Raw genomic sequence first — 56,666 nt, forward strand, 5'->3', positions numbered from 1 at the left:
CGATCGATCTTGTTCATCGCTCTTCTCCAGAGGTTATGGCAACGAGCCGCCGCAACAGCGGTCCGCGCATTTCGTGGACTGTGGATCATAATGCGAAACCGAAAAGGGGGTCGGTCTCTTCAGGGTGCGTTCCCGCCGATGGCACTGGGCTGCTCGCTCGCCCCCAAGCGGTGACTTCGGCACGTCCCGCTTCAACGGCAACTTGCATCCTACGCAATTTGACGCGACTGAGAAACAGGTGATTGAGCCCCGCTGCACAGTGTGTCCCCTTGGCAGGCGCACTGCGACATCTGCTTTCCGTGGCCAAGCGGACCTTCGGTGTTCATAAGTACGCCGAGTTGCCGTTTGCCATCTCTCATTGCCGCCCCCCGCTCACTCGGGGCAGGTTGTATGATTGGGTAAAGCGAAGCGACCCTTGCCGTCGCAAGCGGCTGATTTGCCCGGACAGGCAAAATCACCACGTTTTTCCGAGATCAAGCCGCTCGCGCAGCCTCAAAGACGGCGAAAACCGCGTGCGCGCAGAGGACGATTTCGCGAGCGGGTTCAACGTGATTTGGGTCGTCCAGTCCCTAATCGAAAAATATTTGGCTTGTTGCGTCGGGCAAATCAGTGGCTTTCCTCGGCACGTCCCGCCCGATCAGAGGGGCGTTACGCGTCGTCACGATACGTTGGGCGGGATGCGATGGACGCAACGATGATGTCAGACGAACACCATCGATGCGGACGGCGAAGTCGCGTGGTCCTGGCATCCCTGGGCTGGTGCCAAGTTTGCGGACGGTGATCTGCAGGCGACGGTGACTAAAAAGTCATGGACACCGGGGAGAGCGCGAAGGAAGCCGTTAAAACCATTGCGCGGGGAAGGCCGGATGTTGCGGCCAAACCTGTGGTGACTAACTCGTGTGCTTTCCTAGTTGCGCACGAGGCTGCGGGTGCGGTCACGCGCCCGGCCTTCCCTGCGCCCTCTGTTTCGAGGGACATCGTCTTGCAAGGCTCGGACGGATTTTCCGCCGCGGGAATGCGAGGTCACATCCGCTTTTGCTGTTTGACAAATCAATCAGAATCGTAGGGTGGGCAAAGCGAAGCGTGCCCACCATGGCGTAGCATGCTATCAAGAGGTCATGCCGAACTATCGTCGTGCCAATGTGACAGGCGGGCTGTTCTTCTTCACCGTTGCGCTTGCCGATCGTTCGAGCAATTTGCTGATCGAGGAAATCGATCGCCTACGACAGTCCTACCGGACCATTCAAGAACGACGTCCTTTTGAGACGATTGCCGTCTGTATTTTGCCTGATCACATTCACGCCCTGTGGGCATTGCCTCAAGATGACCGGGACTTCGCCACCCGTTGGAACCTCATCAAGAGCGGGTTTTCCCGCGGAGTCGACGCGAAGCCGAGATCACAAAGCAAGGTTTCCAAACGCGAAAAGGGAATCTGGCAGCGTCGCTATTGGGAGCACGCAATTCGCGATGAAGCTGATCTCGAGCGTCACGTCGACTACATCCACTTTAATCCCGTTAAGCACGGACACGTAGCGTGCGTTGCCGATTGGCCTCACAGCAGCTTTCATCGCTTTGTCGAACGCGGCTTGCTGGAAGCCGATTGGGGCGGGGACATGAAGGACATTGCGGGATCGTTTGGAGAATGAATGGTGGGCACGCTTCGCTTTGCCCACCCTACTTCTCATCGAGGGACATCGTCTTGCAAGGCTCGGACGGATTTTCCGCCGCGGGAATGCGGAAGTGCGGCTCAAGGCGAAATGGATGAAGCGGAAGATCCGGCGCGCGCATCGCCACCAGACCCCCTGCTCCCTGCTCCCTACTCCCTATTCGCTTGCTTCACTGCCGCCGCCCGCTCGCGGCCGGCGCCGGCTGCGAGGCCTGCGCACTGCTCGGGCTGTTGCTCGCGCCGAACAGCACGCGCGTCGGGTTGCGGTCGAAATTGTTCACGGCGCGGCTGATGTCGGACAGCGTGCGGCGGCCGTCCGACATGAGCGCACCGGAGCGCTTGTCAAAATCCTCGGCGAGCTCGCGGATCGATTTCACCGCCAGGAACAATTCGCCGCCCTCCTTGCCGCCGGCCAGCGTGTTCAGCCCCAGCATCAGGTTGTCGGCCTTGCCCATCACGCCATCGACCCGCGCCATCACGCTGTCGATGCGCTCGGCATTGCGCGACAGCGACGCGGTGAAGGTTTCCAGGTTCTTGAGCGAATTCTTCACCGCTTCCTGGTTGTCGGCGACCACGCGGTTGATGTTCTGCAAGGTGCCGCGGATCGCCTCGGTGACGTCCTGCAGGCCGTTGGGGTCGGCGGTCAGCACCGGTATGCCATCCTCGTCCAGCGGCACCGGCGGGGCGGCTTCCGCGCCGCCCTTGAGCGAGATCGCGGCGACGCCGGTCAGGCCCTGGAATTCGAGACCGACGAGGGTGTCCTTTCGGATCGGCGCGTTGTTCTCGACCATTGCCAGCGCCACCACGCGGCGCGGATTGTCGAGCTTCACCGAAACCACTTCCCCTATCCGAATACCGTTGAAATTGACGCTACCGCCATTGCGCAGGCCGGACGCGGGACCCTCGAAGATGACGCGCAGCGGGCTGCGCGCCTTGGTGGTGTGCAGCGACTGGAACCAAAGCACGAAGCCGAAGGCGGCCGCGATCACCGCCAGCGTGAAAGTGCCGATCAGGACATAGTTCGCCCGCGTTTCCATCGAGAACTCCGAGTCCCTCTCTTAGAACTAGCCCATCACTGCGCGGGCGCGCTTGCCGTGGAAATACTGCCGCAGCCAGGGGTGCTGCGAAGCCTGCATGTCGGCCATCGAACCTGCGGCAATGATCTTGCCGTTCCCCAAGACGGCGATCCGGTCGCAGGCGGTGTAGAGGCTGTCCAGGTCGTGGGTTACCATGAAAACGGTCAGCCCCAAAGTCCGCTGCAGCGTGCGCACCAATTCGTCGAAATCGCCGGCGCCGATCGGATCGAGCCCCGAGGTCGGCTCGTCCAGGAACACGAGTTCCGGATCGAGCGCGAGCGCGCGCGCCAGCGCCACGCGCTTGATCATGCCGCCCGACAGTTCGGACGGATAGCGGTCGGCGACCTCCGGCTTGAGCCCGACCATGCCGAGCTTCGCCACCATGATCTCGTCGAGCAGGCGCTGCGAGACCTTGAGATATTCGCGCACCGGAAACTGGATGTTCTGCCGCACCGTAAGCGAGGAGAACAGCGCGCCCTGCTGGAACAGGATGCCCCAGCGCCGTTCCACCGCGCGCCGCGCGGAGGTGTCGGCAACGTCGAGGTCGACGCCGAACACCTCGATGCGGCCGGCGATCTTTGGCACCAGGCCGATGATGGTGCGGGTCAGCACCGACTTGCCGGCGCCCGACGGACCGACGAAACCCAGGATCTCGCCGCGCTTGACGTCGAGGTTGAGCCCGTCGAGCACGCGCGTCGCGCCGAACTGCACGGTGATGTCGCGGACCCGGATGATGGCGTCCTGTTGAACCGTCGCCATGCTCACATTCCGATCGAGGCGAAGAAGATCGCGAACACGCCGTCCATCACGATGACGAAGAAGATGCCCTTCACCACCGAGGACGTCGTGTGCTGGCCGAGCGACTCGGCGCTGCCCTGCACCGCGAGCCCCTCGACGCAGGCGACGATGCCGATCACCGCCGCCATCACCGGCGCCTTGACAAGGCCGACGGTGAAATGATCGATCGAGATGGCATCGCGCAGGCGGAGCAGGAACGCTTCGGGATCGACCCCGCCATAGAGCCAGGCGACGAGGCCGCCGCCATAGAGCGCGGCCATGGCGCCGAGGAAGGCCAGGATCGGCAGCGCGATGATCAGCGCCAGCATGCGCGGCAGGATCAGCACCTCGATCGGATCGAAGCCCATGGTGCGCAGCGCATCGATCTCCTCGCGCATCTTCATCGAGCCGAGCTCGGCGGTATAGGCACTGCCGGAGCGGCCTGCGACCATGATCGCAACCAGGAGCACGCCGATCTCGCGCAGCACCAGCACGCCCAGCATGTCGACGACGAAGATGTCGGCCCCGAACTTGCGGAAATGGAAGATGCCCTGCTGCGAGATGATGCAGCCGATCAGGAAGGTGATCAGCACCACGATCGGCACCGCGCGCCAGCACACCTGCTCGAGGTGATGGACGGTCGAGGTGAGGCGGAAGCTGCGCGGGCGGACGATGACGCGGGCGCTCGCCGCGAGCACTGCGCCCAGCATGTCGACCAGGCTCGCAATCGTGCCGCCGATCCCGGCCACGGTGCGGCCGACCTGCTCCAGCATGCCGGTGATGGTCACCGAATAGGTGTCGACCGCGGGCGAACCCTTCACCCGCCGCACCTCGTCGACCAGGCTGGAATAGTTGGCCGAGAGCCCCGCGATGTTGGGCTCGACATTGCCTTGCGTCAGGCTGCGGCGCAGCCGCTCGATCAGCCAGGCGCCGAAAGTGTCGAGCTTGGAAACCTGCGAGACGTCGATGAAGATGTTGGGGCGGCTGCCGGCAAGCTTTTCCGCCTCCATCACCAAGCGCTCCAGCGCCGGCGCGAAGCGCGCGGTCCAGGAGCCGGCGGCAACCAGCGCAAGGCCGCTGCCCTGCGCAATCCGCTCCAGTGTCGGATCTCCATTCACGTGAGATACTCCCGCCCCCGGCCCCCGGCCGCCCAAAGAAACGCAAAGATCCACTGCCTTGTCGAAGCAACCAAAGCCCGCCATGGTTGGTAGCGCAAGGCCAGTCTACGGTTCAGAAATTTGCCAGATATTAAAATGACTTCCAGCGAACTTCCAATGCTTCGGTTGCGAATCGAGCGCTGGCCGATCAAAGGCGCGTTCACGATCAGCCGCGGCGCCAAGACCGAAGCCGTCACGGTTGTGGCCGAAGTAAGCCAGGGGAACAACAGCGGCCGCGGCGAATGCGTGCCCTATCCGCGCTATGGCGAGACGCCCGAGGCGGCGCTTGCCGCACTTGAGGCGATGCGCGAACGCCTCGCCCAGGGCCTCACCCGGCACGGCTTGCAGGCCGCCATGCCGCCGGGGGCCGCCCGCAACGCGCTCGATTGTGCACTCATCGATCTGGAGGCCAAGCGGACCGGCCGGCATGCCTGGAACCTGCTCGGCCGATCCGAGCCACGCCCTTGCGTGACCGCTTACACGATCTCGCTCGGCTCGCCGGAGACCATGGCGGAAGCGGCCGCCGGGGCGGCGCACCGCGCTCTCCTGAAAGTGAAGCTCGGCGGCGACGGCGATGGCGCCCGCCTCGCCGCGGTGCGCAAGGCCGCGCCTCGCTGCGAATTGATCGTTGACGCCAATGAGGCCTGGACACCGGCCAATCTCGCGGAAAACCTCGCGGCCTGCGCGGAAGCCGGCGTCACGCTGGTGGAGCAGCCGCTGCCGGCCGGCCAGGACGGCCTGCTTGCCGAGATCCGGAGGCCGGTCCCGGTCTGCGCGGATGAGAGCGTGCATGACCGCACCTCGCTTGCGGCCCTGCGCGACCGCTACGATGCGGTCAACATCAAGCTCGACAAGACCGGCGGCCTGACCGAGGCGCTCGCCATGGCGGATGCGGCGAAAGCGCTCGGTTTCGACATCATGGTCGGCTGCATGGTCGCGACCTCGCTCGCCATGGCGCCCGCCATGCTGCTCACGCCGCAGGCGCGCTTCGTCGACCTCGACGGCCCGCTGCTGCTCGCCCGCGATCGCGACGACGGCCTGCGCTATGAGGATAGCCTGGTCTATCCGCCGGCGGCCGCGCTCTGGGGCTGATGCGCGAGGCCCCGCCGCGCCACCGCCATGACGATCGCGCCGGCAAGCGCCATTGCCGCCATCAGGCAATAGACGCCCTGTCCATAGCGCTGATAGACCGCGCCGGAGACGATCGAGGCGCAGCCGGCGACGATGCCGCTGCAGGCGACGAGGTAACCCTGCCCGCGCGCCATCACATGGCCGGGCACGCGCTGCACCATCAACCCCATGGTGCCGACCTGGGTCAGCCCGAAGCTCAGGCCATGCGCGAGCTGCACCACGGCGAGCAACGCGATCGGCGGGTTGAGCGCGGTCAGCACCCAGCGCACGGCCGCCGCGAGCGCCGCGATCACGACCAGCGTCGCCGGCTGCAGCGTGAAGCGCGGCGAGAGCGCAAACAGAACGATCTCGGCGAGCACGCCAAGCGTCCACAAGCCGGCGATGGTGAGCCCGCCATATCCCGCCTGCTGCCAGACAATGGAGGCAAAGACGTAATAGGCCGAGTGGCTGCCCTGGACGAGGGCGGAGGTCGCGATGATCGCGACGAACCCCCTGTCGCGCAACAAGGCCCGCGCGCCATGCTGCGCCCCATCAGGGGCCTTGGCGCCGGCGAGCGGGGCCAGCGCGAGGCTCGCCAGCGCGCAAAGTCCCGCGACCGAAGCGATCACCCAGATCAGGTGCCTTGGGGCGATCGCGTCGACCAGCCCCCCGCAGACCAGCGCGCCGACGACGAAGGCCGCCGAGCCCCACAGCCGCAGCGGCCCGTAATTGAGCCCGTAGCGCCGCACGCCGCGCAGCGCATAGGCGTCGGTGAGCGGCACCAGTGGCGTCCACAGGCAGCACATCACGGCGTAGACCAGCAGTACCGCGAGCGGCTGGTAGAGTGTGCCGATCGCGACGAAACCGAGCGCGGTGGCAAAGGCCGTGATCCTGATCGCGCCGCGCACCGCCTGGCGGGTTTCCGCCAGGCCGGTCACCAAGGGCAGCACCGTGAATCGCGTCACCGGCGGCACCGCGGTGACCAGCCCGATCCAGAACGCGTCGAGCCCGATCGCCTTGAGCCAGACCGTGAAAAACGGCAGGTGGGCGCCGGTCGTGCCGAACAGGGTAGCGTAGAATACCGCGAGCCGCGTCGCGAATCGCCTGGCCTGCGTCTTCGAAGCGATGGGGATTTGTGATTCGCGTCTCATCAATTCAATTGCGATTCGGCCAATAACATGATGATCGTTAGCTCAACGCGCGGTGATTTGCGCGCAAGAGTTTGCCATGGCCGAGGAAGCTTTCGCCCTATCGCCGATATCAGCCCGCGCGGCCCAGCCGAGCGAGGCCGACTACGACGCTATCCGCGAGGCGTTCATGGAGACCTCGCGCGGCCGCTGGTTTCTCGGCGAATACGCCAAGCGCAACCGCAACGCCGACACCACCATGGTGCTCGACGCGGTGGCCCGGATCGAGGAAGCTTTGGCGTCGCAGCGGCAGGCGGAGCCTGCCGACGACAGGCTCGCCGAGGCGCTGGCGGCGATCGGCGGTACAGTTGCGCGGGCGAATGCGGCGGCGGTCGACGCGTTCGACGACCTGCGGCTCGAGGAGCATCTGGCGCCGATCCGAAAAGGCGCCCGCATCCTGAAGGAGATTTCCTGGCGCTGGCGCGAGATCGGCGCCGACGGCCGGATCTGCGACATCCTGGATGCCCAGGTCGCAGCCATCGAGGCCGGCAGCGCCCAGCTTTCCTCGGCCGACCCGCGTGCGGCGCTCGCTGCCGCCTTTGATTTGATCAGGGCGAGGGTCGCAGAGTTCGCCGAAGCGGACGGCATGGCGGAGACGAGCGAGAACGCGGCTGCGCCCGCGGCGCGCGCCCCCTCGCCTGCAATGCTTGAAGCCGCTGAGCAAGCCGTGTTCGAAGCCGAGCAAAACATGGCCGGGCCGGCCGCCTCGCCAGAGATGGAGAGCGCGAACGGCGCGGCAGCGCATGCCGACGACGAGGCGGTGCTCGACCTGGTCGCGATGGAAATGGCGGCGCCCGATTCGGACGACGCGTTCTATGTGCCGATGCCCGAGCCAATGGCGGCCGCCGAGCCCCCGGCCGCAACTCCCGTCATCGACGTGCCGGAGCGCGCGACCACGCCCGCGGCCGAGCGGCTCGCGGAGCCGGCGCCGGCAACGTCGTTCGAGCCGCCGGCCCCTGCAGCCACAATCGAGCCGCCGATCGTCGAACTGTTCGCACCGGCCGCCGAAGCGCCTGCGGAGATGGCCGCGCCGGTTGCCGCGGCAGCCGTCACGCCGCTGCCCGAGGTCTCGCCGTCGCTCGGCTCGACCATCATCGCGAGCGGGATCCTGCGCAGCCCCAGCGTGCCCGCGAACGATCCGCTGGCGCCGATCCGGCGCATGAGCCAGGCCGAGAAGATCGCGTTCTTCTCGTAAAGGCTCCGGCGACGCCGCCAAGCCTCTGACGACAAATCGCATTCCCCGCCGTCTCCGTCACGCGGGGCATTCCTGCAGCCGGCAACGACAAGGGGCAGAGCAGCGATGCTCTGCCCCTCTCTTTGAACGACGATTTCAGGCGACGAGCCTGGCAAACAGATCGGCATCCACGTTGCCGCCGGAGAGCACGACGACGACGGTCTTGCCGCGCGCCTCGATCCGGCCGGCAAGCAGGGCGGCGAGCCCGACCGCCCCGCCGGGCTCGACCACCAGCTTCAACTCGCGAAAGGCAAAGGCGACCGCGGCCGCCACCTCGGCGTCGGATGCGGTCACGCCCTGGGACAACAAGCGGCTGTTGATCGCAAAGGTGATCTCGCCGGGCATCGCAGCCATCAGCGCGTCGCAAATCGTGCGGCCTGCGGCATGATGCGCCTCGCGCGCTCCGGCGCGCAGCGAGCGCGCATGGTCGTCGAAATTCTCGGGCTCCGCGACGATCACGGCGGCGCCGGGAAAACGCGCCTTCACCGCGGTCGCAACGCCCGCGATCAGGCCGCCACCGGAAGCCGGCGCGATCACGATGTCGGGGGCAAGCCCGAGCGCGGCCATGTCCTCGGCGATCTCGCGGCCTGCGGTGCCCTGGCCTGCAATCACGAAGGGATCGTCATAGGGCGGCACCACGGTGGCGCCGCGCTTCTGTGCAAGATCGCGGGCGATGGCCTCGCGGTCCTCGCGATCGCGGTCGTAGAGCACGACCTCGGCGCCATAGGCCTTGGTGCGCTCGCGCTTCAAGGCCGGCGCGTCGGAAGGCATCACGATAGTCGCGGGCATGTCGAGGATCTTGGCGGCGGCGGCGACGCCTTGCGCATGGTTGCCGGAGGAGAAGGCGACCACGCCGCCCTTGCGCTTCTCCTGCGGGATCGACGACAGCTTGTTGAAGGCGCCGCGAAACTTGAACGATCCGGTCCGCTGCAGCACTTCCGGCTTCAGAAACACCTTGGCGCCGACCCGTTCGTTCAGGACGGGAAAGGACAACAATGGCGTTCTGACTGCGACCGGCGCCAGCACGCGCGCCGCCGCATCGATGTCGGATGGGGTGACTGGAAAAGGCGAGGCTGTTTGGGTCATACCCGCTTGTATCGCGCCGGGCGACAGGCCGGCAAGTCACGCCCCCGGCAAGTCAGGCGACGAAGCGCGGTTCCTGGGCGATGAATTCAACGCCGTTCGGGTCGGGCTCGTGGATCTCGGCCATATGCTCGATGAAGGCGCGGGTCGAGACCTCCCAGGTTTGCCGTGCGGCAAAATCGACGCAGGCTTGCGGGCGGATTTCGAGCGCGGCAAGGCACGCCTCGCGCAAATCATCGTCCAGCACCCCGACCGGCTCGGTTCCGATCACGTCGCGGGGGCCGGTGACTGGAAAAGCGGCAACCGGCAGACCACTGGCGAGTGCTTCCAGGAGCACGAGGCCGAACGTGTCGGTCTTGCTCGGGAACACGAAGACGTCGGCCGCCGCATAGACCTGCGCCAGCGCCTCGCCATGCAGCGCGCCGAGGAAGATCGCCTCCGGATAGTTCTGCTCGAGCATGGCGCGCGCCGGGCCGTCGCCCACCACCACCTTGGTGCCGGGCAGGTCGAGATCGAGAAACGCCTCGAGGTTCTTCTCCACGGCGACGCGGCCCACGCTGAGGTAGATCGGGGCCGGCAGGCAGAGATCGACCGCACGCGGATGAAACAGCGTGACGTCGACGCCGCGCGGCCACAGCACCACATTGGCAAAGCCGCGTTGGCGCAATTCGGTAGCCAGGGCCGGCGTCGCCGCCATCACCGCCTGGCTCGGGGCGTGGAAACGGCGCAGCGCCCGCCACACCAGGGATTCCGGAATCGGCGCGCGCGCCCGGACATATTCCGGAAAGCGGGTATGGAAGCTCGTGGTGAAGGGAAAGCCGTGCTTGCGGCAATAGCGCCGCACCAGAAGCCCGATCGGTCCCTCGGTCGCGATATGGATGCTGTCGGGCCGCGCGTCCTCGATCAACCGCGCGATCTTGGCCGGCCGCGGCAGCGCCACACGCAGATCGCGATAGCTCGGCATGCCGAAGGTGCGGAAGGATTGCGGGGTGAGGAAGCTGACCTCGGCGCCGAGTGGCCGCGCCGTGTCCGCCATCATGGTGAGCGTGCGGACCACGCCGTTGACTTGCGGATGCCAGGCATCGGTCGCAACCAGGATGCGCATCAGGGCGCCTTACGCCGCACGGGCCGCGACCTGGGGCAGCGGCTCAACGCGAGGCACGGGGTCGGTCCAGGTGATGATCTCGAAGCTACCGTCCTCGTGCTCGGCAAGCGCGGTGCAGCTCTCGACCCAGTCGCCGCAATTCATGTAGCGGATGCCGTGCTCGTCGCGGATGACCGCGTAGTGGATGTGGCCGCAGATCACGCCGTCGGCGCCATGCCGCCGCGCCTCATTGGCCAGCGTCTTCTCGAACGCGCCGATATAGTTGACCGCGTTCTTCACCTTCAGCTTGGCCCATTGCGACAGCGACCAGTAGGGCACGCCGAACATGCGGCGGAAGAAATTGACGAACCGGTTGACCTGGATCGCGAAGTCGTAGGCCTTGTCGCCGAGATGGGCGAGCCAGCGCGCATTCTGCACCACGAGGTCGAAGATGTCGCCGTGGATCACCAGATAGCGCTTGCCATCGGCGCCGGTGTGGACGGTGTTTTCCACCACGTCGATGCCGCCGAAATGCGTGCCGTAATAGTTGCGCAGGAACTCGTCGTGATTGCCGGGAACGTAGACCAGCTTCGCGCCCTTGCGCGCCTTGCGCAGCATCTTCTGCACGACGTCGTTGTGCGATTGCGGCCAGTACCAGTTCGACTTCAGCGCCCAGCCGTCGACGATGTCGCCGACGAGATAGATGGTGTCGGCATCGTGGATGCGGAGAAAGTCCAGCAATTTTTCGGCTTGCGAGCCGCGGGCGCCGAGATGGACGTCGGAGATAAACAACGTGCGAAAGCGTCGTTCCGGGCTTTCGTCACTCAAGGCTTCGCTACCACCCATGCGCGGCACCTAACAGATTCCCATGACAGGTCGATGACGACGACTGAAGCCACGGATGGAACCGTTAACGTTCATCCAGAAGGCGCGCGAATCAGTCCCCGTTCGCGTCATGCGGCAAATAGCAGCGCTGCGCGACAATCAGGCGACAGGCCGCGCGCGATCCCCGTCATTGCATGACCATCCACAATGCGCCGCCACATCGCATCGAGGGCGCCGCGTTTTTTCGAGAATTGAAAGTGGTTCCTTGATTCCAACATTCGCAAACATGCCTCTCAAAGCGGGATGCGAACGTTGGAGTCGGACCACTAGTAGAACTTGTGGAAGTGATGGACCGGCCCGCGGCCGCGGCCGACGGAGAAGCGGTCGGCGGCTGCGATCGCGCCGCTGATCCAGTCCTTGGCGTTGCGCACCGCGCTCTCCATCGCCTCGCCTTTCGCAAGCCCCGCCGCGATCGCCGACGACAGCGCGCAGCCGGTGCCATGGGTGTTTCTTGTCGCGATGCGCGGCGCGGAAAGCGCGAGCGTGCGCTTGCCATCGAAGAGATAGTCGATGCTCTCGCTGCCTTCGCCATGGCCGCCCTTGATCAGCACCGCCGAACATCCCAATGCAAGAAGCCGCCGGCCCTGCCGTTCGATCGCCGCGGGATCGGAGGCAAGGGACTCGTCGAGCAGCGCGGCCGCTTCGGGAAGATTGGGTGTGATCAGCGAGGCCAGCGGAACGAGTTGGCTGCGCAGCGCGTCGACGGCATCCGTCGCCAGCAGGCGTGCGCCTGAGGAGGCGACCATGACGGTGTCGAGCACGACATGCCTGGGCGACCACCGCTTCAGCCCGTCGGCGACGGCCACGACAGTCGCCTGCCCTGCCAGCATGCCGATCTTGACCGCTCCGATCGCGAGATCGCCGAACACGGCGTCGATCTGCGCGGTGACGAAATCCGGCGGCACCGGATGGATGCTCGCCACACCTTGCGTGCTCTGCGCCGTCAGCGCCGTGATGACCGATGCGCCGTAGACGCCAAAGGCGGCAAAGGTCTTCAGATCGGCCTGGATTCCGGCGCCGCCCGACGAGTCCGACCCGGCGATGGTGAGCGCGGCGGGCACGGTCATGGCAGGGCTTTCGCGTTTGCTGCGAGCGGGACCATGGGGTTTCCTAACGCGCCGGCTGCCGACCAGCAAGGTCGCTTGCCTTGCTGCCGCAAATTTGGCCTATTGGCAGAACCAGAGGCCCGGAGACGATCGCGATGGTTCCTTTCTTCGTTCAGATCAAGTGCAAGCTCGGCCAGTCCTATACGGTGGCCAATGCGCTTGCCGAGGCCGAGATCGCGTCTGAAATCTATTCCACGGCGGGCAACTACGATCTCCTGGTCAAGTTCTACGTCGACAAGGACACCGACATCGGCCATTTCGTCAACGAGAAGGTGCAGGTGCTTCCCGGCATCCAGGACACCTACACCATCATCACCTTCAAGGCCTTTGGCGCCAGCTAGTGATCCTTCGATTCTGACATTCGCAAACGTGCCTTCAGAAGTGGGGAGCGAATGCCAGCATCGGACCGGCCGTCCTGAGCATCGTGCCGCGCGCTCGCCGCTTTCCCGCCATTGTTCGGGCAGCAGCGAAGTGTGATTTACATTTGGTTCAGTGTTTCGGTGCATGATCGCCGGCGTTTGGCTGGGGGGCCAAGCGCCGTGGCCGCGCCATTTTGCGCCGCGACGGGTGCTGCCTAAGAGAGGCCGCCCATTTGTCCGTTGACCGATCAGCGACTGCGCGCGAGGCAACCGCGGGCCCGATGCCCTTTGGCGATCGGGTGCTGCGAACCCGCCGACGAGCGGCCGCTTGCGCCCTGCTCCTGGCGCTTGCGGGCTGCGCCCGCAGCGCGGACCCGCAGCCTGTGCTGTCCGCCCGCGCGGAGCCCGCGCCGCCGCCTTGCCCGACCGAGACGGCCCTGCTGACGCGCCAGCCGGCGCCGGACTGTGAATTCAAGGCAGCCGATTTCCGCACCGTCGATGCGGATGAGTTTGCGCGGCTCAAGCTCGCCTACGAGCGGCAATGCTATCGGCACGCCGAAAAGGTCGCGCGCGAGCGCCTCAACCGGCTGCAGGCGGTGCGGCGATGCGAGGTCAACGCCGCAGCGCGGGCCCGGCTCGAATCCGAGGCGCTGGCCAGCGCCGGGACCCCATCCGATGGCGTGCCGCCCCACCCGGTGGTGGCGGAACGTTAACGCCTATGGCGAGGCTGTCTCACCAAATGTGGCACCCGGCATGCTTTTGCCATATCGGGACCATCCTCAAGCCCAGATAATCCTTACACCCTAATACCATCGTCAATCGGAACTCCGCGGCGGGGGATTTCTGAGGGGGTAATTAGTCGCGAGTACGACCATGACGACCTTGTATGAGTTGCTTGATGCGCTTCCGAGCGATGATGCCGACGAGATAAGGGCCGCGTTCCGCAAGGCCGCCAAGGCCACCCATCCCGACACCAATCCCGATGATCCCGACGCGCCGCTGAAGTTCAGGCAGCTCGTCCGCGCGCACGAGATCCTCGGCGACGCCGAGCAGCGGGCCGCCTACGATCAGCTCCTGACCGCGGCCCTGCTCGAATCCCGCTCCAGGCAGACGCGCACGGCGATCTATGAGAGGATCCAGAAGGTCGCCTCCAGCACCATTGCGGCAACGGTGATCTCCGCCATCCTTATCGGCGGCTACACGCTGTTCGGACGGCTGTCGGAAACGCCAGCAATCGCCGAGCGGGCTGTCGGGGCCGCCGCCACGGTGCTGGCCGAGCTTGTCGCCATGCCGCCGCCGGCGCAGACCGAGGTGCCGGCAGCCGCGGCGCGGACGGATGCCATCGTGCCGGAGGAGGCCGGCACCCGCGCCGAGGCCGTCGCGCCGGCCGAGATCATCACCGTCAGCGCGCCATGGCCCGCCGATGGCGCCGAGCCGATCCGCAATATCGAGCTGCTTGCGGATTTCCGCGCCAACGATGCGCGGTCCTACCGCGCCCGCGGCATGGCCGCCTATCGCAGCGGCGACCTGTTCCGCGCGCTCGCCGATTTCGACCTGGCGATCCAGCACGATCCCCGCTCCGCCGAGGCTTACCTCGACCGCGGCATCGTGCTCTATCGCATGCGCAACTTCGACCGTGCCTATGCCGACATGGCGCACGCCAAGCGCATCGGAAGCACGAGCCACGCCAAAGTGCCGCTGCCGGTGCCGGCCCCTCGCCGGCTCACGCCGCCGATGCAGAGCCGCAATGCCTTCACGGTCGCCGCGAGCGACCGCTTCATCGACGCGCCGGCCCAGGCGCAGCCTTGGCGCCGCTGATCCAGGCGCGGCTGCCTCCCCTATTGCTTCTTCGGCGGCCGCGGCGGGCCCTCCACCGGCGGCAATGACTTCACATAATTCGCTATCGCCGCGCGGTCGTCTGCCGGCAGTTGCGACGTATTCTTGATCACGCGCACCATCGAGCCGCCGGCGCTGTCGCCGTCGGGCATCTGCCCAGTCTCCAGGAACGAGGCGATGTCCTTCTCGCTCCACTCGTCGAGACCCTTTTGCGTGATGTTCGGCACCCAGCCCTCGCCCTCCGGATTGGGGCCGCCGGCGAAACGCTGCGAGGCGATGATGCCGCCAAGGAAGTTGCGCGGACTGTGGCATTCCGCGCAATGGCCGAACCCGTTCACGAGATAGGCGCCGCGATTCCACTGCGCCGAGCGCGCAGGATTCGGCACGAACGGCTTGTCGTCCATGAACAGCAGCTTCCAGATCCCGACATTGCGGCGGATGTTAAATGGAAACGGCAGGTCGTGCGCGCGCGACCGCCCCGCGACCGGTGGCAGCGTCTTCAGGAAGGCGAAGAGGTCGCGGACATCGTCGGTCCTGACGCGCTCATAGGAGGTGTAGGGAAAGGCCGGGAAGTAATGCGCGCCTCCGGGCGAGACGCCCTTGGTCACCGCCCTCACGAACTCCGCCTCGCTCCACTTGCCTATGCCATCGGCCGGATCCGGCGAGATGTTCGGCGCGTAGAAGGTGCCGAACGGCGAAGGTATCGCAAGACCGCCTCCGAGCCGCAGGCGGTCGGGCTGGTTGGGCACGGCATGGCAGGAGGAACAGCCGCCGGCGTTGAAGATGACCTGCCCGTTGGCGGCGTCGGGCGCGCGGGCGGCCGCCGTGACCGCGAGCGCTTGCGGCGGCGCGGTGAGCCACCAATAGACGCCAAGGCCGACGGCGAGGCCCAGTACGGCAGCATAGGAAATTCGTCGCAGCATTGGCGATCCGTCGTGGTGTCGGGGCAGCTACGTTGCTAGCTTAACGGCGTGCGGGGTGACGGCTCCAGCGACCATCCGGTCAAAAAATTTTGCTGAGATTGGGCAATTTTTGGGAATAATTTTGGAGACCCAATGTTGTGAGATCGGGACCTTCGCCCACACCATGATTTAAGGTCAACAGGGAGATCGACATGACCAGGACTGTGCTAGCTGCGCTGGCGCTCGGAGCAGCGGTTGCCTATTCCGGCGCTGCATTCGCCGACAAGATGAAGGTGACGCTCGATGCCAAATCCGAAGTGCCGCCCAATACCAGCGCCGCGACCGGCACTGCCGACGTCGACTTCGACCCCGCCTCCAAGAAGCTGTCGTGGAAGATCACCTATTCCGGGCTGACGGGCCCCGCGACGGCAGCGCATTTCCACGGTCCGGGCGAGCCTGGCAAGAACGCGGGCGTTGCAGTGCCGATCTCCAATCCCGGCACAAGCCCGGTCGAAGGCAGCGCCACCTTGACCGACGCGCAGGCCGCCGATCTCGTCGCGGGCAAGTACTACATCAACTTCCACACCGCGGCCAATCCCGGCGGCGAAATCCGCGGCCAGGTGACCAAGTAAGGTGTGACCAGGTAACGAAGTCAACGCGACGAGACAGCACAATCGCTTCTCAAAACGGAAAGGGCGGACGCAGATGCGTCCGCCCTTTTTCATGCTGCCTGCAAACGGCGATCGGGTCAGCGCGATCGGCCGCTGCGCGCGCGGCGCGTCACTTCAGCTTGACGCGATAGGTCTCGTGGCAATCGGTGCACTTGGCCTGAATCGAGTCGAATGCGAGCTTGAGGCTCGCGACATCCTTGATCTTGCCCTTGACGTCGGCGATCGCCTTGACGACGGGCGGCACCTTGGAATCGAAGTCGGCCTTGTTCTGCCAGATTTTCTGTGACGCTCCATAGGTGGCGTTGACGACGTCTTGCTTGGGATTGACGGTGAAGGTGGTAGGGATCTTGGGCACGTCCGCCTCGAGCGCGACAATCGCGGCGTCGACCGCGGCCTGCTCGTAGGGGATTTCGCCCTTCACCATCTTGGCCATCACGTTGTACATGCTCTTGCCCTGAGAGCGCATCAGATTATCCTGCAAAACTGCGATATCCTGTTGCGCCATCACCGCCCCGCCACCGAGCAATACAGCTCCCGCAACGACAACCATTCGCTTCATCGGCCAATTCTCCGTCTTGAGCAGCGTTTCCAAACGAAACCGCGATCCCGCCTTCGCGGGGTCGCGGCTTGTCGATATCTAAAACCCGATTGTGACGTTTTATTCCCGCAAACAATAGGACTCAGAGGCTATGCCGGCGCTGGTGCTCGCGGATCGCGATCCAGACGCGCTCGGCGGTCGCCGGCATGTCGATGTGCTCGATCTTGTACTCGCGCCACAGGCCGTCGACGATCGCATTGACGACCGCGGGACAGGAGCCGATCGCGCCGGCCTCGCCCGCACCCTTGACGCCGAGCGGGTTGGTCTTGCAGGGCACGTTGTGGGTCTCGAAGTGGAATGACGGACCGTCGGCGGCGCGTGGCAGTGCATAGTCCATGAAGGTGCCGGTGACGAGCTGGCCATCGGCCGGGCTGTAGACCACCTGCTCCATCAGCGCCTGTCCGATGCCCTGCATGGCGCCGCCATGCACCTGCCCCTCGAGCAGCAGCGGATTGAGCGTCACGCCGAAATCATCGACGATCACATAATTGACAATCCTGATGATGCCGGTCGCGGGATCGATCTCGACCTCGGCGAGATGCGTGCCGTTCGGGTAGGTGCCGTCGGCGCTGGTGAAGGTCGCGCTGGCGTTGAGCTTCGAAGGCTCGGCGCCCGGACGCTTGGCAAGGTCGGCAAAGCCGATCGAACGATCGGTGCCGGCGACGCGAATGACGCCGTTGCTGATCTCGAGGTCGCCGACGCCGGCTTCCAGTGCCTCGGCCGCGATCTCCTTCAACTGCTTGCCGAGCTCGCGTGTGGCGCGCTCGACGCTGACGCCGCCGGTGGGAATCGAGGCGGAGCCGCCGGTGCCGAGACCGGTTGCGATCTCGTCGGTATCGCCCTGATGGATATGGACACGCTCGGGCGGCAGCCCGAACTGCTCGGCGACGAGCTGGGCATAGGCGGTCTGGTGTCCCTGCCCGCTCGACTGCGTCCCGATCAGGATGGTGACGTCGCCGTTGGGGTCGAGCCGCACGTTGGCGGTCTCCTCGCCCATGGTGCCGCAGACCTCGACGTAGCAGGCCATGCCGATGCCGCGCACGAGTCCCTGCTTCTTGGCGGCCTTGGCGCGCTTGGGAAAGTCCTTCCATTCGGCGACCTCCATCGCGCGCTTCATATGCGCGACGAAATCGCCGGAGTCGTAGACCTTGCCGGTGGCGGTCTTGTAAGGCAGCGCCTTTGGCGGGATGAAGTTCTTGCGCCGGATCGCGTCCGGCGTCATGCCGAGCTTTCGCGCAGCAGCATCGACCAGCCGTTCCACGACGTAGGCGGCCTCCGGCCGCCCCGCACCGCGATAGGCGTCGACCGGCACCGTGTTGGTGAAGACGGTGCGGACGCGGCAGTGAAAGGCCTGGATGTCGTAAAGGCCGGGCAGCATGCCGGCGCCGCCATGCGGAATGTAGGGCCCGAAGGTCGAGAGATAGGCGCCCATGTCGCCGAGCAGATCGACGTCCATGCCCAGGAACCGGCCGTCCTCGGCCAGCGCCATGCGCGCGGTCGTGACGTTGTCGCGGCCCTGCGCGTCGCCGACGAAATGCTCGGTGCGGTCCGCAGCCCAGCGGATGGTCTTCTTCAGCTTGCGCGAGGCGACAGCAAGCAGCGCATATTCACGGTAGGGAAACAGCTTGGTACCGAAGCCGCCGCCGACATCGGGGCAGATCACCCGCATCTTCTCGACCGGAATCTTCAGGATGTTCTGGCACAGGATGTCGCGCAGCCGGTGGCTGCCCTGGCTGCCGACGGTCAGCGTCAGATGATCGCGCTTGGCGTCATATTCGCAGATCGCGGCGCGCGTCTCCATGAAGCTTGCCACGACGCGCGGATTGACGATCGAGATTTCGGCGACCGCATGCGCGTTCTTGAACGCCTCTTCCGCGGCTTTCTTGTCGCCGATCGAGACGTCGAACAGCACATTGCCGGCATGCTGCGTCCAGACCTGCGGCGCACCGTTCTTCACCGCGTTCGCAACCCCGACCACCGCCGGCAGCGACGTCCAGTTGACCTCGATCGCCTCGATGGCGTCGCGGGCCTTGTCGACGCTTTCCGCGACCACGAAGGCGATGGCATCGCCGACATGGCGCACCTCGCCGGCCGCCAGGATCGGATAGGGCGGGCCCGTGAACGGATCGGTCTCCAGGTTGAACAGGCACGGCAGATCGCCGAGATCCTTGACGTCATCGGCGGTGAGAATCAGCGAAACGCCCGGAAGACTCCGGGCGCGGTTCACGTCGATGGTGTATTTCGCGTGCGCGTGCGGCGAGCGCAGCATCATCGCATGCAGCGAGGCCTGCGTGGCGTGATCGTCGGTGTAGCGGCCGAGCCCGCGGATGAGCGCGTCGTCCTCCTTGCGAAGGACGCTCTGACCGACGCCGAATTTGATGGGAGCAGCCATTGGGTCTCCAATTACCGTTCTTGGTTTTGCGTTATATTGCAGCGGTTTGCGGCGAAGCGCAAACGGCTTCTGGGAGGGACGGCCGGTCGCGGACCGCTAGCCGCGGACCAGGGAGAACAGCCATCCCCGGCCGAACAGGACGAGGACGGAAAGGCCATAGGTGAAGGCGCCTACCGCGATCAGGAAGACGAGCGTCATCTCGTCGCGGAAGCGCGCCAGCGAGGCGAAATAACTGCCGGCCAGGTGTGCCGCGAGCCAAAGCACGGCGGCGAGGATGATGCCGACAAGCGCGAATTTCCCGAGCGAGCGCATCCAGCCCCGATCGAGTTCGAGATAGCCCGAGCGCACCGAGAAGAACAGCACGAGCAGGAGATTGATCCAGGCGCCGACGGCGGTCGCCAGCGCAAGCCCGACCTGGGCGAGCGCGCCCATCAGCAGGACCTTCAATGCGACATTGACGGCGAGGCCCGTGAGCGAGGCCTTGACCGGGGTTGCGGTATCCTTGCGCGCGTAGAAGGCGGCAACCGCGCTGCGGATCGTCACGAACGGAATGAGGCCGATCGCATAGGCCGAAAGCGTGGCCGCGGCGGCCGCCGCGTCCGCGGTGGTATAGGCGCCGCGCACGAACACCGCGCGCACGATGGCATCGGGGACCGCCAGGAACGCCGCGACGAACGGCACGGTCGCAAGCAGGGTGAATTCGAAGGCGCGCCGCTGCGCCACTGCTGCTCCCAGGTGATCGCTGGCGGTGATGCGCCGCGACATTTCCGGCAGCAGCACGGTGCCGATCGCGATCCCGATCACGCCGATCGGCAACTGGTAGAGCCGCTCGGCATAATAGAGCGCCGACAGCGCGCCGGCCGGCAGGAAGGTCGCGATGATGGTGTCGGCGAAAACCGCGACCTGCGTGCCCATCGAGCCCAGCGTCGCCGGTCCAATGGCGCGGAAGAAGGCGCGCACGTCCTCGTCCAGCCGCAACGGCGCAAAGCGCGGCAGCGTGCCATGGCGGGCGAGATCGCCGGCAAGCAGGAAATATTGCAGGAAGCCGGAGATCAGGATGCCCCAGGCGGCGGCATGACCGGCGGTCGGGAAGAATGCGGCGAGCGCCAGCGTCGCCATCATCGAGAGATTGAGGAAGATCGAGGCGGCCGCAGCGGTGGCAAAGCGGTGCATCACGTTGAGCATGCCGCCATAAAGCGTGACCAGCGTGATCAGCAGCAGATAGGGAAAGGTGATGCGCGTCAGCTCGACCGCAAGCTGCCGCTGCGCGGCGTCGTCGGTGAAGCCCGGCGCGAGCACCCGCAAGGCCTGCGGCATGAAGGCCCAGGCCGCGACCAGCAGCACCAGCTGCGAGACGAACAGCAGCGTGAAGATGCGGTCGGCGAACAGTCTTGCCGAGGCCTCGCCGCGCTCGCCCTGGACATGGGCATAGGCCGGGATGAAGGCGGTGTTGAACGCGCCCTCGGCGAAGATCGCGCGAAAATTGTTGGGCAGCCGCCAGGCGACCAGGAACGCGTCCGCGATCGGCCCTGCGCCCAGGATCGCGGCGAGCATGATGTCGCGCGCGAGTCCCGTGATGCGCGAAAGCAGCGTGTAGCCGCCGACGGTAAAGATGCGCCCAAGCATGCGATGCTTCTACAGCATGATCCGGAAAAATCGATGTTCGTGTCCCGAATAGATCATGCCACGGCAAAAAACCAAAGTGCGATGGCGCTTCAAGGCATCCATCGCGCTCCGGCGCACACCATCAACTCAAAGCGGCCGAAATCAGCCCGCAATGGCGCCACGCACCGCCTCGATGATGCGCGCCTGCGTCGCCTCGTCGAGATAGGCGTGCATCGGCAGGCTGATGACGTCCTCCGACAGCCGCTCGCTGACCGGCACGCCGCCCTCGGCCACCGGGAAACCGCGATAGGCCTGCTGCTGGTGCATCGATTTCGGGTAATAGATCGCGGTCGGAACGCCCTGCGCCTTCAGCGCGGCGGCGAATTCGTCGCGGTTGGTGCCCCTGGGCAGGCGGATGGTGTATTGCGCCCAGACCGAGGTGCAGCCCTCGGCAAGCCGCGGCACGGTCACGACGTTGCCGAGCCCGCGCGCATAGCGCTCCGCCACCCTGTTGCGCGCCGCGATCTCGTCCTCGAAGATCTTCAGCTTCTCGATCAGGATCGCCGCCTGCATGGTGTCGAGACGAGCGGTGAGCCCGATGCGGACGTTGTCGTACTTGTCCGAGCCCTGGCCGTGGACGCGGATGCTGCGCAGCGTTTCGGCGAGGTTCGCGTCATCGGTGAAGATCGCGCCGCCGTCGCCAAAGCAGCCGAGCGGTTTCGCGGGGAAGAAGCTCGTCGCTGTCGCAAGCCCGAAGGTGCCGAGGCGCCGCCCCTTGTAGCTCGCGCCAAAGCCTTGGGCAGCGTCATCAAGCACGAACAGCCCCTCCTCGGCCGCGACGCCGGCGACCGCATCATGGTCGGCGCTCTGTCCGAACAGGTCGACCGGGATCACCGCGACGGGCTTGAGCCCGCGCTGCCGCGCGCTCGCAATGCCCCGCCGCAGCGAGTGGACATCGATATTGAAGGTCTGCTCCTCGACGTCGACGAAAACGGGCGTCGCGCCGGTCAGCGCCACGGCCTCGCCGGTCGCGCAGAAGGTGAAGGTCGGGCACAGCACCGCATCGCCCTCGCCCACGCCTTTGGCCATCAGCACCATCAGCAGCGCGTCAGTGCCGCTGGCACAGGTGACGACGTGCCGGGCGCCGGAGAATTTCGCCAGCGCGGCCTCGAGCTCGGCGACCTCGGGGCCGTTGATGAACTGGCAGTGGGCCAGCACCTTGGCGACCGCCTCGTCCAGCGTCTTGCCGAGCCGGCGGCGCTGCGAGGCAATATCGATGAAGGGAACGGGCTCAGGACGCAGGTGCTGGTTCATGGTGCCTTGCAGAGGTTGGGACGACATTGCTCGACCGCTATCTTGCTGAGCATGGCCTGGCCGGAAAGCCGGTCCCGCTTTTCCGGGCCATGCGCTAGCCGACAACCTTGCGGGGCCCCTTGCGGGCGGGCGCAGTCGCAGCCGGCCTGGCGGGCGTTTCGAGGCAGCGAGTGGCGATCTCGAGGCTGGCCACGCCCTCATCGCCGGTTACCGCCGGCACCGCATTGGTGCGCACGGCATGAAGGAACGCAATCAGCTCGGCGCGCAGCGGCTCGTCATGGCCGACGGGAAGATGACGCATCGAATAGCTGCCGTCCGGCTTGAAGCCGAAGCACTCGGTGACCTGCCGAGTCAGGAGATCGCCCATCACATATTTGCCGCGGGTCGCGACCGTGACGTTGCGCGCCTTGAACGGCGTCAGCCAGTTGGTGTTGATGTGGGCGAGCACGCCGGATTCAGTGCGGAACTGCAGCAGCGCGATGTCCTCGCGCTCGGCCACCGCGCTGGAAAGTTGCGGCTGCACCTCGACGATGTCGGATTCGGTGAACCAGCGGATCAGGTCGATGTCGTGGACGGCGAGATCGATCACGACGCCGACATTGGACATGCGCGGCGGGAACGGGCCGACGCGGGTGATGGCGATCGAAAGGATGTCCTCGCCCGAGATCGCCTGCTTGATCGCGGCGACCGCCGGGTTGAAGCGCTCGACATGCCCGACCATCAGCGTGACGCCGGCACGCTGCGCGGCGGCGACGATCTCCCGTCCCTCCTCGACCGTGGAGGCGATCGGCTTTTCGACCAGCACATGGATGTTGCGCGCGATGCAGGCGAGCGCGACCTCGTGATGCAGGTGGGTGGGCGCGGCCACCGTGACGGCATCGACGCCCTCGGCGAACAGGTCGTCGAGGCTCTCGAAGGTGCGGCAGCCGGTCAGCTCGGTCGCGCGGGTACGGTGCGCCGGCAGCGGATCGACGACGCCGACCAGATCGATGTCGGGCAGCCCCGCCAGCACGCGCGCATGATTGCTGCCCATCACACCCGCGCCGATCACGCCGACGCGAAGCGGATGTTTCGCGCCTGCCTCAATCCCCGATGAGGACTTTCCCACACTCATGCGCCGACCCCGAACGTCCCATGCAAACTACCCCGGGCGCTTCCTAGCATGCCGTCACAGATGTGGCGAATGCCGAGAGGCGTTCCCGGACACGATTTGATTCAAAACATTACAACGCCTGGTCGTGGGATTTTCGGGCGAAAATAGCCCGAAATGCAGGCAAGTTCGAACCTGGTGTCCCGGTTCTGACATTCGCATCATTTTGCGGAGCCACGTTTGCGAATGTCAGAACCAAAGGGACACTAGCAAACATAAGATTCTAGTGTGGCTCTGGCTCTGACGTTCCTTTGAGGAATGTGCTGCGAAAGTGAAAGGAACGTCAGAGCCGCCACACTAGGTGATTCGCGGCAACGGGCCTTACGACCGCCGGTAGTCATCCTCGATGCGGATGATGTCGTCCTCGCCGAGATAGCTGCCGGTCTGCACCTCGATCAGCTCCAGCAGGATCTTGCCGGGGTTTTCCAGCCGGTGCACCGCGCCGATCGGGATATAGATCGATTGGTTCTCGTGCACGGTCTTGACGTCCTCGTTGACGGTGACGCGCGCCGCGCCCCGCACCACGATCCAGTGCTCGGAGCGGTGGTAGTGCTTCTGCAGCGACAGCCGCTGCCCCGGCTTGACGATGATCCGCTTGACCTGGTGGCGCTCGCCATTGTCGACCGACTGATAGCTGCCCCAGGGACGGTGCACCTTGAGATGATCCTCGGTGACTTGTGGCGCCACCGTCTTCAGTTTCGCGACCAGCCGCTTCAGCCCGTTGGCGTCCTTCTGGCGCGACACCAGCACGGCATCCTGCGTCGCCACCACCACCAGATCGTCGACGCCTTCCAGCGCCACCAGCGCCTTGTCGGTCACGACGTTGCAGTTGCGGGAATCCTCGAACACGCCGGCGCCGCGCGCCGCATTGCCCTGCGCGTCCTTGTCCGACAATTCCCACACCGCGTGCCAGGAGCCGACGTCCGACCAGCCGCAGGAAACCGGCACCACGGCCGCGCGCGCGGTCTTTTCCATCACCGCATAGTCGATCGAGATCGCCTTGGCCGCGCCGAAGGCCTGCGGCTCCAGCGTGACGAAGCCGAGGTCGCGCCCGGCCCGGGCGACCGCGTCGGTCACCGCCTGCACGCTGTCGGGATCGAGCTTGCCGTATTCGTCGAGCAGCACGGCGGCACGGAACATGAAGTTGCCGCTGTTCCAGAGATAGCCGGCCTTGAGGTATTCGGCGGCCTTGGCCTGGTCCGGCTTCTCGACGAACTTCGCAACCGCGCGCACGGCGCCGGCAACCGTCTCGCCGGGATTGATGTAGCCATATTCGGTCGCCGCGCGCTCCGGCTTGATGCCGAAGGTCACGATCCGCCCCTGCTCCGCTGCCGCCAGCCCTTCGCGGCAGGCCGCGATGAAGGAAGCGGTGTCGCGCACCACGTGGTCGGCGGCAAGCGCCAGCACCACCGCCTCCTCGTCGCGCGATCGGGCAAACACCGCGCCGGCGGCGATCGCAGGACCGGAATCCCGCCGTGCCGGCTCCAGCAGCACGTCGGCCTCGATGCCGATCTCGGCGAGCTGCTCCAGCACCATGAAGCGATAGGCGGCATTGGTGATGACGATCGGCCGTTCGAACAGCGCCGGATCGGACACCCGTGCCAGCGTATCCTGGAACGTCGAGCGCGCGCCGAACAGCGGCAGGAACTGCTTGGGACGCACCTCGCGCGAGGCCGGCCACAACCGCGTCCCGGCGCCGCCGCACATGATCAGGGGAATGATTTTTCGCGTCATGGCGGTCTGTTCACTGGATTGCGTGATAGTCACGATACCACGACACGAAGCGGGCGACGCCCTCCTCGATGGTCGTGGATGGGCGGAAACCGATATCGCGGGCAATGTCCTCGATGTCGGCATAGGTGGCCGGGACATCGCCGGGCTGCATCGGCAGCAGCTCTTTTTTGGCCGGCCGGCCGAGCTCCTTCTCCAGCAGCGAGACGACGTGCATCAGCTCCTCTGGCCGATTGTTGCCGACATTGTAGATTTTCCATGGCGCCGCGCTGCTCGCGGGATCGGGCTTGTCCCCGCTCCAGGCCGGATTGGGTTGCGGCGGACGATCGATCAGCCGCACGACGGCGTGGGCGACATCGTCGACATAGGTGAAGTCGCGCCGCATCTTGCCGTGGTTGAACAGCTTGATCGGGCTGCCCTCGATAATGGCCTTCGTAAACAGGAACATCGCCATGTCGGGCCGGCCCCAGGGACCGTAGACCGTGAAGAAGCGAAGGCCGGTCGCCGGAATCCGATAGAGGTGGCTATAGGCATGGGCCATCAGCTCGTTGGCCTTCTTCGTGGCTGCGTAGAGGCTGATCGGATGATCGACATTATCGTGGACGGAAAACGGCAGCCTGGTGTTGGCGCCGTAGACCGAGGAGGATGACGCGAACACGAGGTGCTCGCAGCCATGATGGCGGCAGCCCTCCAGCACGTTGACAAAACCCTCGAGATTGGCGTCGACATAGGCGTGCGGATGCTCCAGCGAATAGCGCACGCCGGCCTGCGCGGCGAGATGGATCACGCGGGGGAACCGGTGCTGCTGGAACAGCGCCTTGATGGCCGCGCGATCGGTGAGGTCGACACGGGCGAACTGGAAGCGAGGGTTGCGCTTGAGGATTTCAAGCCGCGACTGTTTCAAGGCCGGGTCATAGTAACTGCTGAGATTGTCGAGGCCGAAGACATCATGCCCGGATTCCAGCAACTGGCGAGCGACGTGCAAGCCGATGAAGCCCGCCGCACCGGTCACCAAAATTGTCCCTTTCGAGCCCATTTCTCGCGGTACCAGGTCGATTATTGCCAGCCGAACGGGCCTGTTTAGCCACTATATCGAGCGGCTCGCAATAGGTGATGCCGACTATTGCCAGATTGCGTTTGACGCCATACCAAGTCGCCGACGCGGCGACCGTGCTGCGCCTTTCTGAACAAGAACGGGCAAGATGCGCCGAATTCTGCTCTCCACGCTCAAGATACTGGTTTCGGCGGCCCTGCTTTACCTCGCGCTAAAGAAGGTCGACCTTCGCGAGCTTGCCGCTCGCCTGACCAATATCGCGAGCCTCGGCTGGATCGTGATGGCGATCGCCGCGACGTTTGCCCAGATCGCCTTCGGCGTCCTGCGCTGGCGCGAGATCAGCGCCGAATGCGGCGCGCCGCTGGCGATCGGACAGGCCATGCGGTTCAACCTGATCGGAACGTTCTTCAATCAAACTCTGCCATCCTCGATCGGAGGCGACGCGGTCCGGCTCTGGCTGGTGGCGCGCAACGGCGCGGGATGGCGCGCGGCCACCTATTCGATCTTTATCGACCGCGCCGTCGGACTGATCGCGCTCGCGATCGTGATCGTCGCCAGCCTGCCCTGGAGCTACCGGCTGATCGACGACCCGCAGGGCCGGTCCGCGCTGCTGTTCATCGATTTCGCCGCGCTGGCCGGAGGCCTCGGATTCCTGGTTTTCGGCAAGCTGCAATGGCCGTGGCTGAAGCGCTGGTGGGGCACGCATCACCTTCACGCCTGCGCGGTCATTGCCAACCGCGTGCTGTTCAGCCGCACGCGCGGTCCCAGGGTCGTGGCCTTGTCGCTGACCGTGCACGTCCTTACCGTCGTGATCGCCTGGTGCGTCGTGCAGGCGATCGCGGCGCCGGTGACATTCGGCCAGGTCTTCCTGCTCGTTCCGCCGGTCATCCTCATCACGATGCTGCCGATCTCGATCGCGGGCTGGGGCGTGCGCGAAGCGACGATGGGACTGGCGTTCGGCTATGCGGGCCTGATGGCCAACGAAGGCGTGAATGTTTCCCTGCTGTTCGGAGCGGTTGCCTTTCTCGTCGGCGCGTTCGGCGGGCTGGTGTGGATATTCAGCGCCGAAAAGGCGGAGCGGCCTTCGATTCCGATCCAAGTTCCTGAATAGGACTGCCGGAAGCCAGACCGATGAACGCCACCGGAATCCTGACGGTCCTGTTCGCGATCGCCGTTGCGGCGGCGATTTCGGCATGCCTCATCAGGCTGCTGTTGCCGCTGTTGCAACGCCATGCGCTGACCGCGCCGAACGCGCGCTCGTCGCACACCGTCCCGACGCCGCAGGGCGCAGGCATTGCCGTCGTTGCAGCCACCCTGCTGTCAGCGACAGCCTGCCTTGCATGGATCGGACAGCAAGCTCCGGCCGACCTGTTTGCCGCGACCACGTTCATCGCCGTGGTCGGACTAGCCGACGATTTCAAGTCGATCCCGATCGTGCCGCGCCTTCTCCTGCAGGCGATAGCTGTCGGCGCGATCCTCCTCGCCGCACCGGCCGACCTCAGGATTTTCCCGAGCGCGCCTCTGCTGCTCGAACGCGGACTGCTGCTGCTCGGCGGCCTGTGGTTCGTGAACCTGGTCAACTTCATGGACGGGCTCGACCTCATGACGGTGTCGGAGGTCGTGCCGATCAGCGCCGCATTGGTCGTGCTTGGCGCGTCAGGGCAGCTTCCGCCTGCCGTCGCCGCGACTGCAGCCGCGCTCTGCGGCGCGATGATCGGCTTCGCGCCGTTCAACCGTCCCGTCGCCAGGATCTTCCTCGGCGATGTCGGCAGCCTGCCAGTCGGCCTGTTGCTCGGCTGGTGTCTTCTGCAACTCGCCTGGCACCAGCAACTGGCCGCAGCCATCCTGTTGCCGCTGTACTACCTGACCGATGCCACGCTGACGCTCTCGCGACGGATATCCCAGCGTCAGAAATTCTGGATTGCCCATCGCACGCATTTTTATCAACGCGCCAGCGACAACGGCTTTTCGGTGCAGCGCATTACCGGTGAGATTTTTGCGCTCAATCTCGGCCTCGGCGCGCTCGCCATCGCGTCAACGCAAACGCAGTCTGTCGCAATGCGTGCCGCGCTCGTATTGACCGGATGCGTTGCCGTCGCCTGGGTGCTGCTCCGCTTCTCGCGGCGAAGGCGCTGCTGAGGCCATCGAGGCCCCTTTCGCGCGATCACAAAACCATCAGCTTCGTTGCGGCTGCGCCAGTGCGGCGCGCAGCGCGGCGTCAAGTGTAAGCTCCGGCCGCCAACCGGTTGCGAGCGCCCTAGAGAGATCGAGCTCCATTGAGCCGATCAGGCTGTCGCCGGCCTCGGCACGCCCGGCCAGCTTCAGCGCCATCCGTAACATTGGCAGCGGCAAGGCGACCAGCCGCGCCGACCGGCCCACCGCCGTCGCAATGCGTGTTGCGAATTCCGGTGTCGAGATCTGTTCGGCATCCGCCACCAGGAAGATCTCGTATCCGGTCTGCGCGCTGGCCAGCCGGCCTGTAACAAAGGACGCAAGGTTGTGAACGCTGAGGAACGCGCGACGGTTGCGGATCGAGGCCAGCGGAAGCGGAACCCCGCGCCGTATCGCCCTGACAAGCAGTTCGAAATTGCCGCGCGCGCCGGCACCGTAGATCAAAGGCGGCCGGATCACCGTGACGGCCATGGCCGAATTCGCCGCAATCTCCTTGAGGCCGTTCTCGGCCTCGGCCTTCGAGCGTCCATAGACCCCGCGCGGCGTCATGGCATCCGTTTCCCGAAACGGCGCGCGGCCATCGGTGGTGCTGCCGTTGACGAGGATCGTGCTGACATGGATGAAGCGGCGAACGCCCGCCGCCGCGGCGGATCGCGCAAGCTGCAAGGTGCCGTCGGTGTTGACCGCGCGGTAGAGGTCGGCCTGCCCCTCCTCGCCCGGATGATGGGCGCGGCCGGCGAGGTGCAGCACCGCCTCGACCCCGGTCAGCGCCGCCCGCCAATCTGTCCGCGCATCGATTTCCCCGACGACAACCTCGTCTGCGCAAGCTCGCGGCCGGCGCGCCGCGCAGCGGACCTTCCAGCCGTGGCTGGCGAGGAACGGCACGAGATGACCGCCGACGAAGCCACTTGCGCCGGTCACGAGCACCCTCGGCCGCTCGTCCTTCATCGCCCCGGCTCCGTTTGCTTCCCTTCACCCAGCAGCCGTTCAACCACCGCGGCATAGCCTGCCATCGCATGTTGCAGGCTGAACCTTTGCGCAACGGCGACGGCGCGCTCGGGCAGCGAAGGATCGTCGGCGCGGGACGCGGCGCGTATCGCGCGGGCCAGGTCCTGCGCCACGGCCGGTTGCACGACCCAGCCGAGCCTGTTCTCCGTCAGGATCAGTGCTGCCTCGGCATCGGGCTCGGAAACGAGAATCACGGGGCGTCCCACGGCCAGCAGGTTATAGAACCGGCTCGGCACCGAGACGCCGGCGACATCCCGGCGATAGGGAATGAGCCAGACATCCGCGGCGGAGAGGAATTGCTCGAGCTGCGTCTCCTCGACGCGATCCACCAGGGTGACATTCACAAGTCCGGCCTGCGCCTGCATCTCCTTCAGGCGTTCGAAGCCGACCCCCCAACCCGACAGCAGAAAATGAATCCCGGCATCGCCCGCGAGCATCCGCGCGGCCTCGAAGACAATGTCCGGATCGTGCGTGAAGCCGAGATTGCCGGAGAGACCGACGACAAAGCGCACCGGCGACGGCGGACGATAGGGGTTGTCCGAACCGGACGGCCGAACGGCGGGCGCGAGCGTCGCCCAGTTCGGGATGAAGCTGATCTTGTCGGCGCGCAGTCCCCGGTAGCGCAACAGCAGCCGCTCGGCGTCCCGTCCGATCGTGATGATCGAATCCAGGGCTCGGAACGTGAACCTGTTCACACCGCGCAGCGCCATGGCGAGCAACGATTTCGGCCGCAGCAGACCGGCTGCCACCAGAACCTCCGGATAGAGGTCATGCAGGATGAGCACGGAACGCGCCCGCTTCAGCTTCGCGGCAGCGACGACAGCGTAGGGCAACAGGAAGGGTGCCGTGACCGCGATCGCCACGTCGCCGCGCTGCAGGCGCCGCACGAGCCTGACGAATACGCGCACCGCAAAGGAGGCCTCGATGACGGCGCGCCGGATCAGCGCAGCCTTGGCGGCGAGCTGATTCCTGACCTCCTCGATGACCGCGCGGCGGGCTGGCGCGCCGTCGTTGGTTGCCGAGCCGGGGGTTCCCGAAAGCACGAGCACGGGCCAGCGCATCGCCAGATGCTCGGCGATCTCGGACATGATCGATGCGGTCGTGCTGCGATCCGGCGGGTAATGTTGGCTGACGACGACGACTTTGGCGGGCGCGCGCATCAGCCCTTCACCCCTGCCTCAAGCCGCGCTCGAGCCGAATTCCGGAACGGCGTCCTTGAGGATGGTCTTGATGGTGGCGAAATCGTCGCGGTCGACCGCCTGCTCCAGCGCGGCGAGCCACTTCCTGATTGCCTGCATCGGCGGCTCGTTGGGCTTTGCCGCCATGATGCCGGAAACACCGATCTCGACGGCCGGCTCTTCGCTGGCGAACAGGATCTCGTTGAGCCGCTCGCCGGGACGCATGCCGGTGAAGGTGATCTCGATGTCGATGCCGGGCTCGAGCCCGGAGAGACGGATGATGCGCTCGGCAAGTTCGACGATCTTCACCGGCTGGCCCATGTTCAGCACATAGACCGAGACGTCGGAGCGCGCCGGCGTCACCGCATGGGTCGCCGCCGTCAGCACCAGGTCGCAGGCCTCGCGGATGGTCATGAAATAGCGGACCATGTCGGGATGCGTCACCGTCACCGGGCCGCCGGCCTCGATCTGGGCCTTGAACTTCGGCACCACCGAGCCGTTCGAGGCCAGCACATTGCCGAAGCGCACGGAGATCAGCCGCATCCGCTTCCTGCCGGCGGCCAGCATCCCCTGCTCATGGTCGAGCGCCTGGCAGTACATCTCGGCAAAACGCTTGGTGAGCCCCAGCATCGAAACCGGCTCGATCGCCTTGTCGGTCGAGATCATCACCATGGCGTCCGCGCCGGCGGCGAGCGCCGCATCGGCCACGTTGATCGAACCGAAGATGTTGGTCTTGACCCCTTCGCTCCAGTCCCGCTCGAGGATCGGCACATGCTTGAGCGCGGCGGCGTGAAACACCAGATCGGGCTTGAAGTCGCGCATCAGCCGATGAATGCGCTCGCGATCCCTGATATCGGCGATCCGTCCGTCGATGGTGGCTGCGGCGTCCATCGCCGCCAGCGCCTCGGTGACGGCGTAGAGCGCCGGCTCCGAATTCTCGATCACCAACAGCCGCGCGGCGCCGAAGGTGACGACGCGCTCGCAGATTTCCGATCCGATCGAGCCGCCGCCACCGGTGACGATCACCGCCTTGTCCTTCACCAGCGCTTCCAGGCGTCCATAATCGATGCTCTGGCTCGGGCGCAGCAGCAGGTCTTCGACGGCAACCGCGGCAAGGCGCGGCGTCTCGCCGCTGGCAAGCGACGGCAGGCGGCTCACCATCAGCCGCAGCCGCTTGGCCCGCATCAGGATGCTTTCCGGATGGGCCTCGGGTTCAAATGCGGACGGCGTCATCACAATGCGGGTGATCGCCTTGTCGCGGCGGGCGAAGTCGCGCACGACCTCCTCGAGGTCGTCAACGCCGCCGAGCACCGGGATGGTGCGGATCGACTGCCCGAGATCGGCGCGCGAGGGCGAGAGAATGCCGACCGGCCAGAGCTGCTTGACGGCGCCGCTCTCGATGCCACGCAGCAGCACCTCGGCATCGGCGGCACGCCCGAGCAACAGCATCGGGGAAGCGCCGTCGGTGCGCGCGTGACGACGCGCGCGCGTATAGCGGAAATAACGATAGAGGAACCTGAGCGCGCTCAGGAACGAAACTTCCAGGAACCAGTAGAGAACGACGGAGACCCTGCCCAGGAAGAACGTGGAAACGCCGGGCACGACGATGACGTAGTCCAGCACCACGAGTGCCAGCGTCAGCACCGTCGCCACGCGCACGATGTTGAGCGCATCGGGCAGCGAGATGAAGCGCCATTTCGTGGTGGTGAGATTGAAGACGTAGCAGACGACGACTGCAAACAGCAGGAAATACGGCAGGATGCGCAGCAGAAGCGGCAGGCGGTCGTAAAAGCCCTGCCCGCCGTCGAAGCGCAGATAGACGGCAACGAACAACGCCGCCGCGGTGGCCAGCACGTCGTGCGCGGCGATCAGGTAGTTGCGCAAGGTAAGATGCGAAAGGCGCGTCATTCGCGGGCCGCTCAGAGTAGACAATATCCGGATTTTCGGCGGGGCTCGGAACGCCGCCGGGCGCTTATCTCACATGCGATGACCCGCAGCCAGCCCATTTTAGGCGCCCGTCGCATGCGATTCTCGGCCGGTTTCCTTGAGTCGCGAGACCATGCCGCCAGCGACCCCCACGCCCAGCACGTACATCCAGCCCTCGTGGAAATCGAACAGATGCGAGTTGAACAGCGAGGAAAGGATGTTCTGCAGCACGACCGCAAGCCCGATCCACGCGATCAGGCCCTCGCCGCGGAACAGGAGCAGATGCGAAAGCCACATCGCGTAGAGCAAGATGACGCCGATCGCGCCCCATTGAACCGCGACATTGAGCGTCTGGTTGTGCGGATTGCCGACCACCTGGCCGGAGGCCATCGCGTCGGTGCCGACCACGGCCTGTTCGAACAGGCCGCGGGTCGAGCCGGTGCCGTGGCCGACGAGCGGCGCCTCGGCAATGAAGCCAGCCGACTTGCGCCAGAACTCGAGCCGCAGCCCGATCGACGTGGCCTGCCCCTGCTCCCTGTAGAGCTTGTACTCCGTGGCGAAGCTCGCCGTCTTCGATTGCAGCTCGGGCGAGGCCAGCCAGGCGAGCACGGCCAGCGCGACGCCGCCGACGGCGATCGCCAGCGTCGTCCTCCATCGCAGGTGACGCACGGCGAACACCGCAAGCAGGAGCGGCATGGCCACGAGTGCCGTGCGCGCGACCACCACAAACACCATGTTGGCGACGAGGCTCAGCGCCGCGAGTCCGAGCAGCAGCGCCGTCCAAATCTTGCCCTCGCGAAGGCGCTGCATGATCGGATAGGCCAGCGCCACCGCGCACAGCGTGAACTCCTGGCTCTGGTTGATGTAGTCCTTGACGAAAATTCCGCGCTCGTCGCTGTTCGCTTTGAGCGTCAGCTCGGGGTGAAACGCCACCACCCACGACACGCACATCAGGAGCACGCAGGAGACGAGAAAGGCGACGCACACCCACAGGCCGCGCTCGGAGCGCTCGAAATGAAACAGCAGGAGCGGCAGCATCAACAGCTTCGCGACGGGGCTGATGCCGTGCAGGCGCGCGCCCCAGGCGGCGTCCGACCACAGGATTCCGACCACGGCCAGCAGGAACAGAGCGATCGGCAGCGCGCTCGCCGGCCGCTTCAGCGATTGCAGGAAGGCCGGCCAATCGAGCGCCGGCACGATCGTGATCAGCAGGACCACACCGAGGATTCCGGTCGCCGAGGTCGACCACGGCAAGGAGGCCGCGGTCAGGATCGCGACGACGTCGGCGGCCTTGCGCCACGCGGCCGGATCGCGCCAGCGGCTCGCAGCGACGGTAATCGTCGAGTTTCCCGCGATCGTCGTCACCGCTTGCCCGCCCGCGCGCGATCGACCAGCGAAGTGGTGGAAAATCCGGGCAGGACATCGACCAGCATCACCGCGCCGCCATGGGCCTCGACGATGTCATGGCCGACCACCTGCTCGCGGCTGTAGTCGCCACCCTTCACCAGCACGTTCGGCTTGATCTGCGTGATCAGCTTGATCGGCGTGTCCTCCTCGAACAACACGACGAGGTCGACCGCCTCGAGCGCCGCCAGCACCTCCGCGCGCGCCCGCTCGTTCTGCACCGGTCGCCCCTCGCCCTTCAGCCGTTTCACCGAGGCGTCGCTGTTCAATCCGACGATCAGGCGGTCGCAGGCGCCGCGGGCTGCGGTCAGAACCTTGACATGGCCGGGATGCAGGATGTCGAAGCAGCCGTTGGTGAAGCCGATGCGCAGCCCCTCGCTGCGCCATTGCCCGACCTGCGCGTCGAGGTCCGCAAGATCGGCAACGATCTTCTCCTCCGCGGCGAGATAGGCGTGCGGCAGGATCCTGCGCCGCAACTCGGCCGTGCTCGCGGTCGCCGTGCCCTTCTTGCCGACCGCGACGGCGGCAGCCGCGCTCGCCACCCGCAGCGCGGTTTCCCAGTCCGCGCCGGCGGCAAGCGAAAGCGCGAGCGCGGCGGCAACCGTGTCGCCGGCGCCGGAGACGTCGCGTACCTTCACCGGCAACGCCGGCACATGGACCCGCGCCCCGCTTCGCTGCACCAGCGTCATGCCGTGCTCGCTCCGGGTCACGAGCATCGCCTCGCAATCGGCGAGGTTCATCGCGTCGTGTGCAGCCTCGGCGATGCTCTCATCACTGTCGGCGCGGCTGCGGGTCGCCTCCGCAAATTCCTTGCGGTTCGGCGTCAGCAGCGTCGCGCCGCGGTAGATCGCGAAATTGGCGCTCTTGGGATCGACGATCACGCGCTTGCCGTGCGCCTTCGCCGCGTCGATGGCGTTGCGGATCACGCGCGCGGTCAGCACGCCCTTGGCATAGTCGGAAAGCAGCACGATGTCGGCGCGCACAAGCTGCGGCAGGATGGCGTCGATCAGCTTCTGCTCGATATCGCCGGACGCGGGCTGGGCACGCTCCCAATCGGCGCGCAGCATGTGGGTCGAGAAATGCTCGGAGACGAAGCGTACCTTGCGCGTGGTTGGCCGGCTGGGATCGCAGACCAGAACGCTTTCGATTCCGTTCTCCGCCGCCAGCGCCGATCGCAGCTTCGCGCCGGCTTCATCCTCGCCGACGAGACCGACGAAAATGCAGCGCCCGCCGAGAGCCGCGATGTTGCGCGCGACATTGCCGGCGCCGCCGACACTGGTCTCGCCGCGCTGGACGGCGATGACGGGCGCCGGCGCCTCCGGCGAGATCCGCACGACCTCGCCATAGACGAACTCGTCGAGCATGAGATCGCCGACGCAGAGCACGGTCTGGCTCGTCATCGCATGCGACAGGGCGTCGAAATCGAACATCTCTTATCGTCAAGCCTCTGCCGTCAGCGATAGCGATCGGCGCAATCGAGAAAACCCTTCACGTAGAGCGCGACCGCATCTTCGAGCGGAGTGAAGCCGCCATTGTAGCCGGCGCCGTGCAACCGATCGACCTCCGCCTGCGTGAAGTACTGGTAGCTGCCCCGGATCGACTCGGGCATGTCGATATAATCGATATTTGGCGGCGCGCCGAGCGCGGCGTAGGCCGCCAGCATCAAATCCTTGAAGCTGCGCGCCCTGCCGGTTCCGACGTTGAAGAGGCCAGAAACCGATGGCGTTGCGAGCAGCCACATCATCACCCGCACCACGTCGTCGACATAGATGAAGTCGCGCCGCTGGTCGCCGTCCGCGATGCCCTCGCGATGCGACTTGAAGAGCTGCACGGCATGGCCGGCCTTGATATCGCCGAAGCGGCGCGCCAGCACGCTCATCATCGTGCCCTTGTGGTACTCGTTGGGCCCGAACACGTTGAAGAACTTCAGGCCCGCCCATTGCGGCGGCAGCTTCTCTCCGCGCGCCGCACGCTCGGCGACCGCGAGATCGAACAGGTTCTTGCTCCAGCCGTAGAGGTTCATCGGCCGCAGCGCTTGCAGCGCGCTGACGCTTGCATCGTCGCGAAAACCCTGCGCGCCGTCGCCATAGGTCGCGGCCGACGAGGCGTAGATGAACGGAACAGCGTTTTCCGTGCACCAGTCGAGCAGGCGCAGCGAGAGGCGGAAATTGGTCTCGATCACGAGGTCGCCGTCGGTCGCCGTGGTTTCCGAGATGGCGCCGAGATGCAGGATGGCGTCGAGGCTGCGGCCATTCAGCCAATCGGCAAGCTCGGCCGGCGGCACGAAATCGGCAAGCTGGCGCTTGGCGAGGTTGCGCCATTTGCCCTCATGGCCGAGCACGTCGCAGACCACGACGTCGGCGCGGCCCGCATCGTTCAGCGCGGCTACGACGTTCGATCCGATAAAGCCGGCGCCGCCGGTCACCAGCAACATGAGGTTCCCTGAAATCCCGATTGGCTTGCGGCAGCTTTGCCCCACTCCGCCGGCGCAGGCAACTTGGGTCGTCCGCCGTGGTGAAGATGGCGCCGCCGCTTTACCTGATGGCGCGGAGCGGCTACCGACGGGTCTAGCCAAGGATCGGCATCTTCACGCTAAAGAATGAACATTAATTCACAATATAATGGGATTGTGGACCGGACCGACACACGTCCGATCCTGATTATCCCCTACATGTGGATTGGCGACTTCGTTCGCGGCCACACCGTGGTGCGGGTGCTGAAGGAGCGCTGGCCGAACCGGCCGGTCGACCTGCTCACCACCTCGCTCTGCGCCCCGCTGGTCGACTATATGCCGGGGGTCCGCGAGGGCATCCTGTTCGATCTGCCGCGCAGCCGGCTCGCGCTCGCCAGGCAGTGGCGGCTGGCAGCGTCCTTACGCGCGCGGAACTATGCCACCGCGCTGGTGCTGCCGCGCACCTGGAAATCGGCGATCGCGCCGGTTCTCGCCGGCATTCCCGAGCGGATCGGCTTCGTCGGCGAATTCAGGTTCGGCATGATCAATCGCTGGCGGTGGGGCGAAAAGGCCCTGCCCCGCTTCATCGACAAGAACGCCGCCCTCGCCTTGCCGGACGGCGCCGCGCTGCCGCCGGAATGGCCGGTGCCGCAGCTTGAGGTTGCGGCCGAGGAAACTCGGCGCTGGCGGCAAGCCAACGGCCTCGGCAGCGGCAAGGCGGTGGCGCTGGCGCCCGGCTCGGTCGGCGCCGCCAAGCGCTGGACTTATTATCCGGAGGCGGCGCGGCTGCTCGCCAGCGAAGGACTCGACGTCTGGGTCGTCGGCGGGCCCGGCGAGAAGGCGCTCGCCGCGGAAATCGTCGCAGCCGGAGGCCCGCGCGTGCGCGACCTCACCGGCACCGATCTGCGCAACGGCATTTTGGCGATGGCATCGGCCAGCCTCGCGATCTCGAACGATTCGGGCCTGATGCATGTGGCCGCCGCGATCGGCACGCCGACCATGGGCATTTTCGGCCCCACCAGCCCCTATCACTGGGCGCCGCTCAACGGACTTGCCGCGACCATCCAGACCCAAACCAGCGTGCCGTGCCAGCCCTGCCACCGCCCGGTCTGCACCATGAACGACCATCGCTGCATGCGCGACATCCCCGCATCGGACGTGGTGGCAACCGCCCGGCGCGTGCTCGGCGAGGTCGCCTCGGCCCGTTAACCACGCCCCGCTCTGCGCTTGCACCGGCGCTGGCCGCTGGCTACCAAAGCCTTCGAAATCCGATCTGACGGTGCGCCTTGAGCCAGGACCTGAGCCAGCATCCGATGAGCCGTCATGCCGCGGATCAGGCGATCCGCAGGCCTGCCGCCTTTCTCGACCGCGACGGCGTCGTCAATTACGACGACGGCTACATGGGCACGCGCGAACGCATCCGCTGGATGCCCAATGCCGCGAAAGCAATCCGCCGGCTGAACGAGGCTGGCTATCTGGTGTTCTTCTTCACCAACCAGTCCGGCGTGGCGCGCGGCTTCTTCACCGAGGCCGAGGTGAACACCCTGCACGACTGGATGTGCGCCGAGCTTGCCGCGCAGGGCGCGCGCATCGACGACATCCGCTACTGCCCGCATCATCCCGAAGGCATCGTGGCCGGCTATCTGGAAGATCATCATTGGCGCAAGCCTTCGCCCGGAATGATCCTCGACCTGATGGCGCATTGGCCGGTCCGGCAACAGGGCAGTTTCGTCATCGGCGACCGGCCGGGCGATCTCGAAGCCGGCCGCGCCGCCGGCCTGCCCGGCTTCCTTTTCTCGGGCGGCGACCTCGACACGTTCGTCGCCGGCATCCTGGCGCAGCAGCGCGCCGGCTAGGCGCGGATTTTGCGGCCGCCATATTCCCAATCATGAGCAGCGAGACTCGTTGGGGATGTGACCATCGCGCAACAGCTTCGGAACCCGAAACGGAGTATTAAGGAATCGTAAATTTTCCTGAAAAACCAATTTTTGAAGCACCTTTCATGAGTAGATCTGCCGTTGCATTGATTTTTCTGATGGCCGGCACGCTTCCCGCCGCCGCGCAAGGCTGGACCGGCGGCTATGTCGGCGGGTCGGCCGGCTACGGCTCGGGCAGCTCGAGCCAAACCGATCCCGGCATCCCAAAGCCGCTCACCCCTGTTGTCATCGAGGAGGAGCTCCCTGCGGACGGTCATTACTCCGTTCGCGGCGGGTTGGTGGGGGGCACGCTCGGTTACAACTGGCAAAAAGGCCTGTGGGTCTATGGCGTCGAGGGTGACTTCTCGTGGGCCGACATCAAAGGCCAGTCCAGCACCTGCGGACCGATGACCGCCACGCCGCACCCGTGCGGCACGAACCTCGACTCGCTGGCGACTTTCCGCGGCCGCATCGGCTATGCGCTGGGCGGGGGCGGCAGCTGGCTGGTCTATGGCACCGGCGGCCTCGCCGTCGGCAACATTCGCGGCTGGGATTCGCTGAGCCCTGCCTCCGGCAGCGACTGGCGCGCTGGCTGGGCGCTCGGCGCTGGCGTCGAGACGGCGATCGCGCCGAACTGGAGCGTGAAGCTGGAATATCTGCACGTCGATCTCGGCGATGGACAGCTCTTCAATGTCGTTCCCGGCGTCGCGGAATCCGTGAGCTTCAAGGCCGACACCGTGCGCGTCGGCATCAACTACCGGTTCGGCGATCCCCTGATCCGTCCCGTCGCGCCGCCGCCCTATTACACCAAGGCGCCCTACACCAAGGCGCCCGTATTGGCGCCGACCGATCCGTGGTCCGGCTGGTATGCCGGCTTGAACCTCGGCTACATCGACGGCTCGGGCTCGACGGGCACGTCGGCCGGCGCGACGTCGGCCAGCACGTTCCCCGGAAACACCGCGGCAATGGTTGCAAGCGCGACCCAGCAATTGTCGACCGGCCAGAGCGGCATCCTCGGCGGTGCGCAGATCGGCTACAACCGCCTGATCTCGCCGACATGGCTTGCGGGCCTGGAAGCCGATATCCAGGGCACGTCGCTGCACGGCAGCGCCTTCGGGAGATCCCGGGTGACGACCGTCGGCGGCTTCTTCAACGATACTGCGGTGACCAGCATCACCACCGCGCGCAGCCTCGACTATATCGGAACCATTCGCGGCCGGCTGGGCGGGCTCGTGACGCCGAACCTGCTGCTCTACGCGACCGGCGGTCTGGCCTATGGCAACGTGAAATCGAACACGAATATCAGCCAGGGCTTCGCCACGTTCTTCCCGCCATCGCCCGCGGCCAACCTCTCCGCCGGGTCCTTCTCGGCGACGCGCGCCGGCTACACGGTCGGCGCCGGCGGCGAATGGATGTGGGACCCGAAGTGGAGCGCCAAGCTCGAATATCTCTACTACGACCTCGGCTCGGCCAATTACGGCACCGGAATTTCCGCTTTCGATGCCGGCGCTCAACTGTCGAACGGATTCGGCATCGACTCCATCGCGATGTCCTCGCGCGTGCGCTTCAACGGCAACATCGTGCGTGCCGGCGTCAACTATCACCTGAACTGAACGCCCGCCGTTCGACGGCGGCGCGAGCGCATTGCGCCTAGCCAGCCGTTCCGCCGGGAGCTGCGGCCTCAAGCCCGCGATAGACCTCTGCGATCGCGTTGGCCTCCGCATCGAGGCTGAATTTTTCAACGACGCGCGCCCGCGCCCGCGCGCCCATCGCGGCCGCCGAGGCCGGATCGCGCATCAAGGGCTCGAGTGCGGCGGCCAGCGCCTCGGCATCGCCCGGCGGCACCAGCACCCCGGTGACGCCGTCCTCCACCACGAATTCTGCCGCGCCCGCGCGCGCCGCAACCAGCGCATTGCCGGCCGCCATTGCCTCGATCAGGGTGAGGCCGAACCCCTCGTTGCGCGAGGTGAAGGCATAGATCGCGAGCCGCCGGTACCAGCGCTGCACGTCGGTGATGTCCAATTCGCCTGTCATGATGATGCGCGACGACAATCCGGCAGCCTCGATCCTGCGCTTCAGCTCGTTGGCGAAACCCAGTTGCTCCGGCACGATCGCGCCGACGATGACAGCGGTGAAATCGGGATAGCTCGGCAAGAGACGGCACATCGCTTCCACGAACACGTCGCTGCCCTTCTGCGCGCGGACGCGGCCGAAGCAGCCGATCGCGTAGCGGCCGGGCAAGCCGCTTTCGGCGAACGCCGCGGCGCGGTCAGGCGGCGGCGCATAGACGTCGGTGTCGACGCCGTGCATCACCACGGTCGCCTCGCGCTTGAGAAAGCCGGCCGACAGCGCGCTGGTCGCGATGATCGCGTCCATCTGCCGGATCAGCCAGCGTGTGATCCAGCTATGATGGCGCTGGGCAGCCGAGGTGAACACCAGCTTCAACGGCCAGCCGAGCGCACGCAACAGCACGCCCGCAATCATCTCGTTGTTGCGCCTTGCGTGCCAGATCACGGGCCGGCGCCGTCGCCACAGCCGCAGCAGATCGGACAGGCCGATCTTCGCAATGCCGTCGGGCGCGTGCGGACCGAGCCAGCCGGCGCGAAACAGTTTCGCGAGCCGCGGCGACACCATGCGGTTGGTCGCGGTGACGCCGGAATAGCGCCGATGCAGGTTCGGCACGATCAGCTCCAGCTCGCCGGCGGAACGCTCGTTGATCAACGCAAAAGCTCCATTTTGCGGCATTTCCTATACGCAACATTAAGCATGGCGGCCAGTTCGGTATCGGCGAAACACCCTCTTCACTGCATCTGCATAGCATGTTCGGCGATAGTGGAGTTGGGTTCACTCATGACCGTGCTCGTCACCGGCGGCGCCGGCTATATCGGAAGTCACATGGTGCACGCGCTGGCGGATGCCGGCGAGCGCGTGGTCGTGATCGACAACCTCTCCACCGGATTCTCCAGCTTCGTGCCATCAGGCGTGCCGCTGTTCATCGGCGATGCCGGCGACGAGAACCTGGTCGAAGGCGTGATCACCCAGCACCGCATCGACAACATCATCCATTTCGCGGGCTCGGTGGTCGTGCCGGATTCGATGCGCGACCCGCTCGGCTATTATCGCAACAACACCATGACGACGCGCAGCCTGTTGAATGCTGCGGTCAAGAGCGGCGTCAGCCGCTTCATCTTCTCTTCCACTGCGGCGGTCTACGGCAATCCCGACCAGGTGCCGGTGCCCGAGCACGCGCGGACGCGGCCGGTTTCGCCCTACGGCTCCTCGAAGCTGATGACCGAGATCATGCTGCATGACGTCGCCACCGCGCACGGCATGAGCTACGTCGTGCTGCGCTACTTCAACGTCGCCGGCGCCGATCCGCAAGGCCGCGTCGGACTCGCGACCATCGGCGCCACCCATCTGCTCAAGATCGCGGTCGAGGCCGCGACCGGCCAGCGCGCCAAGATCGATGTGTTCGGAACCGACTACCCGACGCCGGACGGCAGCTGCATCCGCGACTTCATCCATGTCAGCGACCTCGTGGAAGCCCACCGCGCGGCCCTTGCCTACCTGCGCGCCGGCGGCGCTTCCGCCACGCTCAACTGCGGCTATGGCCGCGGCTATTCGGTGCTGGAGACGATCGAGGCCGTGCGCCACGTCTCGATGCGGAACTTTGCCGTCCAGTATGCGCCGCGGCGACCCGGCGACATCATGACCATGGTCGCCGATACCGCGCGCATCCGAAGCCTTCTGGACTGGACGCCGCGCTATGACGACCTGCAGACCATCGCCGCCCATGCGCTGGCCTGGGAAGAGAAGCTGCTCCGTGAGCGGACAGCCGAGCTGCGGCAGGCGCAATCGGCCTGAAATCCCACTGTCTGCAAGCCTTTATTGGGCTTGAAAAACCGCGTCATAGCGGGCAATGAGGCACCCGAGCAGGCGCGCGGGGCCGTTTTCGGCGCTAGTGGCGCAGTTTTGACGTTCGCTACCCGCTCGTCGCGGCCGATGGAAGGCGGATGGCCCAGTTTCCGAAGAAAATTACCGACGATCCCTATGGCGCGGCGGTCCTGATTCGCCGCCTGGTCATGGAACAGGGGGTCGTCTATTGGCGGCGCTATTTGGCCGCCTTCGCATTGATGGGCGTGGTGGCCGCGGCAACCGCCGGAGCCACCTATGTGCTGGGTCAGGTGATCAACCAGGCCTATGTCGAGAAGAACATCCCCGGCATCGCCATCCTGTCCGGCGTCACGGTTCTGCTGCTGTTCGTCAAGGGCGTGGCGACCTACGGCCAAACCGTCATCCTGTCGAAGATCAGCAACGCCATTCTCGCCGACAATCAGCGGCGGCTGTTTGCCAAGCTGATGCGCGAGAGCATCGGCTTCTTCTCCGAACGGCATTCGTCCGAATTCCTGGCACGGCTGACCGCCGGCGCGAAATCCATCACCGACGTCCTCAACATGCTGATCAATGCGATCGGCCGGGACTTCCTGATCCTGGTCGCCATGATCTGCGTGATGGTGGTGCAGGACCCGATATTGTCGTTCATTGGTCTCGTGGTAGTGCCGCCGGCGATGCTGGTACTGCGCAAGCTCGTGAAACGGATCAAGGGCCTCGCCCACAACCAGTTCATCGGGACCGCCGACATCCTCGAGACCATGCAGGAATCGCTGCAGGGCATCCGCACCGTGAAAGCGTTCACGCTGGAAGAGGCGATGCAGCGCCGCATCGACGAGAACATCGCCATCGTCGAGCGCAACGCCAACAAGATGGCGCGAGTCTCCAACCGCTCCAACCCGCTGATGGAGATGCTCGGCGGCTTTGCGGTGGCCGGCTGCCTGCTCTATGGCGGCTATAGCGTCGTCGCGCTTGGCGCCACCCCCGGCCAGTTCTTCTCCTTCCTGTCGGCGTTCCTGATGGCGACCGAGCCGGCCAAGCGTCTGGCGCGGCTCAACATCGATCTCAACAGCCAGCTGGTCGGCGCACGCATGCTGCTCGAGGTGATCGACAGCCCGGCGAGCGAGCTTTCCGATGACGACAAGCCGCCGCTGAGGCTCACCGATGCCCGGATCGAGCTCTCCGACGTCAGTTTCGCCTATCGCGCGGGCGAGCCGGTGCTCAACCGCATGAGCTTCGTCGCCGAGCCCGGCAAGGTCACGGCGCTGGTCGGTCCCTCGGGCGGCGGCAAGTCCACCGTGCTGGCGCTGCTGCTTCGTTTCTACGAGGTCCGCGAGGGCGAGATCCTGATCGACGGCCAGTCGATCTCGAAAGTGTCGCGGCGTTCGCTGCGCCAGCAGACCGCCTATGTCGGCCAGGACGTCTATCTATTCCGCGACTCGATCCGTGCCAACATCGCCTTCGGCAAGCCGGGCGCAACCGAGGAAGAGATCATCGAGGCGGCAAAAGCCGCCTGCGCGCATGACTTCATCACGAGTTTCCCGCTCGGCTACGACACGCCGGTCGGCGAGCATGGCACCCAGCTTTCCGGCGGCCAGCGCCAGCGCATCGCAGTCGCCCGCGCGCTGATCCGGAACGCGCCGATCATCCTGCTCGACGAGGCGACTGCCGCACTCGACTCCGAATCCGAACAGCAGGTGCAGGAAGCGATCGAGCATCTCTGCCAGAATCGCACCACGATCGTGATCGCGCACCGGCTGCACACCATCATGCATGCCGACGCGATCATGGTGGTGGAGGCCGGCGAGATCGTCGAGCGCGGCCGGCACGAGGACCTGTTGCGGCGCGGCGGCCGCTATGCCTCGTTCTTCCGCCTGCAGCAGCGCGACACTGGTCATCCTGGCGTGGCGGTTCAGAAGTCCGCATGATGAACGTGCGGCGACAATGATGCGGACTTCTGAACCAAAGCCACACCAGATCAATAAGCTGCTGGTGTCCCTTCGATTCCGAAGTTCGCCGACGAGGGGCCCGCAGAATGATGCGAACTTCGGAACCGGGACACCGGCCTGACGCCGGTCAGCGCCACGGCGTGACCGGCGCAGCGTCGATCAGCGCAGCGCCGAGGCGACGATCAGGCCGAGGATCAGTGCCGTCAGCGAATATTTCAGCGTGTAGTAGACCTTGCGGTTCCACTCCTTGACCTTGCGGCTCGCGAGGTGGACCTCGTAGAGCTTGCCGAACACCTTGTTCAGCACGCCGACATGCTCGCCGTCGATGTTCTGGGTGGCGGAAGCCTTGACGATATGGTGACTGACCCAGCGATTGATCGAGGTCATGAAGCCGTACTTCATCGGACGCTCGACGTCGCAGAACAGGATGATGCGGTTGACGTCGGTGGCGTTCTCGGCGCTGTGGATGAAGGTCTCGTCGAACATGAAGGCTTCGCCGTCGCGCCAGACACACTGCACGCCGTCGACCAGGATCCGGCACCTGTCGGAATTCGGCGTCACCAGCCCGAGGTGATAGCGCAGCGAGCCGGCGAACGGGTCGCGGTGCGCGCCGAGCTTGCCGCCGGGCGGCAGCATGGCGAACATCGCGCCGTGCACGCACGGGATCGAGTTCAGAAGCTCGACCGTCTTCGGGCACAGCCCGCGCGCCGAAGGCAGGAAGTCGTCATACCATTTGAGATAGAAGCGCTTCCAGCCGCTCTTGAAGAACGAGTAGAAGCCCCAATCGTTGTTCTTCGCGGCGGCGCGGATGAAACCCTCGTCGAACAGCCGTACCGCCTCGTCGCGGATCGTCTCCCAGTTCTCGCTGAGCTTCGCCAGTTCCGGAAAACGATCGACCGGGATCACGGGCTCGTTCGGCACCGCCGAGCCCGCATACATCAGCACGTTGTAGGGCGCGAGATAGGTCGAGTGGTCGCCGAGCTGACGCGCGAAGCGCAGCCGCTCGCGGCCGCGGAAATGCACGTAGAGCGTGGAGGCGAACAGGAGATAAAGGATGATGAGCTGTGGCGCGAGAAGCTGCTTCAGCATTTTCGGTCCCCGTGATGCGGCGCGCGACGCCCCTTTTTAGCGTCCCCACGCGCACGAAAAAGCCTATCCGGCCGCAACAATCTGGAAATATTTCAACATGCCGCAGGCGCAACGGCAAGGCCCCGGCGGCGCATGCGGAACCTGCGATCACGAGGTCATTTTCGTGCGCATTGAAGGGCTGCATCGGCCGTTTCGGTGCGCGGAAATAGCGGAGACATCAGGCGAATCTCATTCAACCGCGCGAGGGCGCGATATCTGCGCGCAGCAGCCGCAAGACGTTGCCGCCCATGACCTTGCGGATGTCGTCAGGCGAAAACCCGGCGTCCATGAGCGCCTGCGTCACCACGGCAACCTGGCTCGCGTCGAAGCCGGTCGTCGTCGAACCGTCGAAATCCGAACCGAGCCCGACATGGTCGATGCCGACGAGATCGCGGACGTGGGCAGTCGCAAAAAACCCGACGGCGACGACGATCAGGACGACAACGAGGACAAGGCCGAGCCAGACCCACTTCTTCATGATCGTCTCCGGATGCCTCCGGCGCCCAACCTATCACGGCGCACCGGCCGGTTGTCGGGACTAGCCTCGCCCCGTGCAACCGCGTACAAACGGTACCGAATTCCTCCCGCAACCCTGTCCCGAGCTTCCGCATGAACGCCACGTCCTACGTCATTCCCGCTCCCGCCCAGGCTTCCATCCCGGTCGCAGGCGAAACGAAGGCCTTTCCTGTCCGCCGCATCTGGTGCGTCGGCCGCAACTATCTCGAGCACATCCGCGAGATGGGCAATGACGAGCGGGACCCGCCGTTCTTCTTCGCCAAGCATGCCGACATGCTGGAAAAGGACGGCGCCACCATCCCCTACCCGCCGCTGACCAAGGATCTGCACCACGAGGTCGAACTGATCGTTGCGATGAAGAGCGGCGGGCTGAACATCCCGACCGACAAGGCGCTCGATCACGTCTATGGCTACGCGGTCGGCATCGACCTGACGCGGCGCGACCTGCAGCAGGCTGCGCGCAAGAAGGAGCGGCCCTGGGAGATCGGCAAATCGTTCGACCACTCCGCGCCCTCATCGGCGCTGCAGCCGGCCGCGAAGATCGGCCACCCTGCGAAAGGCAGGATCTGGCTGTCCGTCAACGGCACCGAGCGGCAGAAGGGCGACCTCACCGAGCTGATCTGGAGCGTGCCGGAGATCATCTGGAAGCTGTCGCAGCAGGTCGAGATCGGCGCCGGCGACATCATCATGACCGGCACGCCTGCCGGCGTTGCCGCGCTCTCGCCCGGCGACAAGATCGAATGCGGCGTCGACGGTGTCGGCACCCTGAAGGTTTCGATCGGCAAGGCGGTCGGCTGATCGTTTCAGCGGCAGGCGCGCGGGCCTCAGCCCCGCGCGATCGCCTGCAGACCCTTGAAGGTCAGCCGCTTGGGATCCTTCACGCCCGCAAGGTACAGCCGGCGGACGAACGCGATCGCGGCCTCGCGGTCGCAATCGGTCAGCGCCACGATGGCGTCGACGGCAATTTTCTGGGCTTCCATGGGTTTCACCCGCGTCTTGCGCAGCACCCGGCCGCGCGAGCCTAGCCCCTCGCCGGTTAATCTTCCGTTAACCCTTCCCGGAATCGCCGATTCCCTTGCTTCTTGGCGAGCATCTCGCTGCGTCAGCGGCCGGCATGATGTGACGGGTCATGCTGTAGGGTGCCGATACCGCTCTCCCGCGCCGCATAGGCCTGCATCGCCGCGGGCGGCTCGGCGGACAACTTTAATGCCGGCGTCGGGGCGCCCCCGTTCAGAACGTCCAGATACGGATAGGCGAAAGCGAATGCGCCGGGCTCCTGAATGGCGGCCTGCGCGAGCGCCGGCGTTGCCGCAAGCGCCGACAACAGCGCGGCCGCCGCGATGGTTTTGACTGTCGTCATTGTGGTGTCTCCATGACTTTGATCGTCACGGAGAGCTGGGTTCAGGGAAGCCTGCGGCGAAGACGCACGGCGCGACAGACAGCCTTTCGCGTCGCGAAAGAGTGCTTGATCAGCAGCGGTCGCAAGCCTTCGCCACGCGCGCGAACTCGCTCTTCAGCCGGGGCGCGGCAAAGTCCACGAAGGCCCGGACTCTCGGCACCGAGAGCCGCCCATGCGGAGAAATGAGGTGGACGGGCAGAGGCGAAGGCTCGTCCTTGGCGAGGATGATTTCGAGCTCGCCCCGCCGCACCTGTTCTGCGACCTGGTATGAGAGCAGCCGCACCACGCCGCGCCCTTCCACCGCCGAAGCCAGCGCCGCGCGGATGCTGTTGACCACCAGCCGCGGCGAGAACTGAACCGCGCGCGGGACCGAAGAGCCTGAAGCCGGGGGAAAGGTCCAAGAGTTCGGAATGTGGGCCATCGCGATGATCTGGTGCTTGGCAAGATCCGACGGCTCGTTGATGCGCGGGTGCTTCCTCACGTAGCGCGGCGCCGCCACCACCAGTCGCCGGACTTCGCCGATCCGGGTCGCGACCATCGAGGAATCGGCAAGGTTGCCGATGCGCAGCGCGACGTCGATGCCTTCGTCGATCAGGTTGACCGGCCTGTCGAGCAGGAGCAGACGCGCGGACACCGTCGGGTAGGTGTCCAGAAACGCCTCCAGGATCGGTCGAAAGAACAGTTCGCCGGAGAAGATCGGGGCCGTCACCGCGATCGTGCCGCGCGGCGCCGATCGTTCCCCCGCGACGATGGTGTCGGCCTCCTCGAGTTCGGCGAGCACGCGCCGGCAGGCGGCGACATAGCGCTCGCCCTCCTCGCTCAGCCTGATCGACCGCGTCGTTCGATGCAGCAGCTCGGTGCCGACACGCGCTTCGAGGAAGGCGACCGCACGGCTCACGGCTGCGGGCGAGCGACCCAGCTTGCGGCCCGCGGCCGCAAGGCTTCCTTCGTCGACCGCGACGACGAAGACCTTCATTGCATCGAGCCGATCCATGATCCTTCCGCGAGCGGAATCCCTCAAGTTAAAAGGCTAGCCGCCCGATCGTGCCGCGGCAACCAGCGCGCAGGCTGTTCCGGCTGCCTCAGGCGCCATTCCCGTATTCGGTCGCGCCACGGAAGAGTGTCTGCCGGACAGCACGTATTCGCGCCCGCATCAAAGGCGCGTAGCTCTCATTCGATCCGATCGGTGATCCCGGCGCCCCCGCGGCCCTCACCCGATCAGGCGGAAAACAAAGGAGCTCATCATGGGTATCGAACAGAAAGTTGCCGTCATCACCGGCGCGTCGCAGGGTATCGGCGCAGCCCTCGTCAAGGCGTATCGCGATCGCAACTACCGCGTGGTTGCGACCGCACGCACGATCAAGCCGTCGCGTGACGAGGACGTCCTCGCGGTGCCCGGCGACATCGCCGACTGGAAGACCGCCGAGCGGGCGATCTCCGAGGGCGTGGCCCGGTTCGGCCGAATCGACACGCTCGTCAACAACGCCGGGATCTTCATTGCCAAGCCGTTCACCCAGTACACCGAAGCCGACTACAAGGCGGTGCTGGGCGTCAACCTCGCCGGCTTCTTCCGCATCACGCAACTGGCGATCGCCGAAATGGAGAAGCAGGGCAGCGGCCACGTCGTGCAGGTCTCCACAAGTCTCGTCGACCACGCCAATTCCAACGTCCCTTCCGTGCTCGCCTCACTGACCAAGGGCGGGCTCAACGCGGCGACCAAGTCGCTCGCGATCGAGTATGCCAAGCGCGGCATCCGCGTGAACGCGGTGGCGCTCGGCATCATCAAGTCACCGATGCATCCCGTGGAGACGCATGCCCAGCTCGGTACGCTGCATCCGGTCGGCCATATGGGCGAGATGTCCGACATCGTCGACGCCATCCTCTATCTCGAGCATGCCGGCTTCGTGACCGGCGAGATCCTGCACGTCGACGGCGGCCAGAGCGCCGGCCACTGAACTGGCGCTGGCCATTGATCTCGGCATCGCGCTGATCCCGGCGCGCAGGCTTTCGGCATGATGGGATCGGCGCTCACCCTTTGGTGCCGTCCGACCCTCGCTGGATATCAAGCGTGGCCTCATCCCCGACGCCGGCATAGTAGACCGCGATCGCAGAAGCGAAGACCGGATTGTCGGAGACGGCGCCGAACAGGGTCATCGACGACCTGAATTTGAGGTCGTCGGGCGAGCCGAGGATCTCGTGGATCGACCGGCTCTTCACCGCGAGCACGAGCCGCGTGCATTCGACCAGGCGCGGCCCGAGGATATCATGGGCGAGATAGGCTTCTGCCTCCGCGCGCGAGGCAATCGCAAAGCGCTGCGCCATGGCCGAAAATCCGAGCCCCGCAATCTGCGGAAAGATGAACCACATCCAGTGGCTCTGTTTGCGCCCGGCGGAAAGCTCCGCGACGACGCGCGCATAGACCGGGGCCTGGGCCGTGACGAAACGCTGGAGGTCAAAGGGATCGCCCATCGCGCCCTCCCCGGTCGCGCCGGTGAACGCCTGGAGCAGCTTACGAATACTGCATCACGCCGTCGTCGATCTTGCCGAAGCGCAGCGAGACGATGTCGAGCGCATAGTTCTGGTAGAGCCGCCACGGCCGCTTCGAGCCCTGCTTGGGCATTTTCGCGACCGCGCGCTGCACATAGCCCGAGGTGAAGCTGAGGGACGGCAGCGCCTCGATGGTCGGGTCGCTGTTGCGCGGCATGCACTGCCTGTAGCCGTGCCGGTCCATGTAGTTGATGAGGCGGCAGACATATTCGCAGGTGAGGTCGCATTTCAGCGTCCAGGACGCATTGGTGTAGCCGAAGGCCGAAGCAAGGTTCGGCACGTCGGCATACATCATGCCCTTGTAGGTCAGCGCCTTCGAGAAATCGACCACACGGCCGTCGACCGCAATCTCCAGCCCGCCCACCACCTGAAGCACGAGGCCGGTCGCGGTGACGATGATGTCCGCGGCAAGCTCGCTTCCATCCTTGAGACGGATGCCGTTCCTGGTGAAGGTATCGATCTCGCAGGTCGCGACGGAGGCGCGCTTCTCGCGGATCGACCTGAACAGGTCGCCGTCCGGCACCAGGCACAGCCGCTGGTCCCATGGATTGTAGCGCGGGGTGAAATGGGTGGCGACGTCGTAGTCGGGACCAAGCGCCATCTGCACGCCCTTGAGGATCAATTCCTTCACGCGCGCGGGCCGGCGCCGGCTGAGCTGGAAGAAGAACATCCCCCACATCACGTTGCGCCAGCGGATCAGATGATAGGCGAGCCGCGCCGGCAAATTGCGCCGGAGCTTGTTGGCGAGCGGATCCTCGGCCGGGCGCGACACTACATAGGTCGGCGAGCGCTGCAGCATGGTGACATGGGCCGCGGTTCGCGCGAGCTCCGGCACCAGCGTCACGGCGGTCGCCCCGGAGCCGATGACGACGATGCGCTTTCCGGCGTAGTCGAGATCCTCGGGCCATTTTTGCGGATGGATGATCTGACCGGCAAAATCAGCGGCGCCCGCAAATTCCGGCGTATAGCCCGCCTCGTAGCGGTAGTAGCCGGAGCACATGAACAGGAAATTGCAGGTGAAGCGGATGGTCTCCACCGCGCCCTCGCCCAAGCTGCGCTCGGCCTCCACCGTCCAGCGCCCATCCCTGGTCGACCATGAGGCGCGCTTCACGCGATGGCGGAAGCGGATTTTGCGGTCGATGCCGTTCTCGGCCGCGGTCTCGCGCACATAGTTCAGGATACGCGGGCCGTCCGCGATCGCCTTCGGCTCGGTCCACGGCTTGAAGGAATAGCCGAGCGTGAACATGTCGCTGTCGGAGCGGATGCCGGGATAGCGGAACAAGTCCCAGGTGCCGCCGAGCGTGTCGCGGCCCTCCAGGATGACGAAACTCTTGGACGGGCATTTCGTCTGCAAGTGATAGCCGGCGCCGATGCCGGACAGGCCGGCGCCGACGATCAGGACGTCGAAATGTTCCGCTTGGGCATTCGCTTTCATGGATTCACCCGAGCTCCCGTCGTCATGGCCGGGCTGTCCCCGCCATCCACGCCTTGCCGTCCAAGTCTAGATACGCGAATGCCCGGCAACAAGGTCGTTGCCGGGCATTCGAAACACAAAGCCTGCTTCAGTGGAGGCGCCGCTTGCGCGGTTTTCCCGCCCCGCGGAAAGCTCAGTACCGGTAATGGTCCGACTTGTAGGGACCTTCCTGCTTGACGCCGATATAGTCGGCCTGGTCCTTGCGCAGCTCGGTCAGCTTGACGCCGATCTTGGCGAGATGCAGCCGCGCCACCTTCTCGTCGAGCGTCTTCGGCAGCACGTAGACCTTCTTCTCGTACTTGCCGCCCTTGTTGTTGGCGAACAGCTCGATCTGCGCCAGCGTCTGGTTGGTGAAGGACGCCGACATCACGAAGGACGGGTGGCCCATGGCATTGCCGAGGTTCACCAGCCGCCCTTCCGAAAGCAGGATGATGCGGTGCTTGTCGGGGAATTCGATCTCGTCGACCTGCGGCTTGATGTTGGTCCATTTCAGATTGCGCAGGGACGCAATCTGGATCTCATTGTCGAAGTGGCCGATGTTGCAGACGATGGCGCGGTCCTTCATCGCACGCATGTGCTCGATGGTGATGATGTCCTTGTTGCCGGTGGCGGTCACGAAGATGTCGGCGCGCGGCGCCGCGTCTTCCATGGTCACGACCTCATAGCCCTCCATCGCCGCCTGCAGCGCGCAGATCGGATCGACTTCGGAGACCATGACGCGGCAGCCGGCCTGGCGCAGCGAGGCCGCCGAGCCCTTGCCGACGTCGCCGAAGCCCGCGACCATCGCGACCTTGCCCGACAGCATGACGTCGGTGCCGCGGCGAATGCCGTCGACCAGCGATTCACGGCAGCCATAGAGGTTGTCGAATTTCGACTTGGTGACGCTGTCGTTGACGTTGATCGCCGGGAACAAGAGCGTGCCCTTGTTGGCCATTTCGTAAAGCCGATGCACGCCGGTCGTGGTCTCTTCCGAGACGCCCTTGATGTTCTTCGCGATCTCGCCGAACCAGCCCTTCGGCTTCTCCTTGAGCAGCCGCTTGATCAGCGCGAAGAAGATCTCCTCCTCTTCCGAACCCGGCTTGTCGAGGAAGGCGGTGTCGCCCTGCTCGGCGCGATAGCCGGCATGCACCAGCATGGTGGCGTCGCCGCCGTCATCGAGGATCATGTTCGGCGTGCCGCCGCCATGCCAGTCGAACAGCTTTGCGGTGTAGTCCCAGTATTCGGTCAACGTCTCGCCCTTGACCGCGAACACCGGGATGCCGGCGGCGGCGATCGCAGCCGCCGCGTGATCCTGGGTCGAATAGATGTTGCAGGAGACCCAGCGGATGTCGGCGCCGAGCGCGGCCAGCGTCTCGATCAGCACCGCGGTCTGGATCGTCATGTGCAAGGAGCCAGCGATGCGCGCGCCCTTCAAGGGCTGCTTGGGCCCGAACTCCTCGCGCGTCGCCATCAGGCCGGGCATCTCGGTTTCGGCCAGCGAGATTTCCTTGCGGCCGAATTCGGCCAGCGCGATGTCCTTGACGATGTAGTCGGTGAAGGCGGGTTTCTTGGCGGCGGCGGTCATGTGGTTGATCCCTCAAATGCATATTCCGAAAAGCAGCGACGCTTTCCGGAATACACGCGACGATGATGAAAGAATTCAGACAGTGCGCTTGAGCGGCTCGACGAGATCGGTTTTCTCCCAGGAGAATCCACCCTCATTGTCCGGCGTGCGGCCGAAATGGCCGTAGGCCGAGGTGCGCGCATAGATCGGCCGGTTGAGATCGAGGTGGCGGCGGATGCCGCGCGGGGTCAGGTCCATGACCTCGGCGGCCGCCTTCTCGAGCTTGTCTTCCGCGACCTTTCCGGTGCCGTGGGTGTCGATATAGATCGACAGCGGACGCGCCACGCCGATCGCATAGGCAAGCTGCAGCGTGCAGCGGTCGGCGAGCCCTGCGGCTACGATGTTCTTGGCGAGGTAGCGCGCAGCGTAGGCCGCGGAGCGATCGACCTTGGTCGGATCCTTGCCGGAGAACGCACCGCCGCCGTGAGGAGCCGCGCCGCCATAGGTGTCGACGATGATCTTGCGCCCGGTGAGGCCGGTGTCGCCATCGGGGCCGCCGATGAAGAATTTTCCGGTCGGGTTGATGTGCCAGATGGTCTTGCCGTTGATCCAGTCCTTCGGCAGCGCCTCGCGCACATAGGGTTCGACGCGCTCGCGGACCTGGGCCGAGGTCATCTCCGGATCGAGGTGCTGGTGCGAAACCACGATCTCGCGCACGCCGACCGGCTTGCCGTTCTCGTATTGCACCGTGACCTGGCTCTTGGAATCGGGCCCCAGCACCTTCTCGCGGCCGGAATGGCGGGCTTCCGAGATCAGCCGCAGGATCTTGTGGGCGTAGAAGATCGGCGCCGGCATCAGGTCCGGCGTCTCGTTGCAGGCGTAGCCGAACATGATGCCCTGGTCGCCCGCGCCTTCTTCCTTGGCGGCGCCAGGCTGATTGGCGTCGACGCCCTGCGCGATGTCGGCCGACTGCGGATGCAGCAGAATCTCGATGTCGCACTTCTGCCAGTGGAAGCCGTCCTGCTCGTAGCCGATGTCCTTGATCGCGCCGCGCACCACGCTTTCGATCTGGTCGTTGGTGACGGAAGCCGGACCGCGGGTCTCGCCCGCGATCACCACCTTGTTGGTGGTGGCAAGCGTCTCGCAGGCGGCGCGGATCGCCCAGGGATCGATGCCGGCCTTCGGCCCTTCGCGGTAGAACAGGTCGACGATCTCGTCCGAGATCCGGTCGCAAACCTTGTCCGGATGCCCCTCGGACACCGATTCGCTTGTGAACAGATAAGACGCGCGCATCAAGAACCCCTTTTTCCGCCCTGTGTCGGCGGTCGTTTTCGAACCATGTCCTGAAATGTCAATCGCGCCGGCGCGAGATGACGTAGGATTCGTCGTAGAACCAGAGCCCGTTATGTCTTCGCAGCACGTCTCTGGCGGCGTCGAGGGTACGGCCGTTTTGAGTCATATCCGTCAACCGGTCATCCTCGATCTGGGCGACATACACCGCCGCGTTCCATGCTGCAAAGGCCGTCGAGGTTCCGATCGAGCCGGTGACCTCGTTGGGCAGGGCCTCCATATCATAGCGGAAGATCGAACGGTTATCGGCATAAGCGTTAAAATTAAGGTCGCGCCCGGCCGCGCCCACCTCGTATTTCACCGCGCGCAATAGCTCATGACGGCTCACGGAGAAAGGATTTTCTCCCGGCCAGATCGCCTGGATGATCTCCATGCCGGGATCGTGGCCATAGGAGTGGATTCCGATCAGCCGGCCCCCCGCCCGCAAGCCCCGGGCCAACGGCGCAATGATCCGTTTGGCGCGGAAATTCACACTTGATTTAGCGCGATAGGGCTGCGAGGCGATCACAAGGTCGAAATTGGCCTCGGTTCGGCCAGCCCTGGGGATAATCGAATCAAGCAGGAACCGCTGGTCGTCCCGGTACAGCACCAGCGCTACCGGCCGCTCGTAGAGCGGCATGCCGGTGCGCGGGCTGACCGCGGCCCGCCAGTTCTGCTCCAGAAAGGGCCGCAAATCCGCGATCTGGGCCTCGAAATCGCCGGAGGAGGCCCCGCGCAGCGCAACCTCATGCCAGATCATGCCGGCGGCTGCCGCGGGCGACGCCGGCGTCAGCCAGGGCGCCTCCGAATAGTACATGTTGGTGAAGACGAAGACGGTTGCCGGATGCTCGAAAAGCCGGTCCGGCACCTTCTCCAGCGTCAGCCGCACGTCCTCCAGGCTCAGTTCCTTGCCGGCGATGTAGAACGGCATATGAGGGAAACGGGCATGCATCGCGCGCAGCACCCGCGCCAGCACCGTGCCGTCCCCCATGCCGGCGTCGAATAGCCGCAACGAAGGCGGCCGCGGATGAATGGCCGAAAGCTCGAGCGCCACCCGGTCCGCGATCACCCGCTTCTCGCTGCAGGTATGCACGAACAACAGGTATTTCTGCCGGTTCTCGAAGAAGCGGAAATTGCCGCGGGGGTCGCGCTTCTCGGGCGGCACCACGAGCCCGCGCGGCGGTGCCACCCCGCCCGGGGTCGAGGCCGCGATATAGGCCTTGATGCGGTCGAGCGTGTCGAGCGTGATGCGCTTGCCCTCGCGCAGCCGGTGCACGAGCTTGCCGTCGTTGACGGCGCGCCGCCCGAAGGTCGATTCCGCCATGTCGGCGCGGCGGCAGAACTCGGAAATCTCGCTCAGGATTTCATCGTTTTTCATGGCGGTGCGGACGAGCGTCTGGGCTTGGGACGGCAGTGTGGGCAGCGGTATGTTGCCCATCCCTCCTAGCATCATCTGCCCACCGGGCAAATGCGCGCCTTAGTCCGGTGCGGTCGCGGAAGACCCGGCAACCCCTCGCCCGCTCGGCGACCTCGATCTGCGCCGTGACGCGACGGCGCCCGTCGATCGATCGCTGCCCCTGGGGGGTCAGGACCACAATTTCGAAAGCCCGGTCAGCGCTTCAGATCGCCCTCGACCAGCCGCCGCTCGAAATAGGCGATGGTCTTCCTCAAGCCTTCGTCGAGGCCGATCGTCGGCTGCCATTCCAGAACTGATCTCGCGAGCGAGATGTCGGGCTTGCGCTGCTTCGGATCGTCCTGCGGGGCGGGCTGGAATACGAGCTTGGAGGACGATCCGGTCAGTTCGATGATCTTCCTGGCGAGATCGAGGATCGTGCACTCGTTCGGATTGCCGACGTTGATCGGACCGGTGACGTCGGCCGGCGTTGCCATCAGCTGCAGCGCGGCGTCGACCAGATCGTCGACGTAGCAGAACGATCGGGTCTGCGCCCCCGTGCCGTAGATCGTGATCGGCTCGCCCCGCAGCGCGCTGATGACGAAATTGGACACCACGCGGCCGTCGTTCTCGTGCATGCGCGGCCCGTAGGTATTGAATATCCGCATCACCTTGATGGCGACGCGGTGCTGCCGCTGATAGTCGAAGAACAGCGTCTCGGCGCAGCGCTTGCCCTCGTCGTAGCAGGCGCGCGGACCGATCGGATTGACGTTGCCCCAGTAGTCCTCGGTCTGAGGATGCACGGTCGGGTCGCCATAGACCTCGCTGGTCGAGGCCTGCAGGATCGGGCATTTCAGCCGCTTGGCCAGCCCCAGCATGTTGATCGCGCCATGCACGCTGACCTTTGTCGTGGCGACCGGATCGAACTGGTAGTGCACGGGTGACGCCGGGCAGGCGAAGTTGAAGATGGCATCCACCTCGACGAACAGCGACATCGTCACATCGTGCCGCATCGCCTCGAACATCGGATTGGAAATGAGATGAGCGATATTGGCGCGGCGGCCGGTGAAGTAGTTGTCGACCGAAAGCACCTCGGCGCCGGCGGCCAGCAGCTTCTCGCACAGGAAGGAGCCGAGAAAGCCGGCGCCGCCGGTAACGAGAATCCGTTTTGCCCTGTAGAAGTCTGCGAAGCTCTCAGGCCCCATCCTGCTGTCCTGCCGCAAGAGATCAATTGCCCGGATTAACGCGGAACCGGACGAGATACCAGAGCGCCTTCACGCCGTCCTTCCAGTTGATCTTCTTGCCCTCGTGATAGGTCCGGCCGTAGTAGTGGATGCCGGTCTCGTAGATCCGCCATCGCTGTGCCAGCGCGATCTGGGTCGAGATCTGCACTTCGATGCCAAAATCATTGGCGGTGATGTTCAGCGTTTTGAGCACCTCGCGGGTGAACATCTTGTAGCAGGT

At 65.4% G+C, this 56,666-nt stretch carries 52 protein-coding genes (2 of these 52 only partly in view); 16 read left to right on the forward strand and 36 right to left on the reverse strand.

All coding sequences use genetic code 11. The annotated features are described in order from the left end of the window. Nucleotides 1-17, reverse strand: the beginning of a protein-coding gene (locus QOU61_RS26430) for a hypothetical protein (RefSeq protein WP_289654148.1). 391 nt of this gene lie to the left of the window's left edge; 17 of the gene's 408 nt are visible here — the first part of the coding sequence; its start codon is at nt 15-17; its stop codon lies beyond the left edge, outside the window. Between the two features lie 1,101 nt (nt 18-1,118). Here QOU61_RS26430 and QOU61_RS26435 point away from each other — a divergent pair. Continuing rightward, nucleotides 1,119-1,646: an REP-associated tyrosine transposase gene (locus QOU61_RS26435; protein ID WP_289654149.1), complete on the forward strand. Its 528-nt coding sequence runs from the start codon at nt 1,119-1,121 to the stop codon at nt 1,644-1,646. Between the two features lie 190 nt (nt 1,647-1,836). Here the strand turns inward: QOU61_RS26435 and QOU61_RS26440 are convergent, their stop codons facing one another. Genes QOU61_RS26440 through QOU61_RS26450 form a run of 3 tightly spaced genes read right to left on the reverse strand, consistent with a single transcriptional unit; the run spans nt 1,837 to nt 4,637 of the window. Continuing rightward, a complete protein-coding gene (locus QOU61_RS26440) occupies nt 1,837-2,703 on the reverse strand; it encodes an MlaD family protein (RefSeq protein ID WP_289654150.1) in 867 nt (288 codons plus the stop codon). A 27-nt stretch (nt 2,704-2,730) separates the two neighbouring features. Further along, nucleotides 2,731-3,501, reverse strand: coding sequence for an ABC transporter ATP-binding protein (locus QOU61_RS26445; RefSeq protein WP_289654151.1), 771 nt, complete (start codon nt 3,499-3,501; stop codon nt 2,731-2,733). Between the two features lie 2 nt (nt 3,502-3,503). After that, nucleotides 3,504-4,637 (reverse strand): ABC transporter permease, encoded by a 1,134-nt coding sequence (locus tag QOU61_RS26450; RefSeq protein WP_289654152.1) that lies wholly within the window; start codon nt 4,635-4,637, stop codon nt 3,504-3,506. Nucleotides 4,638-4,772: 135 nt separating this feature from the next. Between QOU61_RS26450 and dgcA the strand changes: the two genes are divergently transcribed. After that, nucleotides 4,773-5,768 (forward strand): N-acetyl-D-Glu racemase DgcA, encoded by a 996-nt coding sequence (dgcA, locus tag QOU61_RS26455; RefSeq protein WP_289654153.1) that lies wholly within the window; start codon nt 4,773-4,775, stop codon nt 5,766-5,768. Here the strand turns inward: dgcA and QOU61_RS26460 are convergent. Beyond that, complete coding sequence (locus tag QOU61_RS26460; protein WP_289654154.1) at nt 5,738-6,937, reverse strand: MFS transporter; 1,200 nt, start codon at nt 6,935-6,937, stop codon at nt 5,738-5,740. The two genes, dgcA and QOU61_RS26460, sit on opposite strands and share 31 nt — an antisense overlap. Nucleotides 6,938-7,013: 76 nt before the next feature. Between QOU61_RS26460 and QOU61_RS26465 the strand changes: the two genes are divergently transcribed. Continuing rightward, complete coding sequence (locus tag QOU61_RS26465; protein ID WP_289654155.1) at nt 7,014-8,168, forward strand: hypothetical protein; 1,155 nt, start codon at nt 7,014-7,016, stop codon at nt 8,166-8,168. A gap of 135 nt (nt 8,169-8,303) precedes the next feature. On the opposite strand, the gene QOU61_RS26470 is transcribed toward QOU61_RS26465, so the two are convergent. From QOU61_RS26470 to thiD, 4 genes are all read right to left on the reverse strand, one after another. Then, entirely contained in the window at nt 8,304-9,293 is a 990-nt protein-coding gene (locus QOU61_RS26470) for a threonine ammonia-lyase (protein WP_289654156.1), read from the reverse strand. 52 nt (nt 9,294-9,345) lie between these two features. After that, nucleotides 9,346-10,395, reverse strand: a complete 1,050-nt coding sequence (locus tag QOU61_RS26475) for a glycosyltransferase family 4 protein (RefSeq protein ID WP_289654157.1) — start codon at nt 10,393-10,395, stop codon at nt 9,346-9,348. A gap of 9 nt (nt 10,396-10,404) precedes the next feature. Continuing rightward, a complete protein-coding gene (locus QOU61_RS26480) occupies nt 10,405-11,220 on the reverse strand; it encodes a UDP-2,3-diacylglucosamine diphosphatase (protein ID WP_289654158.1) in 816 nt (271 codons plus the stop codon). A gap of 305 nt (nt 11,221-11,525) precedes the next feature. Further along, on the reverse strand, nt 11,526-12,326 hold the full coding sequence (gene thiD, locus QOU61_RS26485; RefSeq protein WP_289654159.1) for a bifunctional hydroxymethylpyrimidine kinase/phosphomethylpyrimidine kinase: 801 nt from the start codon (nt 12,324-12,326) through the stop codon (nt 11,526-11,528). A 134-nt stretch (nt 12,327-12,460) separates the two neighbouring features. Between thiD and QOU61_RS26490 the strand changes: the two genes are divergently transcribed. The 3 genes from QOU61_RS26490 to QOU61_RS26500 all read left to right on the forward strand — a co-directional run bounded on the left by QOU61_RS26490 (nt 12,461) and on the right by QOU61_RS26500 (nt 14,542). Further along, the gene (locus QOU61_RS26490; RefSeq protein ID WP_289654160.1) at nt 12,461-12,706 is read left to right on the forward strand and encodes an Lrp/AsnC ligand binding domain-containing protein; all 246 of its coding nucleotides are present in this window, start codon (nt 12,461-12,463) and stop codon (nt 12,704-12,706) included. 401 nt (nt 12,707-13,107) lie between these two features. Continuing rightward, nucleotides 13,108-13,437 carry a hypothetical protein gene (locus QOU61_RS26495; protein WP_289654161.1) on the forward strand — a complete coding sequence of 110 codons (330 nt, stop codon included), beginning with the start codon at nt 13,108-13,110 and terminating at the stop codon, nt 13,435-13,437. Nucleotides 13,438-13,597: 160 nt separating this feature from the next. Beyond that, entirely contained in the window at nt 13,598-14,542 is a 945-nt protein-coding gene (locus QOU61_RS26500) for a DnaJ domain-containing protein (RefSeq protein WP_289654162.1), read from the forward strand. Nucleotides 14,543-14,562: 20 nt separating this feature from the next. Here QOU61_RS26500 and QOU61_RS26505 read toward each other — a convergent pair whose 3' ends face one another. Then, complete coding sequence (locus QOU61_RS26505) at nt 14,563-15,483, reverse strand: c-type cytochrome (RefSeq protein WP_289654163.1); 921 nt, start codon at nt 15,481-15,483, stop codon at nt 14,563-14,565. Between the two features lie 191 nt (nt 15,484-15,674). Here QOU61_RS26505 and QOU61_RS26510 point away from each other — a divergent pair, with 191 nt between their 5' ends. Next, nucleotides 15,675-16,094 carry a CHRD domain-containing protein gene (locus QOU61_RS26510; protein WP_289654164.1) on the forward strand — a complete coding sequence of 140 codons (420 nt, stop codon included), beginning with the start codon at nt 15,675-15,677 and terminating at the stop codon, nt 16,092-16,094. Between the two features lie 148 nt (nt 16,095-16,242). On the opposite strand, the gene QOU61_RS26515 is transcribed toward QOU61_RS26510, so the two are convergent. From QOU61_RS26515 to QOU61_RS26545, 7 genes are all read right to left on the reverse strand, one after another. Next, nucleotides 16,243-16,692: a cytochrome c gene (locus QOU61_RS26515; protein ID WP_289654165.1), complete on the reverse strand. Its 450-nt coding sequence runs from the start codon at nt 16,690-16,692 to the stop codon at nt 16,243-16,245. A 121-nt stretch (nt 16,693-16,813) separates the two neighbouring features. Beyond that, complete coding sequence (locus tag QOU61_RS26520; protein ID WP_289654166.1) at nt 16,814-19,123, reverse strand: xanthine dehydrogenase family protein molybdopterin-binding subunit; 2,310 nt, start codon at nt 19,121-19,123, stop codon at nt 16,814-16,816. 96 nt (nt 19,124-19,219) lie between these two features. Further along, nucleotides 19,220-20,749, reverse strand: a complete 1,530-nt coding sequence (murJ, locus tag QOU61_RS26525) for a murein biosynthesis integral membrane protein MurJ (RefSeq protein WP_289654167.1) — start codon at nt 20,747-20,749, stop codon at nt 19,220-19,222. A 141-nt stretch (nt 20,750-20,890) separates the two neighbouring features. Beyond that, a complete protein-coding gene (locus tag QOU61_RS26530) occupies nt 20,891-22,042 on the reverse strand; it encodes a DegT/DnrJ/EryC1/StrS family aminotransferase (protein WP_289654168.1) in 1,152 nt (383 codons plus the stop codon). Between the two features lie 94 nt (nt 22,043-22,136). Beyond that, nucleotides 22,137-23,156 carry a Gfo/Idh/MocA family protein gene (locus tag QOU61_RS26535; RefSeq protein ID WP_289654169.1) on the reverse strand — a complete coding sequence of 340 codons (1,020 nt, stop codon included), beginning with the start codon at nt 23,154-23,156 and terminating at the stop codon, nt 22,137-22,139. A gap of 357 nt (nt 23,157-23,513) precedes the next feature. Further along, a complete protein-coding gene (locus tag QOU61_RS26540; protein WP_289654170.1) occupies nt 23,514-24,926 on the reverse strand; it encodes a mannose-1-phosphate guanylyltransferase/mannose-6-phosphate isomerase in 1,413 nt (470 codons plus the stop codon). Between the two features lie 10 nt (nt 24,927-24,936). Next, nucleotides 24,937-25,959, reverse strand: a complete 1,023-nt coding sequence (locus QOU61_RS26545; protein ID WP_289654171.1) for an NAD-dependent epimerase — start codon at nt 25,957-25,959, stop codon at nt 24,937-24,939. A 166-nt stretch (nt 25,960-26,125) separates the two neighbouring features. Between QOU61_RS26545 and QOU61_RS26550 the strand changes: the two genes are divergently transcribed. Then, nucleotides 26,126-27,088, forward strand: coding sequence for a lysylphosphatidylglycerol synthase transmembrane domain-containing protein (locus QOU61_RS26550; RefSeq protein ID WP_289654172.1), 963 nt, complete (start codon nt 26,126-26,128; stop codon nt 27,086-27,088). 20 nt (nt 27,089-27,108) lie between these two features. After that, nucleotides 27,109-28,116, forward strand: a complete 1,008-nt coding sequence (locus QOU61_RS26555) for an MraY family glycosyltransferase (protein WP_289654173.1) — start codon at nt 27,109-27,111, stop codon at nt 28,114-28,116. Between the two features lie 36 nt (nt 28,117-28,152). On the opposite strand, the gene QOU61_RS26560 is transcribed toward QOU61_RS26555, so the two are convergent. The 6 genes from QOU61_RS26560 to rfaD form a co-directional block, all read right to left on the reverse strand. Continuing rightward, complete coding sequence (locus tag QOU61_RS26560) at nt 28,153-29,097, reverse strand: NAD-dependent epimerase/dehydratase family protein (protein ID WP_289654174.1); 945 nt, start codon at nt 29,095-29,097, stop codon at nt 28,153-28,155. Continuing rightward, complete coding sequence (locus tag QOU61_RS26565) at nt 29,094-30,317, reverse strand: glycosyltransferase family 4 protein (RefSeq protein WP_289654175.1); 1,224 nt, start codon at nt 30,315-30,317, stop codon at nt 29,094-29,096. Before QOU61_RS26565 ends, QOU61_RS26560 begins: the two co-directional genes overlap by 4 nt. An 18-nt stretch (nt 30,318-30,335) precedes the next feature. After that, complete coding sequence (locus tag QOU61_RS26570) at nt 30,336-32,243, reverse strand: SDR family NAD(P)-dependent oxidoreductase (protein ID WP_289654176.1); 1,908 nt, start codon at nt 32,241-32,243, stop codon at nt 30,336-30,338. Nucleotides 32,244-32,342: 99 nt separating this feature from the next. Further along, nucleotides 32,343-33,626, reverse strand: coding sequence for an O-antigen ligase family protein (locus tag QOU61_RS26575; protein ID WP_289654177.1), 1,284 nt, complete (start codon nt 33,624-33,626; stop codon nt 32,343-32,345). After that, entirely contained in the window at nt 33,623-35,095 is a 1,473-nt protein-coding gene (gene rfaE1 / locus QOU61_RS26580) for a D-glycero-beta-D-manno-heptose-7-phosphate kinase (protein WP_289654178.1), read from the reverse strand. Before rfaE1 ends, QOU61_RS26575 begins: the two co-directional genes overlap by 4 nt. 23 nt (nt 35,096-35,118) lie before the next feature. Then, on the reverse strand, nt 35,119-36,099 hold the full coding sequence (rfaD, locus tag QOU61_RS26585; protein WP_289654179.1) for an ADP-glyceromanno-heptose 6-epimerase: 981 nt from the start codon (nt 36,097-36,099) through the stop codon (nt 35,119-35,121). A 165-nt stretch (nt 36,100-36,264) separates the two neighbouring features. On the opposite strand from rfaD, the gene waaF reads away from it, so the two are divergent. The 3 genes from waaF to QOU61_RS26600 all read left to right on the forward strand — a co-directional run bounded on the left by waaF (nt 36,265) and on the right by QOU61_RS26600 (nt 39,646). Further along, the gene (waaF, locus tag QOU61_RS26590; protein WP_289654180.1) at nt 36,265-37,326 is read left to right on the forward strand and encodes a lipopolysaccharide heptosyltransferase II; all 1,062 of its coding nucleotides are present in this window, start codon (nt 36,265-36,267) and stop codon (nt 37,324-37,326) included. Between the two features lie 104 nt (nt 37,327-37,430). Then, nucleotides 37,431-37,973 carry an HAD family hydrolase gene (locus QOU61_RS26595; RefSeq protein WP_289654181.1) on the forward strand — a complete coding sequence of 181 codons (543 nt, stop codon included), beginning with the start codon at nt 37,431-37,433 and terminating at the stop codon, nt 37,971-37,973. A gap of 146 nt (nt 37,974-38,119) precedes the next feature. Further along, nucleotides 38,120-39,646: an outer membrane protein gene (locus tag QOU61_RS26600; RefSeq protein WP_289654182.1), complete on the forward strand. Its 1,527-nt coding sequence runs from the start codon at nt 38,120-38,122 to the stop codon at nt 39,644-39,646. Between the two features lie 37 nt (nt 39,647-39,683). Here QOU61_RS26600 and QOU61_RS26605 read toward each other — a convergent pair whose 3' ends face one another. Continuing rightward, a complete protein-coding gene (locus QOU61_RS26605; RefSeq protein WP_289654183.1) occupies nt 39,684-40,754 on the reverse strand; it encodes a glycosyltransferase family 4 protein in 1,071 nt (356 codons plus the stop codon). Nucleotides 40,755-40,883: 129 nt separating this feature from the next. On the opposite strand from QOU61_RS26605, the gene galE reads away from it, so the two are divergent. Further along, nucleotides 40,884-41,897, forward strand: a complete 1,014-nt coding sequence (gene galE, locus QOU61_RS26610; protein ID WP_289654184.1) for a UDP-glucose 4-epimerase GalE — start codon at nt 40,884-40,886, stop codon at nt 41,895-41,897. Nucleotides 41,898-42,046: 149 nt separating this feature from the next. Continuing rightward, the gene (locus QOU61_RS26615) at nt 42,047-43,852 is read left to right on the forward strand and encodes an ABC transporter ATP-binding protein (RefSeq protein ID WP_289654185.1); all 1,806 of its coding nucleotides are present in this window, start codon (nt 42,047-42,049) and stop codon (nt 43,850-43,852) included. A 180-nt stretch (nt 43,853-44,032) separates the two neighbouring features. Here the strand turns inward: QOU61_RS26615 and QOU61_RS26620 are convergent, their stop codons facing one another. Then, a complete protein-coding gene (locus QOU61_RS26620) occupies nt 44,033-44,962 on the reverse strand; it encodes an aspartyl/asparaginyl beta-hydroxylase domain-containing protein (RefSeq protein ID WP_289654186.1) in 930 nt (309 codons plus the stop codon). A gap of 232 nt (nt 44,963-45,194) precedes the next feature. Then, complete coding sequence (locus QOU61_RS26625; RefSeq protein WP_289654187.1) at nt 45,195-45,479, reverse strand: membrane dipeptidase; 285 nt, start codon at nt 45,477-45,479, stop codon at nt 45,195-45,197. Between the two features lie 131 nt (nt 45,480-45,610). Here QOU61_RS26625 and QOU61_RS26630 point away from each other — a divergent pair, with 131 nt between their 5' ends. Next, entirely contained in the window at nt 45,611-46,315 is a 705-nt protein-coding gene (locus QOU61_RS26630; RefSeq protein ID WP_289654188.1) for a fumarylacetoacetate hydrolase family protein, read from the forward strand. 26 nt (nt 46,316-46,341) lie between these two features. On the opposite strand, the gene QOU61_RS26635 is transcribed toward QOU61_RS26630, so the two are convergent. From QOU61_RS26635 to QOU61_RS26645, 3 genes are all read right to left on the reverse strand, one after another. Continuing rightward, nucleotides 46,342-46,497, reverse strand: a complete 156-nt coding sequence (locus tag QOU61_RS26635) for a hypothetical protein (RefSeq protein ID WP_289654189.1) — start codon at nt 46,495-46,497, stop codon at nt 46,342-46,344. Nucleotides 46,498-46,619: 122 nt separating this feature from the next. After that, a complete protein-coding gene (locus QOU61_RS26640; protein WP_289654190.1) occupies nt 46,620-46,877 on the reverse strand; it encodes a hypothetical protein in 258 nt (85 codons plus the stop codon). Nucleotides 46,878-46,986: 109 nt separating this feature from the next. Further along, nucleotides 46,987-47,910, reverse strand: coding sequence for a LysR family transcriptional regulator (locus tag QOU61_RS26645; RefSeq protein ID WP_289654191.1), 924 nt, complete (start codon nt 47,908-47,910; stop codon nt 46,987-46,989). A 250-nt stretch (nt 47,911-48,160) separates the two neighbouring features. Between QOU61_RS26645 and QOU61_RS26650 the strand changes: the two genes are divergently transcribed. Further along, entirely contained in the window at nt 48,161-48,871 is a 711-nt protein-coding gene (locus tag QOU61_RS26650; RefSeq protein WP_289654192.1) for an SDR family NAD(P)-dependent oxidoreductase, read from the forward strand. Nucleotides 48,872-48,944: 73 nt separating this feature from the next. On the opposite strand, the gene QOU61_RS26655 is transcribed toward QOU61_RS26650, so the two are convergent. From QOU61_RS26655 to QOU61_RS26685, 7 genes are all read right to left on the reverse strand, one after another. Then, nucleotides 48,945-49,385 carry a DUF1810 domain-containing protein gene (locus tag QOU61_RS26655; RefSeq protein ID WP_289654193.1) on the reverse strand — a complete coding sequence of 147 codons (441 nt, stop codon included), beginning with the start codon at nt 49,383-49,385 and terminating at the stop codon, nt 48,945-48,947. Between the two features lie 40 nt (nt 49,386-49,425). Further along, entirely contained in the window at nt 49,426-50,898 is a 1,473-nt protein-coding gene (locus QOU61_RS26660; RefSeq protein WP_289654194.1) for a flavin-containing monooxygenase, read from the reverse strand. A 172-nt stretch (nt 50,899-51,070) separates the two neighbouring features. Continuing rightward, nucleotides 51,071-52,501 carry an adenosylhomocysteinase gene (gene ahcY, locus QOU61_RS26665; RefSeq protein ID WP_289654195.1) on the reverse strand — a complete coding sequence of 477 codons (1,431 nt, stop codon included), beginning with the start codon at nt 52,499-52,501 and terminating at the stop codon, nt 51,071-51,073. A gap of 75 nt (nt 52,502-52,576) precedes the next feature. Further along, nucleotides 52,577-53,773, reverse strand: a complete 1,197-nt coding sequence (gene metK / locus QOU61_RS26670) for a methionine adenosyltransferase (RefSeq protein ID WP_289654196.1) — start codon at nt 53,771-53,773, stop codon at nt 52,577-52,579. Between the two features lie 58 nt (nt 53,774-53,831). Continuing rightward, nucleotides 53,832-55,187, reverse strand: coding sequence for a hypothetical protein (locus QOU61_RS26675; protein WP_289661773.1), 1,356 nt, complete (start codon nt 55,185-55,187; stop codon nt 53,832-53,834). Nucleotides 55,188-55,420: 233 nt separating this feature from the next. Then, entirely contained in the window at nt 55,421-56,407 is a 987-nt protein-coding gene (locus QOU61_RS26680; protein WP_289654197.1) for a UDP-glucuronic acid decarboxylase family protein, read from the reverse strand. Nucleotides 56,408-56,429: 22 nt separating this feature from the next. After that, on the reverse strand, nt 56,430-56,666 hold the 3' end of the coding sequence (locus QOU61_RS26685; protein WP_289654198.1) for a glycosyltransferase family 2 protein. 549 nt of this gene lie beyond the right edge of the window; only the last 237 of its 786 coding nucleotides appear in the window; the start codon falls outside the window, past its right edge; it ends in the stop codon at nt 56,430-56,432.

Origin of the sequence: Bradyrhizobium sp. NP1 (genome assembly GCF_030378205.1) — a bacterium.
Taxonomy (GTDB): domain Bacteria; phylum Pseudomonadota; class Alphaproteobacteria; order Rhizobiales; family Xanthobacteraceae; genus Bradyrhizobium.

Bases quoted from the DNA above. Each gene is read 5' to 3' on its own strand.
- QOU61_RS26465 (WP_289654155.1), top strand. From the start codon at position 7,014: ATGGCCGAGGAAGCTTTCGCCCTATCGCCGATATCAGCCCGCGCGGCC.
- QOU61_RS26505 (WP_289654163.1), bottom strand. From the start codon at position 15,483: ATGCTGCGACGAATTTCCTATGCTGCCGTACTGGGCCTCGCCGTCGGC.
- thiD (WP_289654159.1), bottom strand. From the start codon at position 12,326: ATGACCGTGCCCGCCGCGCTCACCATCGCCGGGTCGGACTCGTCGGGC.
- QOU61_RS26440 (WP_289654150.1), bottom strand. From the start codon at position 2,703: ATGGAAACGCGGGCGAACTATGTCCTGATCGGCACTTTCACGCTGGCG.
- QOU61_RS26550 (WP_289654172.1), top strand. From the start codon at position 26,126: ATGCGCCGAATTCTGCTCTCCACGCTCAAGATACTGGTTTCGGCGGCC.
- QOU61_RS26600 (WP_289654182.1), top strand. From the start codon at position 38,120: ATGAGTAGATCTGCCGTTGCATTGATTTTTCTGATGGCCGGCACGCTT.
- QOU61_RS26515 (WP_289654165.1), bottom strand. From the start codon at position 16,692: ATGAAGCGAATGGTTGTCGTTGCGGGAGCTGTATTGCTCGGTGGCGGG.
- QOU61_RS26645 (WP_289654191.1), bottom strand. From the start codon at position 47,910: ATGGATCGGCTCGATGCAATGAAGGTCTTCGTCGTCGCGGTCGACGAA.
- QOU61_RS26660 (WP_289654194.1), bottom strand. From the start codon at position 50,898: ATGAAAGCGAATGCCCAAGCGGAACATTTCGACGTCCTGATCGTCGGC.
- QOU61_RS26470 (WP_289654156.1), bottom strand. From the start codon at position 9,293: ATGACCCAAACAGCCTCGCCTTTTCCAGTCACCCCATCCGACATCGAT.
- QOU61_RS26545 (WP_289654171.1), bottom strand. From the start codon at position 25,959: ATGGGCTCGAAAGGGACAATTTTGGTGACCGGTGCGGCGGGCTTCATC.
- waaF (WP_289654180.1), top strand. From the start codon at position 36,265: ATGAACATTAATTCACAATATAATGGGATTGTGGACCGGACCGACACA.
- QOU61_RS26520 (WP_289654166.1), bottom strand. From the start codon at position 19,123: ATGGCTGCTCCCATCAAATTCGGCGTCGGTCAGAGCGTCCTTCGCAAG.
- QOU61_RS26510 (WP_289654164.1), top strand. From the start codon at position 15,675: ATGACCAGGACTGTGCTAGCTGCGCTGGCGCTCGGAGCAGCGGTTGCC.
- QOU61_RS26615 (WP_289654185.1), top strand. From the start codon at position 42,047: ATGGCCCAGTTTCCGAAGAAAATTACCGACGATCCCTATGGCGCGGCG.
- QOU61_RS26535 (WP_289654169.1), bottom strand. From the start codon at position 23,156: ATGAGTGTGGGAAAGTCCTCATCGGGGATTGAGGCAGGCGCGAAACAT.
- rfaE1 (WP_289654178.1), bottom strand. From the start codon at position 35,095: ATGTTCGATTTCGACGCCCTGTCGCATGCGATGACGAGCCAGACCGTG.
- QOU61_RS26480 (WP_289654158.1), bottom strand. From the start codon at position 11,220: ATGGGTGGTAGCGAAGCCTTGAGTGACGAAAGCCCGGAACGACGCTTT.
- QOU61_RS26680 (WP_289654197.1), bottom strand. From the start codon at position 56,407: ATGGGGCCTGAGAGCTTCGCAGACTTCTACAGGGCAAAACGGATTCTC.
- QOU61_RS26500 (WP_289654162.1), top strand. From the start codon at position 13,598: ATGACGACCTTGTATGAGTTGCTTGATGCGCTTCCGAGCGATGATGCC.
- QOU61_RS26650 (WP_289654192.1), top strand. From the start codon at position 48,161: ATGGGTATCGAACAGAAAGTTGCCGTCATCACCGGCGCGTCGCAGGGT.
- QOU61_RS26630 (WP_289654188.1), top strand. From the start codon at position 45,611: ATGAACGCCACGTCCTACGTCATTCCCGCTCCCGCCCAGGCTTCCATC.
- galE (WP_289654184.1), top strand. From the start codon at position 40,884: ATGACCGTGCTCGTCACCGGCGGCGCCGGCTATATCGGAAGTCACATG.
- QOU61_RS26640 (WP_289654190.1), bottom strand. From the start codon at position 46,877: ATGACGACAGTCAAAACCATCGCGGCGGCCGCGCTGTTGTCGGCGCTT.
- QOU61_RS26675 (WP_289661773.1), bottom strand. From the start codon at position 55,187: ATGAAAAACGATGAAATCCTGAGCGAGATTTCCGAGTTCTGCCGCCGC.
- QOU61_RS26570 (WP_289654176.1), bottom strand. From the start codon at position 32,243: ATGACGCGCCTTTCGCATCTTACCTTGCGCAACTACCTGATCGCCGCG.
- QOU61_RS26555 (WP_289654173.1), top strand. From the start codon at position 27,109: ATGAACGCCACCGGAATCCTGACGGTCCTGTTCGCGATCGCCGTTGCG.
- QOU61_RS26625 (WP_289654187.1), bottom strand. From the start codon at position 45,479: ATGAAGAAGTGGGTCTGGCTCGGCCTTGTCCTCGTTGTCGTCCTGATC.
- rfaD (WP_289654179.1), bottom strand. From the start codon at position 36,099: ATGTTGCTGGTGACCGGCGGCGCCGGCTTTATCGGATCGAACGTCGTA.
- QOU61_RS26565 (WP_289654175.1), bottom strand. From the start codon at position 30,317: ATGCGCGCGCCCGCCAAAGTCGTCGTCGTCAGCCAACATTACCCGCCG.
- QOU61_RS26445 (WP_289654151.1), bottom strand. From the start codon at position 3,501: ATGGCGACGGTTCAACAGGACGCCATCATCCGGGTCCGCGACATCACC.
- QOU61_RS26475 (WP_289654157.1), bottom strand. From the start codon at position 10,395: ATGCGCATCCTGGTTGCGACCGATGCCTGGCATCCGCAAGTCAACGGC.
- QOU61_RS26635 (WP_289654189.1), bottom strand. From the start codon at position 46,497: ATGGAAGCCCAGAAAATTGCCGTCGACGCCATCGTGGCGCTGACCGAT.
- QOU61_RS26595 (WP_289654181.1), top strand. From the start codon at position 37,431: ATGAGCCGTCATGCCGCGGATCAGGCGATCCGCAGGCCTGCCGCCTTT.
- QOU61_RS26560 (WP_289654174.1), bottom strand. From the start codon at position 29,097: ATGAAGGACGAGCGGCCGAGGGTGCTCGTGACCGGCGCAAGTGGCTTC.
- QOU61_RS26620 (WP_289654186.1), bottom strand. From the start codon at position 44,962: ATGCTGAAGCAGCTTCTCGCGCCACAGCTCATCATCCTTTATCTCCTG.
- QOU61_RS26530 (WP_289654168.1), bottom strand. From the start codon at position 22,042: ATGAACCAGCACCTGCGTCCTGAGCCCGTTCCCTTCATCGATATTGCC.
- dgcA (WP_289654153.1), top strand. From the start codon at position 4,773: ATGACTTCCAGCGAACTTCCAATGCTTCGGTTGCGAATCGAGCGCTGG.
- murJ (WP_289654167.1), bottom strand. From the start codon at position 20,749: ATGCTTGGGCGCATCTTTACCGTCGGCGGCTACACGCTGCTTTCGCGC.
- QOU61_RS26490 (WP_289654160.1), top strand. From the start codon at position 12,461: ATGGTTCCTTTCTTCGTTCAGATCAAGTGCAAGCTCGGCCAGTCCTAT.
- QOU61_RS26540 (WP_289654170.1), bottom strand. From the start codon at position 24,926: ATGACGCGAAAAATCATTCCCCTGATCATGTGCGGCGGCGCCGGGACG.
- ahcY (WP_289654195.1), bottom strand. From the start codon at position 52,501: ATGACCGCCGCCGCCAAGAAACCCGCCTTCACCGACTACATCGTCAAG.
- QOU61_RS26460 (WP_289654154.1), bottom strand. From the start codon at position 6,937: ATGAGACGCGAATCACAAATCCCCATCGCTTCGAAGACGCAGGCCAGG.
- QOU61_RS26435 (WP_289654149.1), top strand. From the start codon at position 1,119: ATGCCGAACTATCGTCGTGCCAATGTGACAGGCGGGCTGTTCTTCTTC.
- QOU61_RS26655 (WP_289654193.1), bottom strand. From the start codon at position 49,385: ATGGGCGATCCCTTTGACCTCCAGCGTTTCGTCACGGCCCAGGCCCCG.
- metK (WP_289654196.1), bottom strand. From the start codon at position 53,773: ATGCGCGCGTCTTATCTGTTCACAAGCGAATCGGTGTCCGAGGGGCAT.